Annotated in this window: 38 protein-coding genes; 23 read left to right on the top strand and 15 right to left on the bottom strand. The window is 49.0% G+C overall.

The window, feature by feature from the left end; translation table 11 throughout:
• Nucleotides 1–366 precede the first annotated feature (366 nt).
• The 8 genes from CIL02_RS09995 to CIL02_RS10030 form a co-directional block, all read right to left on the bottom strand.
• Nucleotides 367–1,557, bottom strand: coding sequence for a dicarboxylate/amino acid:cation symporter (locus CIL02_RS09995; RefSeq protein WP_094401358.1), 1,191 nt, complete (start codon nt 1,555–1,557; stop codon nt 367–369).
• A 26-nt stretch (nt 1,558–1,583) separates the two neighbouring features.
• Entirely contained in the window at nt 1,584–1,742 is a 159-nt protein-coding gene (locus tag CIL02_RS16365; RefSeq protein WP_170935068.1) for a hypothetical protein, read from the bottom strand.
• Between the two features lie 774 nt (nt 1,743–2,516).
• Entirely contained in the window at nt 2,517–4,010 is a 1,494-nt protein-coding gene (locus CIL02_RS10005) for a M56 family metallopeptidase (RefSeq protein WP_094401363.1), read from the bottom strand.
• 3 nt (nt 4,011–4,013) lie between these two features.
• Nucleotides 4,014–4,394 (bottom strand): BlaI/MecI/CopY family transcriptional regulator, encoded by a 381-nt coding sequence (locus CIL02_RS10010; protein WP_094401365.1) that lies wholly within the window; start codon nt 4,392–4,394, stop codon nt 4,014–4,016.
• A gap of 666 nt (nt 4,395–5,060) precedes the next feature.
• On the bottom strand, nt 5,061–6,314 hold the full coding sequence (locus CIL02_RS10015) for a glycosyl hydrolase 53 family protein (protein ID WP_094401367.1): 1,254 nt from the start codon (nt 6,312–6,314) through the stop codon (nt 5,061–5,063).
• Between the two features lie 94 nt (nt 6,315–6,408).
• On the bottom strand, nt 6,409–7,011 hold the full coding sequence (gene nadD, locus CIL02_RS10020) for a nicotinate (nicotinamide) nucleotide adenylyltransferase (RefSeq protein ID WP_094401369.1): 603 nt from the start codon (nt 7,009–7,011) through the stop codon (nt 6,409–6,411).
• Nucleotides 7,004–7,576 carry a guanylate kinase gene (gmk, locus tag CIL02_RS10025; RefSeq protein ID WP_094401371.1) on the bottom strand — a complete coding sequence of 191 codons (573 nt, stop codon included), beginning with the start codon at nt 7,574–7,576 and terminating at the stop codon, nt 7,004–7,006. The genes nadD and gmk overlap by 8 nt, the downstream gene beginning before the upstream one ends.
• Before the next feature lie 74 nt (nt 7,577–7,650).
• Nucleotides 7,651–8,526, bottom strand: a complete 876-nt coding sequence (locus CIL02_RS10030; RefSeq protein WP_094401373.1) for a YicC/YloC family endoribonuclease — start codon at nt 8,524–8,526, stop codon at nt 7,651–7,653.
• An 87-nt stretch (nt 8,527–8,613) separates the two neighbouring features.
• Between CIL02_RS10030 and tsaB the strand changes: the two genes are divergently transcribed.
• From tsaB to CIL02_RS10095, 13 genes are all read left to right on the top strand, one after another.
• A complete protein-coding gene (tsaB, locus tag CIL02_RS10035; RefSeq protein WP_094401375.1) occupies nt 8,614–9,306 on the top strand; it encodes a tRNA (adenosine(37)-N6)-threonylcarbamoyltransferase complex dimerization subunit type 1 TsaB in 693 nt (230 codons plus the stop codon).
• 21 nt (nt 9,307–9,327) lie between these two features.
• Entirely contained in the window at nt 9,328–9,927 is a 600-nt protein-coding gene (locus CIL02_RS10040; protein ID WP_094401377.1) for a DUF4290 domain-containing protein, read from the top strand.
• Between the two features lie 6 nt (nt 9,928–9,933).
• Entirely contained in the window at nt 9,934–11,247 is a 1,314-nt protein-coding gene (gene murA / locus CIL02_RS10045; RefSeq protein ID WP_094401379.1) for a UDP-N-acetylglucosamine 1-carboxyvinyltransferase, read from the top strand.
• Entirely contained in the window at nt 11,240–11,764 is a 525-nt protein-coding gene (gene rimM / locus CIL02_RS10050; protein ID WP_094401381.1) for a ribosome maturation factor RimM, read from the top strand. Before murA ends, rimM begins: the two co-directional genes overlap by 8 nt.
• A 118-nt stretch (nt 11,765–11,882) precedes the next feature.
• Entirely contained in the window at nt 11,883–13,037 is a 1,155-nt protein-coding gene (locus CIL02_RS10055) for a 1-deoxy-D-xylulose-5-phosphate reductoisomerase (RefSeq protein WP_094401383.1), read from the top strand.
• 63 nt (nt 13,038–13,100) lie between these two features.
• Nucleotides 13,101–14,477, top strand: a complete 1,377-nt coding sequence (rseP, locus tag CIL02_RS10060) for an RIP metalloprotease RseP (RefSeq protein ID WP_094401385.1) — start codon at nt 13,101–13,103, stop codon at nt 14,475–14,477.
• On the top strand, nt 14,459–15,430 hold the full coding sequence (locus CIL02_RS10065; protein ID WP_094401387.1) for a family 43 glycosylhydrolase: 972 nt from the start codon (nt 14,459–14,461) through the stop codon (nt 15,428–15,430). The genes rseP and CIL02_RS10065 overlap by 19 nt, the downstream gene beginning before the upstream one ends.
• A 236-nt stretch (nt 15,431–15,666) precedes the next feature.
• A complete protein-coding gene (gltB, locus tag CIL02_RS10070) occupies nt 15,667–20,163 on the top strand; it encodes a glutamate synthase large subunit (protein ID WP_094401389.1) in 4,497 nt (1,498 codons plus the stop codon).
• Between the two features lie 193 nt (nt 20,164–20,356).
• On the top strand, nt 20,357–21,700 hold the full coding sequence (locus tag CIL02_RS10075) for a glutamate synthase subunit beta (protein WP_094401391.1): 1,344 nt from the start codon (nt 20,357–20,359) through the stop codon (nt 21,698–21,700).
• A gap of 135 nt (nt 21,701–21,835) precedes the next feature.
• Complete coding sequence (locus CIL02_RS10080; protein WP_094401393.1) at nt 21,836–22,801, top strand: transporter; 966 nt, start codon at nt 21,836–21,838, stop codon at nt 22,799–22,801.
• An 80-nt stretch (nt 22,802–22,881) separates the two neighbouring features.
• A complete protein-coding gene (locus CIL02_RS10085; RefSeq protein ID WP_094401395.1) occupies nt 22,882–23,958 on the top strand; it encodes a glycoside hydrolase family 43 protein in 1,077 nt (358 codons plus the stop codon).
• A 63-nt stretch (nt 23,959–24,021) separates the two neighbouring features.
• Entirely contained in the window at nt 24,022–24,486 is a 465-nt protein-coding gene (locus CIL02_RS10090; RefSeq protein ID WP_094401397.1) for a MaoC family dehydratase, read from the top strand.
• A gap of 17 nt (nt 24,487–24,503) precedes the next feature.
• Nucleotides 24,504–25,496, top strand: a complete 993-nt coding sequence (locus CIL02_RS10095) for a metallophosphoesterase family protein (RefSeq protein WP_094401399.1) — start codon at nt 24,504–24,506, stop codon at nt 25,494–25,496.
• 10 nt (nt 25,497–25,506) lie between these two features.
• Here the strand turns inward: CIL02_RS10095 and CIL02_RS10100 are convergent, their stop codons facing one another.
• The gene (locus tag CIL02_RS10100; protein ID WP_094401401.1) at nt 25,507–26,187 is read right to left on the bottom strand and encodes a sigma-70 family RNA polymerase sigma factor; all 681 of its coding nucleotides are present in this window, start codon (nt 26,185–26,187) and stop codon (nt 25,507–25,509) included.
• A gap of 143 nt (nt 26,188–26,330) precedes the next feature.
• Here CIL02_RS10100 and CIL02_RS10105 point away from each other — a divergent pair, with 143 nt between their 5' ends.
• On the top strand, nt 26,331–26,570 hold the full coding sequence (locus tag CIL02_RS10105; protein ID WP_240513632.1) for a hypothetical protein: 240 nt from the start codon (nt 26,331–26,333) through the stop codon (nt 26,568–26,570).
• Between the two features lie 67 nt (nt 26,571–26,637).
• Nucleotides 26,638–27,780 (top strand): TlpA disulfide reductase family protein, encoded by a 1,143-nt coding sequence (locus CIL02_RS10110; protein WP_094401403.1) that lies wholly within the window; start codon nt 26,638–26,640, stop codon nt 27,778–27,780.
• Nucleotides 27,781–28,192: 412 nt separating this feature from the next.
• On the opposite strand, the gene aat is transcribed toward CIL02_RS10110, so the two are convergent.
• The 6 genes from aat to CIL02_RS10145 form a co-directional block, all read right to left on the bottom strand.
• Nucleotides 28,193–28,891, bottom strand: coding sequence for a leucyl/phenylalanyl-tRNA--protein transferase (aat, locus tag CIL02_RS10120; protein ID WP_094401408.1), 699 nt, complete (start codon nt 28,889–28,891; stop codon nt 28,193–28,195).
• Complete coding sequence (locus tag CIL02_RS10125) at nt 28,869–31,076, bottom strand: AAA family ATPase (RefSeq protein ID WP_094401411.1); 2,208 nt, start codon at nt 31,074–31,076, stop codon at nt 28,869–28,871. The genes aat and CIL02_RS10125 overlap by 23 nt, the downstream gene beginning before the upstream one ends.
• A gap of 4 nt (nt 31,077–31,080) precedes the next feature.
• Nucleotides 31,081–31,389: an ATP-dependent Clp protease adaptor ClpS gene (locus CIL02_RS10130; RefSeq protein ID WP_094401432.1), complete on the bottom strand. Its 309-nt coding sequence runs from the start codon at nt 31,387–31,389 to the stop codon at nt 31,081–31,083.
• Between the two features lie 533 nt (nt 31,390–31,922).
• Nucleotides 31,923–32,843 carry a phosphate acyltransferase gene (locus CIL02_RS10135; protein WP_240513634.1) on the bottom strand — a complete coding sequence of 307 codons (921 nt, stop codon included), beginning with the start codon at nt 32,841–32,843 and terminating at the stop codon, nt 31,923–31,925.
• Between the two features lie 201 nt (nt 32,844–33,044).
• Nucleotides 33,045–34,241, bottom strand: coding sequence for an L-serine ammonia-lyase, iron-sulfur-dependent, subunit alpha (locus CIL02_RS10140; protein ID WP_094401413.1), 1,197 nt, complete (start codon nt 34,239–34,241; stop codon nt 33,045–33,047).
• A 53-nt stretch (nt 34,242–34,294) separates the two neighbouring features.
• The gene (locus CIL02_RS10145; protein WP_240513636.1) at nt 34,295–35,110 is read right to left on the bottom strand and encodes an amidohydrolase; all 816 of its coding nucleotides are present in this window, start codon (nt 35,108–35,110) and stop codon (nt 34,295–34,297) included.
• Nucleotides 35,111–35,402: 292 nt separating this feature from the next.
• On the opposite strand from CIL02_RS10145, the gene CIL02_RS10150 reads away from it, so the two are divergent.
• The 8 genes from CIL02_RS10150 to CIL02_RS10185 all read left to right on the top strand — a co-directional run bounded on the left by CIL02_RS10150 (nt 35,403) and on the right by CIL02_RS10185 (nt 45,720).
• Nucleotides 35,403–38,699 (top strand): hypothetical protein, encoded by a 3,297-nt coding sequence (locus CIL02_RS10150; RefSeq protein WP_141210195.1) that lies wholly within the window; start codon nt 35,403–35,405, stop codon nt 38,697–38,699.
• A gap of 169 nt (nt 38,700–38,868) precedes the next feature.
• Complete coding sequence (locus CIL02_RS10155) at nt 38,869–39,405, top strand: hypothetical protein (protein ID WP_094401417.1); 537 nt, start codon at nt 38,869–38,871, stop codon at nt 39,403–39,405.
• Nucleotides 39,406–39,626: 221 nt separating this feature from the next.
• Nucleotides 39,627–40,244, top strand: coding sequence for a hypothetical protein (locus tag CIL02_RS10160; protein WP_141210196.1), 618 nt, complete (start codon nt 39,627–39,629; stop codon nt 40,242–40,244).
• Between the two features lie 149 nt (nt 40,245–40,393).
• Nucleotides 40,394–42,556, top strand: coding sequence for a hypothetical protein (locus CIL02_RS10165; RefSeq protein ID WP_141210197.1), 2,163 nt, complete (start codon nt 40,394–40,396; stop codon nt 42,554–42,556).
• Between the two features lie 69 nt (nt 42,557–42,625).
• Entirely contained in the window at nt 42,626–43,651 is a 1,026-nt protein-coding gene (locus CIL02_RS10170; protein WP_094401423.1) for a penicillin-binding transpeptidase domain-containing protein, read from the top strand.
• A 126-nt stretch (nt 43,652–43,777) separates the two neighbouring features.
• Entirely contained in the window at nt 43,778–44,407 is a 630-nt protein-coding gene (locus CIL02_RS10175; protein ID WP_094401425.1) for a hypothetical protein, read from the top strand.
• Nucleotides 44,408–44,422: 15 nt separating this feature from the next.
• The gene (locus CIL02_RS10180; protein WP_094401427.1) at nt 44,423–45,082 is read left to right on the top strand and encodes an MBL fold metallo-hydrolase; all 660 of its coding nucleotides are present in this window, start codon (nt 44,423–44,425) and stop codon (nt 45,080–45,082) included.
• Nucleotides 45,083–45,309: 227 nt separating this feature from the next.
• A complete protein-coding gene (locus tag CIL02_RS10185) occupies nt 45,310–45,720 on the top strand; it encodes a hypothetical protein (protein ID WP_094401428.1) in 411 nt (136 codons plus the stop codon).
• Nucleotides 45,721–46,611: the final 891 nt, after the last annotated feature.

Consider the following 46,611-nt stretch of genomic DNA (forward strand, 5'->3'; position numbering starts at 1 on the left):
CTAATCTCTAAAGAATAGAACGGTTCGTTTACCCAAGTACCTCATACTTCCCAATAAAATCGGAAAGACTCGGCACTCGCTTCTTGTACTACTTCTCTGTCTATGTAATCTTTTCAAAGAACTCTTTCTTTTGCGGAAGAGCGACCTAGTCAGCTCTACCATAAACTATTCTGGAACTGAACCTCAAAGGTATCGTTCTCGAAAGCGGATGCAAAAGTACTGCTTTTCCACGAAACAGCCAAACTTTTCCACGAACTTTTTTAAGAAAAACGCATATTTTCACACGCTCTTGACTTAAATCAACCGAAAAAACGGAAGGATGGGAGGCTATACATTATTATATATATACCGTCTGCAAAGGCATATTCATTTCAGGTCGTTGTCCGTCATTGCACAGACACACGAGTCAGACCATACGTTAACTGCGGTCTCCACCATGTCAATAATGGTATAGATAGGTAGGATGATGCCCAAAACAGCCACGGAGGCATCTATGCCCGACATTAGCGAGAGAGTCAGGAAATAGCATCCCATAGGTACTCCGGCATTGCCAATGGCCGACAGCACGCTTATGACCAGCCATGTCAGCATGGTGGTCCACGTCAGCTCTACACCCCCCTGCTGCATCACGAACAGCGATGTCACCAGGATAAAGGCAGCACATCCGTTCATGTTGATGGTAGTGCATATAGGCAGCACGAAACGTGCCACCTTCGGGTCAGCCTTCAGTCGCTCCTCGGCACACTGTATGGTAACGGGCAGCGTGGCGGCACTGCTCTTCGAGAACAATGCCATCAGCACGGCGGGCATCATCTTTGCCAGCGTACGGACAGGATTCAGTCCTCGCAGCAAGAGGAACAGCGGCAGCACCACCGAGAACTGCAACACGTTTCCAGCCAACACAACTGCGACATACCTGCCCAGTGAGTCGGCCACGACACCAGCCGTAAGCTGTGCCGACAATTGTGCGGCAAAGGCCACGATGCCCACAGGCAATGTCCAGATGAGTCCGCGGATGAGCATGAACAGCAGTTCCTGCAATCCCAACAACAGCCGCACCACTGCGGTCTTGTTGTCAGACTCAGGCATCCTTGACAGGCCAAAGCCCAAAGCAGCTGCCAGCAGCAACAGTGACAGCACATTACCATCGAGGAAAGGGCGCACGATATTGTTGGGTACCAGGCTGATGATGTGACTGCGATACGACAGCTGTGGCGCATCGGCCACAGCTTCTTGTCCCACATTGACAGCATCGGAGGGCAAGTTGCCTGGGGCTATCAGAACATACAGCAACAGTCCCACCGCGGCCGCCACAGTAGTCGTCAGCAGCGTGTAGGTAACGGTATGGCGGAAGATGCGGCCAGTCCCCTGCCCTTTTCCGAACGATGCCAGTGTAGTGGTGACAGCCAACACGATGGTAGGCACCGCCAACAGCTGAAACAGCCGTGTATAGACAACGGCAACATAATCCGTCAGCTGGTTCAGCCAGTCAGCCTGCAATAATCCAAGGATGGCGCCCACTATGAGGGCGCCAATCCAAATCAGCGTTTGTTTCATTCTGCCTATATAACGTCAAGGCCTGCTTACTTATTGTGTGTCTGCCGCCATGTGTGGATATAGTCCACTATTTTGCAGAGTTTCTCCTGGTCCACATCGTTAGGTACAGAGTTGTCGGCACCAAAGATGAAGTTCTGTGGGGCATCTTTCAGTATCTCGTCGGTAGGACCGAAGTCCAAGAACAAAGCTTTGCGTAGGCGGATGCAAAACTTTGCGTGAGAGTTGGGCTAAACTGGCACAAAAATGTCTGTCCTATTCTGGATAAGAGAAAAGGGAAAAAAGACTCACCCTACGGGGCACTTAGACCCAAGGAAATTTCTACTGAGCCCAGAAGAGCACAGCCCAGGGTAGAGCGTAGCGGCACCCTGGGAATAAGAGGATTATAATCAATGCGCCCTAAGGGCAAAAGCGTTATATGTCCTGCTGGTATCTATGCTTTTGCGCTTACAGCGCGACCATCACCTACATGAAACAACCCAGGGTGTCATTTCGCTACGCTACATTTGCCCTGGGCTATGTGCTTTTGCGCTTACAGCGCGAAAATTACCGACATGAGCTTCAGAATTAGGATATTCAATTTTTGCACATCAAATTGGACACCCTACTAAACTAATCACCAATCTTGCCCTGCAACTTACGTTGGAATTCGCTTCGGGATTCAGATATCGCAGTCTCAATGAACATCGTCGTTTTTACCTATGTGTCAGTGATTTGGAGATTATGCACATGCGTGTGCACAATTTGACTTGAAGTCATCTTCGTATCATTATGCGCGAAGCAACGCCAGAAGGAAGGCTAAGGTTGTACATCGTCTAACGAAAGGTTTATTTCTGTTTATCGCCTTGAAGAGGATGGTGGCCTTCTGAAAGAAGGTGCTGTCAGGCTCTTGAATGTCAAAGCATTCAAGAGCCTCTCTCCAAGTTAAGGGGTTATAGGTGTAAGCCATTAACCTCTGTATTTCAATTCAATCGGAAAGTCAGGGGAACACAGAACTTGACGCGTACTGGTGCTCCATTCTGTTTGCCTGGTTTCCATGACCTCATCAGGTTGACAACCCTCACAGCCTCATCCTCAAGAGCCTTAACAGACTGGGCATAGTCTTCCTCCGAAACAGTGCTGGCACCCGCATTTCCGTCATTAGTATCAGCAGCTTTTTCTTCAGTCTTGGGAGCCACAGGTTTGTCAATTTTGGACTTTGCTACATGCACGTCCGTTACATGACCATCCTTCTCAACAACAAACTGCACTATGACACGTCCACTGACACCATTGGATTGGGCAATTTTAGGATAACGTACATTTTGAGCTAAGAAAGTCATCAGCGCTGGCATTCCTCCCTCATACGAAGGCATCACTTCCACTACGTCAAACACCTTGTCAACGCCATCGGGAAGAGGAGCGGCAGTCTGATCTAGGGAGGCGGCATCAACGGCATCGGGCTTGGCAGGAAGAGATTCGGTGACAGCAGAAGCTGTTTTTTTAGAATTCTCTTGCTCAACTCGCAAAAGATCTGTAACTTTGCTGCTGGATTCTACTACGGCTGACCCATTGTCGGACATCAGCTCATTCTCACTGGTGGCAAAGGCACTGAGTGCTACTAATGCCACAGGGATGACATACAGCGACTTGCTGAGCATCCACGGATTAGATTTTTCTCGTAACATCATAGTTAAACGTTTTTTGATTAAACTGTGATTAAAGCTGTTGGCGAAAGCGTAGGAACTGGAGCCGACAGCTTTTCTTATTAATAATGTCTGATATTGCCGCATGGCCACCCCACTACGCAACACGCAGTCGTCGGCCTCGTATTCATGGACATCACGCAGGCTGAATGACATGTGCCAGGCAAGGGGATTAAACCACTGCACCACCTGTACAGCATTAAGTAGCACCACATCCCAGGAGTGGCGGTTTACCACATGCCCCATCTCATGGGTTATTATCTCACGTGAATTAGTCTGCCAGTCGTCCTCGTTTATTACAATGGCTCCAAACACGCTGAACGGAATGACATCGCCGGCATGGCAGTAGATTGTAGCCTGATCACGTTTATCCTTCCATATCACCCCACGGGTAACGGCATAGTATACACCAATGGCTCCGTAAACCTTTGACAACAACACTACCACGGCACCAACAAGATAACCCACTAACAGCCACAGCCCAAGCGACCATGTGGAATGTGTGGCTACCGCAACTGGTTCCACACCTCCAGCCTCTTCTACGGCAACAGGCATTCCTACCTCAACTACCGATGTGAGATTGTCTGCCAATGATAAGCATCCCCAAGAGAGGAGATGGATGTCGAACAACGGGAGGAAGGCAGACAACAACATTATGCCCAACAGTAGAAATCTGTTGAAGCGAAAGAAGGACTCCCTGCACAACAGCAACATGTATGGCACATAGAACAACGACAGGCACAAGGCCGATTTAAGAGCGTAGACAAGCATGGGCTATTCCTTTATCATTTCTATTAATTCCGTAATATCTTCGTCACTAAGCTTCTCCTCTTTAATGAAGAAACTCATCAGCGACTTGCCAGACCCACCAAAAAAGGTGTTCTTGATGTCTTGCATTACCTGACGGGTGTACACCGCACGCGACACCATAGGGTAGAAGCAGAATGCCTTGCTGCCATTCTGCTGAGTATGGCCTACAAATCCCTTGGCTGACAGTATTTTCAGGAATGTGGCAATGGTGGTATATGCGGGACGAGGCTCAGGGAAACAATCTACCACCTGATTGGTTGTCATGCTGCGGCCACTGCTCCACAGGATGTTCATCACCTCCATTTCGCCACGTGTCAGCGTGCGCTCAGTCTTCGTCTGTTTCATATCTACAGCAATTAAATTTGTTTGCCGCAAAGATAAACTAAACATTTAGATGAAGTTGCTCCCAAGTTACATAAAAGTAACGGGAAGTCCAAAATTTAACTTTTATTCTTAGTTATTGGGGGCGAAGGGCTAAGGACTAAGGACAATGGGGCTCAGTGGAAAAAACATGGGATGGGACTCCTAAATGAAGACAAATGATGTTGCGTAGGCGGATGCAAAGCTTTGCGTGGGCAAATGCAAAGCTTTGCGAGGACGGATGCAAAGCTTTGCGTGAGAGTTGGGCTAAACTGGCACAGAAATGTCTGTCCTATTCTGGATAAGAGAAAAAGGGAAAAGACTCACCCTACGGGGCACTTAGACCCAAGGAAATTTCTACTGAGCCTAGAAGAGCACAGCCCAGGGTAGAGCGTAGCGGCACCCTGGGTGTAAGTGGTTTCTAATCAATGCGCGCTGTAAGCGCAAAAGCGTATCTGCCCCCTGCTGGTATCTATGCTTTTGCGCTTACAGGGCGACCATCACCTGCATGAAACAACCCAGGGTGTCGCTACGCTCTACCCTGGGCTATGTGCTTTTGCGCTTACAGCGCGATAATTACCTCAAACCTTAGTCCTTCGTCCTTAGACCTTAGACCTTAGACCTTAGACCTTAGCCCTCAAAACTTCGCCCTTAGTCCTTCGCATAACGTAGTATTTTCTTTCCTTTATGTACATACACACCCTTTTGCGATGGGGCGGCTACTCTCTGTCCCGACAATGTATACCAGTTGGCATCCTCGTCTGCCGGCACTGTCACTCCGTGTACAGATGCCGGGTCGCTGACAAACTCTCTCATAACATCCATCGCTGCCGTAGCGCATCCCGTGCGGCTGTCAAATAGCGGAGCGTTGTACCATCCGCTCAGATTGGTATTCTTGGCATTGTACTCCATCCACCACCAGAACAGTCCCTTTACCGCCTGATGCTGGTTGAGCATGTCAATGAGCGCCTTCGTGAATGCTTTCTGGCCATCGTCGCTGTAGGGGTATAGCGAGGAGAAGTTGTATGTGCTGCCAGGCACCTCCCAGGCATATGGATATCCCGTCTCTACCAGCATTATATCCTTGTCCGCAAAATCATTCTCCATCCTCCTAAGCGCATTCTCAAGCACTGTCAGAGCTCCATGCCAGTAAGGATAGTAGCTCAGTCCAATGATGTCATAATCGACAGAGGCGTTCTTCATCTGAGCATAGAAATTGGCCAGTACGTCAGGCTGCTGCACGCGCTCGGTATGCAGAACTATCCTGGCCTCCGGGCATACCTCACGGCATGCCTTTACGGCATTGATGAGCAAGGTGGTGAAGCGGTTCCAGTTGGCAGAGTTCCCGATATAGCATTTCTTGAGCGAGGCTTCTGCCGTGCCATAGGCTCCCCACAGCATGCCATAGCTTATCTCGTTGCCTGGCTGGATGAAATCGGGAGTGGCACCCGCATTAACCATCTGCGTGAGTGCGTCCTTGGTATAGGAATAAATCTTCTGGTACAGCTCTGTGTCGCTCAACCCCACCCACTCGGCCGGTGTCCACTGCTTGGCAGGGTCTGCCCACGTGTCGGAATAATGGAAATCGAGCATCAGCTTGAATCCAGCATCCTTGATGCGCTTTCCCAACTGCTTCACATACTCTATGTCCTGGCAGGCGTTGGGGTCCTTGTCGCTGCCGCTATACTGACTGGGATTTACGAACAGCCTAAGACGCATGGCATTCATACCCTCTTCCTTGAAAAACTCAAGCGGCGAGGCGATGGCCGAGCCTGAGTGGTCAAAATATGCGGCCTTGGCTTCCTCGTACTCAGGAAGAAGCGATATGTCACCACCAACAAATTTCTGTGCACAAGCCGTAGCTGCCGAAAAAGCAAGAGCTAATAATAAAGTAGATAGTCTCATAAGCTATTATTGTTTTTTTGTTTCTGCAAATATACAAAAAACAATTGATAGGCACCAAACAAATGCCAGTTTTTTCACACACGACTTGCTTTATCTATGACTCTATGGCATCATCAGCCCCCACATGTCCATAGATGTGCATCACATCCTCCTCGATGGCAGCAGGTACGAGGCCTGTGATGCTTTCGCCACGTGCCACCTTCTGTCTTATCTCCGTGCTGCTGATTGGAAAGAGCGGAGTATTGACGAGGCACACTCCTTGGGGCAGCTTTGTCGCATCAACGGGGTATCCCTCTCTTGGGAAGATGATGACATTGTAGGCTGCAATGATATCACGCGAGCGGTACCATCGGTCGAAGTCGAGCCAGTTGTCTGCACCGATAATCAGGGTGAAGGAGACATCAGGATTGGTTTCGGAGAGATGGCGCAGAGTGTGCCACATGTATGAGGGGCGGGGCATGTGGAACTCGCAGTCGGAAACGCTTATCCCTGATACTCCCTCAAGCGCCTTACGGGCGAGCCTTAGGCGCACCTCGTCGTCAATGAGGCTGCCGTTGCCGGCCTTTAGGGGGTTCTGTGGCGAGACGACAAGCCACACACCATCGAGCCGTGCCGCACTCAGAATGTGCTGCGCCAGCGAGATATGCCCTGTATGTATAGGGTTGAAGGAGCCTCCGTATATACCAATCCTACGCATTGACGAACTTGCTGATGATGTCGAGGACCTCTCGCTTGGCCTGTTCGAGATTGTCGTTTACCACTATACGGTCGAACTGGTTGGCAAAGGACATCTCATACTCCGCCTTGGCAAGCCTCTGTTCGATAACTTCTGGAGCATCGGTGGCACGGGCATTAAGGCGACGGCGCAGCTCTTCTACTGATGGCGGCTGCACGAAGACACTCAGCGCACGGTCACCATAATGGCGCTTGATATTTATGGCACCCTTGACATCAACGTCGAAGACAACGTTCTGTCCTGCCTGGCTCTGACATTCCACCTGTGACTTTAGTGTTCCATAGAAACGGTCGTGATAAACCTCCTCATATTCCAGGAATTCGCCTGCCGCAATCTTACTGCGGAACTCGTCGGGAGTAAGGAAGAAATACTCCACTCCGTTGCGCTCCGTTCCTCTTGGGCTTCTGGATGTGCAGCTGATGGAAAAAGCGAGCTTCAGCTCCGGATGCTCGTTCATCAGGTAGTTGACAAGTGTGCTCTTGCCGCTTCCGCTTGGTGCGGAGAAAATTATCAGTTTTCCGTTCATACTTAAAAGTAAGTTTCAGGTTATAAGGTAATTACCTCCCCTCCCTCTTGGGGAGGGGCCGGGGGTGAGGCTTCCTACAATGCGTTGAGTACTTGCTCCTTGATTTGCTCCAGCTCGTCCTTCATCTTTACAACGATGTTCTGCATCTCGGCCATATTGCTCTTAGAGCCCGTCGTGTTAATCTCACGTCCCATTTCCTGAGCTATAAAGCCAAGTTTCTTTCCTATGGGACCATCCTCAAGCATGGTGGTGCGGAAATAGTCGAGATGGTTGGCAAGGCGCTGTTTCTCCTCGCTGATATCGAGTTTCTCTATGTAGTATATCAGTTCCTGCTCAAGCCTGTTCTTGTCGTATTCGACATTAGGTATCTGGCAGAGAGCGTCTGTTATGCGTGCCCTGATTTTCTCAACCCTTGTCTTCTCGAACAGTCCAATCTCATTGAGCAGCGACTCGATATTGTCTACTTTCTCCCCGAACTTCTTCTGCAAAGCTGCGCCCTCCTGCCTGCGGTAGGCTATTATGTCCTTGAGGGCACTGTCTATGGCCCGGCTTGCCGCCTCCCACTCCTCGGGTTCCAACACCTCGGTCTCTGTGCGCTGCAAGACATCGGGCATACGCATGAGAGTAACGAACCAGTCCTGCGGGTAGGGTATTCCGGCATTGTCGGCAATGGCCTTGATCTGCTTGTAATAATTCTCAACAAGCTGGGCATTAATTGGAGTAGCGTCAGACGCATTGTCCTTTTCTACCCAGATGGCGATGTCTATCTTGCCTCTATCCAAAGCCTTTGTGACACTTTGTCTGATTTCAAGTTCCTTCTCACGGTAGATTGGAGCTATACGTGTAGAAATGTCAACGGCCTTGCTATTGAGTGACTTTATCTCAACATTAATTTTCTTGTCCCTGTAGGTTACGACAGCTTTGCCGTAGCCCGTCATTGATTGTATCATGTGTGCAAATGCGTTAAATTTCTGCAAAAGTAATAATTTTGCGCGAAAAAAGAGTAATTTTGCAGATTATTAAGATAATAATTTGTTATGCCTTGCATTTTAAACATAGAAACAAGTACCGATATATGCTCCGTGGCACTGAGTGTTGACGGCGAATGCGTGTTCAATCGCGAAGACCGCACTGGGCACAACCATTCTGTGAGCCTCGGAGTGTTCGTTGATGAGACCCTGACGTATGCCGATGCCCGTGACATGCACATCGACGCAGTAGCCGTGAGTTGCGGCCCAGGCTCATATACAGGTCTCCGGATAGGCGTGTCCATGGCCAAGGGCATCTGCTATGCACGCGATGCCAAACTGGTGGCTGTGCCTACGCTGGAACTGCTGTGTGTGCCCGTGCTGCTCGGAGAGAGAGCTGCCGAGGAGAATGCCTTGTTGTGTCCTATGATAGACGCACGCCGCATGGAGGTGTACGCACAACTTTTCGACCGTGTCCTCAAGGAGCAGAGACACATACAGGCAGACATCGTTGATGCTGACACCTACAGGGAATTTCTCGACAGGGGACCTGTATACTTCTTTGGCAATGGTGCCGCAAAATGTATGGAGACCATCAACCATCCGTCGGCACACCTGATAAAGGACATTGAGCCTTTGGCCAGAAACATGTTCCCTTTGGCAGAGAAGCGTATGGCGCAGGGACGCTTTGAGGATGTGGCGTATTTCGTCCCATTCTATCTTAAGGATTTCGTAGCCAAACCATCGAAACCACAAATTTGACAACAAGAAACAAAAGATACAATGAACATCAAAGGATTAGACTACAACACCACACGCCAGAAGCTCGTATTGCCAGAATATGGCAGGGAGATACAGCTCATGGTTGACCATGCCGTGGAACTGCCTGACCGGGAAATGAGGCAACGCTGTGCCGAGACCATCATCAACACCATGGCCCGCATGTTTCCACAGGGTAAGGACTCCATAGACTTCAAGCAAAAGCTGTGGGACCATCTCGCCATCATGAGCGGGTTCAGACTCGATATCGACTACCCCTACGATGTCAGTCAGGCACACAAGATGTCGGACAAGCCAACTCGGCTGCCCTACCCCATGACGGACATACGCGTGCGTCACTACGGCAAGCTGGTAATGGATGCCTGCGAGAAACTGCGCGACATGGAGCCTGGCGACGAGCGCGACGAGCTGGTGAGGCTAACGGCGAACCAGATGAAGCGTGACCTCGTGCAGTGGAGCCACGGCTCGTGCGACAACGAGAAGGTTGCCGCCGACCTTGAGCACTTTACCAACGGCAAGATAAGGCTCGACCTGTCGACATTCGTATTCTCGAAGGTTGTAGCAGACGACATCAAGACCACGACAAAGAAAAAAAGAAGATAACGGCCTATGGAAGCATTCGTTATTGAGGGCGGCCACCGCCTGTCGGGAGAAATAGAACCCCAGGGCGCAAAGAACGAGGCACTGGAAGTGATATGCGCGACGCTGCTCACCACAGACCCGGTGAGGATAAGCAATATCCCAGACATCCTGGACGTGAACAATCTCATCAGCCTGCTTGCGGAGATTGGCGTGAAGATTACACGCCACTCGCGCAATGACTACACCTTCCAGGCCGACGAGCTGAACCTTGACTATCTGGACAGTCATGAGTTTGTGCGCAAGTGCGCAGCGCTGCGTGGAAGCGTACTTATGATTGGCCCGCTGCTCGGACGCTTCAACAAGGCAACCGTGGCCAAGCCCGGCGGCGACAAGATCGGACGTCGCAGGCTCGACACACACTTCCTGGGCTTCAAGTATCTCGGAGCGACATTCTGCCATGATGAGGAACGGGATGTATATCAGATAAAGTCTGACAGCGGGCTCCAGGGATGCTACATGCTGCTTGACGAGGCTTCGGTGACTGGAACGGCCAACATCATCATGGCTGCCGTTACGGCCAAGGGCACGACAACCATTTACAATGCTGCCTGCGAGCCATACATACAGCAGCTGTGCCACATGCTCAATCACATGGGAGCAAACATTAGTGGCATAGCTTCAAACCTCATAACCATTGTGGGCGTAGAAAGCCTGCACGGCGCCACCCACCGCATCCTGCCCGACATGATAGAGGTAGGTTCGTTCATTGGCATGGCGGCAATGGTTGGTGACGGCATCCGCATTAAAAACGTCTCTGTAAAGAACCTGGGCATCATACCCGAGGCATTCAGACGGTTAGGCGTGAGGGTGGATGTTGAGGGTGACGACCTGGTAATACCCAGGCAGGAACACTATGTGGTAGACTCTTTCATTGACGGAACTATTATGACCCTCTCTGATGCCCCATGGCCTGGACTGACCCCCGACCTGCTGTCGGTACTCCTCGTCGTAGCCACCCAGGCCAAAGGCTCCGTACTGTTCCATCAGAAAATGTTCGAGAGCCGCCTGTTCTTTGTCGATAAGCTCATTGACATGAGGGCACAGATAATACTCTGCGACCCGCACCGGGCGGTAGTAGTTGGACACGACCACGCCCTTCAGCTAAGGGCAGGACGCATGACGAGTCCTGACATCCGTGCCGGTATAGCACTGCTCATAGCCGCCCTCAGCGCAAACGGCACAAGCAAGATTGCCAACATCGCGCAGATTGACCGTGGATATGAGGACATAGAAAAGAGGTTGAACAAGCTCGGAGCGAAAATAAGAAGAGTGGATGATTAGACGTGAGGATGTTTACAAGATTGGCACTATAGGCAAAGCCCATGGTGTGAGGGGAGAGGTGACGGTGTACGTTGACGACGACATTTTCGACCGCACGGACTCGGAGTACCTGTTGCTTGACATCGATGGAATACTGGTGCCATTCTTCATGGAGGAATACCGCTTCAAGAGCGATACGACAGTATTGGTGAAGTTCTGCAACATAGACTCTCAGGAGAAGGCTCGCGAGCTTACTGGCTGCGGAGTTTATTTCCCCCGAAGCGAGACAGCAGGCACCGATGACGGCATGTTGTCGTGGGCGGAGGTGGTAGGCTACATTGTCAAGGACACTACCACAGGAACTACGGTGGGGGCTATCTGCTCTGTAGACACGTCTACGGAGAACGTACTCTTCGAGGTAACTGACGACGGCGGCGGCATCTGCCTCATCCCGGCAAATCCGGAACTGATTGCTGATATAGACACGGATAGCAGAACCATTGCTATGTCCCTTCCGGAGGGATTGCTGTCTATTTGACCCGCTATGTTTAAGGTCTTGACACTCTTTACATGAAGACAAGTTGTCTGCTTTTCGCTGATGCGCAGGATTACGAGCTTGCGATAGTAGAGTAACAAAACAAAAAAACAACCAAACGATGAAAAAACAAATATGCATACTTGGCTCAACCGGGAGCATAGGCACTCAGGCTCTCGACGTTATAGAGCAGCATGCCGACCTCTACGAGGTGTACTGCCTTACGGCCAACAACCGCATTGAGGAGTTGGCACGCCAGGCTCACCGATTCAAGCCTGCCGCCATAGTTGTCGCCAACGAGGCACGCTACGGTGAGCTGTGCGAGCTGATGGCCGACATGCCCGACGTGAAGGTATATGCCGGAGCCCGCGCCCTGTGCGACATTGTCGAGGCAGGTCCCATCGACATGGTGCTCACAGCCATGGTTGGGTTCTCGGGACTGGAGCCAACCATACACGCCATCAAGGCAAGAAAGAAGATATGCCTCGCCAACAAAGAGACTCTCGTGGTAGCCGGAGAGCTAATCTGCCGGCTGGCCATGGAGAACCATGTGCCCATATTGCCTGTTGACTCTGAGCACAGCGCCATATTCCAAAGCCTTGCCGGCGAGGGCGACAACGAGATTGAGAAAATACTGCTCACCTGCTCGGGAGGCCCATTCCGCACACTCCCTGCCGACAAGCTGGCCAACGTAAAGGCCGCCGATGCACTGCGCCACCCCACATGGAATATGGGCGCGAAGATAACCATCGACTCGGCAACCCTTATGAACAAGGGCTTTGAGGTTATGGAGGCAAAATGGCTCTTCGGTGTGCCAGCCGAAAAGATACAGGTGCTCATCCACCCGCAGTCGGTGGTGCATAGCGCCGTGCAGTTTGCCGACGGCAGCGTGAAGGCACAGCTCGGAGTTCCTGACATGAGACTTCCGATACAGTATGCATTCTCCTATCCCGACCGCATACACCTCAACGGCGACAGGCTGAACCTCTTCGGACATCCGCTGGAGTTCTTCGAGCCAGACGTGGAGAAGTTCCGTTGCCTTGCTCTGGCCTACGAGGCTATCAGCATGGGCGGAAACATGCCATGCATATTAAATGCAGCCAACGAGATAGTGAACGAGGCTTTCCGCCGCGACCAGATACCGTACACGGCCATTGCCGACATCATTGAGCAGACCATGAGGACGGTACCCATGGACAAGTCGGCCGACCTTGACACCTACCTGCGTACTGATGCCGAGGCAAGGGCGGTGGCTGAAGAACTGGCAAGCCGGTAGCAGCCAACATTCCCCGAATACGGAGATTGTTAGAAACATAAATACATATTATATATACAACTGATGGAAATAATTCTAATCAAATTGCTGCAGTTCATGCTGGCAATTTCCTTACTGGTGCTCCTTCACGAAGGAGGACATTTCTTTTTCTCCAAGCTCTTCGGCGTAAGAGTGGAGAAATTCTATCTCTTTTTCGACCCCTGGTTCCACCTGTTCGAGTTCAAGCCACGCAACAGTGAGACTACCTACGGTGTGGGATGGCTGCCGCTCGGAGGCTACTGCAAGATTTCGGGTATGATAGACGAGAGCATGGACCGCGAGCAGATGAGGCAACCCATGCAGGAATGGGAGTTCCGCTCGAAGCCTGCCTGGCAACGCCTGCTTATAATGATTGGCGGTGTGCTGGTAAACTTCGTTCTGGCATTGTTCATCTACTCAATGATAATGTTTGCCTGGGGTGAGAACTACATTGCTATGAAGGATATGACCAAAGGCATGCAGTTCAATGCTGCCGCCAAGGCCATAGGCTTCCATGACCACGACATATTGCTCGGCACCGAGAATGGCGACTTCCGCGAGTTTAGCGTTGACGTCTTCCGTGACCTCTCCCAAGCACGTGAGGTGCGCGTACTGCGCGACGGCAAGCAGATGACGCTGAATCTTAGCGGCGACCTGAACCTCCTGGACATGCTCCAGTCACGCCCGTCGTTCGCCCGTCCCTGGGCAGACTGCATCGTTGACAGCGTTGCCGAAGGCACACCTGCAGCCTCAATGGGACTTGCCAAAGGTGATGCCATCGTGGCTGTCGACGGGAAATCCATTGCCACCTTTGGCGACTTTGCCGACTGCCTAAGCATGAAGGCCGAGGACCTTGCCGACGGCATGACACACGCAGACAGCATGCAGGTGCTTGCCACAAAGATTGTTGTACGAAAGGCATCAACAGGCGCACTCGACACGGCAAGTGTCACTTTGTCGTCTGACGTTAAGCTTGGCTTCGTTGTCGCCAACGCCTTCAGCGATTACAAGGAAACACAGGTAAGATATGGTTTCTTCGAGAGCTTCCCTGCTGGTATCGTATATGGCTGGAACGTCCTGCGCGGATATGTCAGCGACATGCAGTATGTGTTTACTGCCGACGGCGCAAAGTCGCTTGGCGGCTTCGGCTCCATAGGCAATCTCTTCCCTGCCACTTGGGACTGGTACCTGTTCTGGAAGATGACAGCCTTCCTGAGTATCATCCTGGCATTCATGAACATTCTTCCTATTCCTGCCCTCGACGGCGGACACGTGCTCTTCCTGCTCTACGAGATGGTGACACGCCGCAAACCGTCAGAGAACTTCATGGTGTGGGCAGAGTATATTGGCATCGGCATTCTGCTGCTGCTTATGATAGTTGCTAACCTTAATGACGTACTGCGATGGCTCGGTTATATGTAACAATTCTCGTTTCCGTCCTCATGGCGACAACCAACTGTCTGGCTGACGGCTGGACAACAATCCGCAATGGTAGTGTGTGGCTCGACACCAACGGTGACACCGTACAGGCTCATGCGCCCGGCTTCCTTCACTACGGCGGCAGGTGGTATATGATTGGCGAGGACCGCTCTGACAGCTGGCACCCTGATGTCAACATGTATTCTTCTGATGACCTTGTCCACTGGCGTTTCGAAACCAAGATTATCCGCAATGGCGTAACGGTGCCTGAATTGGGTACCCGACGCTTCATTGAGCGTGCCAAACTGATGCACAACCCGCGCACAGGAAAGTTCGTGGTATGGTGCCACTGGGAAGGCCCACGCTATGCAGCGTCCGAGGCAGCCTGCTTCTCGGCAGACTCCATCTGCGGCCCATACAGGTTGGAATGGAGCGGCAGACCTCTGGGAGTGAAGTCACGCGACTGCAATGTCTTTGTCGACAACGACGGCGAGGCATACTTCGTCTCCACCACTGAGGAGAACACCAACATCGGCCTGTTCAGACTTGCCGACGATTATCTCAGTGCCGAAAGCCACGTATGCCTGATGCCCGGGCTGCGACGCGAGGCTCCCGTAATAGTACGGCACGACAATCTTTACTATATGCTCAGCTCTGCCTGTACGGGATGGGCACCCAACCAATGTATGCTGTCAGTATCCAAGCGGCTCGACAGAGGATGGAGCCAACTGGAGAAGATCGGCGACGACAAGGCCTTCCGCACTCAGGCCGCGGCCGTGATAGAAATCAAGGGAACTAAGAAGACGACCTATTTATATATAGGTGACCGTTGGATGGACCCCGACCTGCCATCGAGCAAGATTATCATCTTCCCTATCGAGTTCAAGGACGGCAAGTGCATATTCGAGTACAGAGACGAGTTCCGCATAAACTTTGCCACAGGAGAGGTGGAATAGGCCTCCAACTCTCATATCTTTACAAAGTTTCAGATATTAAGCAAACCGCAAGCAAACGCTTACGGTTTGCTTTGTTTTTACATAACACAATACCATATTGTCAGAATCACGTCTACACAAACAAAATTAGTGATTAATAATCCCTATGTTATCGTATCAGAATGAAAGTATATTTGTACTTTTGCAAACAATTTGATAGGAACATATAGGATTTATTAATTAAAACGCAACACGAAATGGCAAATGGATTGTATAATGCCTCTTACGAGCACGACGCTTGCGGTGTAGGCATGGTGGTTAACATCCACGGTAACAAGAGCCATGAGCTTGTAGACAATGCTTTGAAAGTTCTCGAGAACATGCGCCACCGAGGTGCAGAGGGAGCAGACAACAAGACTGGCGACGGTGCAGGTATCATGCTGCAGATTCCACACGAGTTTATATTGCTTCAGGGTATTCCCGTCCCCGAAAAGGGTAAGTACGGCACAGGACTGGTATTCCTGCCCAAGGACGAATCGCTGCAAGGACAGATACTGTCAATCATGATTGAGGAAATAGAGCGCGAGGGGCTTTCGCTTATGCATCTGCGCACCGTTCCGACCAATCCCGACTGCCTTGGCGAGTCGGCCCTCTCTACCGAGCCGGCCATCAGGCAGGTGTTCATCACGGGAGTGACAGACGACAAGGTAGGTGTATTCGAACGCACATTATATATAATAAGGAAGAAGATAGAGAAACGGGTGGCCGAGCTTGCAGCCCGTCACCCCGAGCAGCCATCGATAAACGACTTCTATATCTGCTCGCTGTCAAGCCGCAGCATCGTCTACAAGGGAATGCTCTCGAGCCTTCAGCTGCGCCTCTACTTCCCCGACCTCACCAACAGCTATTTCACCAGTGGCCTGGCTCTCGTCCACAGCCGCTTCAGCACAAACACCTTCCCTACATGGAGCCTCGCACAGCCGTTCAGACTGCTTTGCCACAACGGAGAGATCAACACTATCCGCGGCAACCGCGGCTGGATGCAAGCCAGAGAGTCGGTACTGTCGAGCGACACTCTTGGCGACATACGCGACATCTCGCCGATAGTACAGCCTGGCATGAGCGACTCCGCATCGCTGGACAACGTCTTCGAGTTCTTCGTCATGAGCGGCCTCTCGCTACCCCATGCCATGGCAGTAATGGTTCCGGAGAGTTTCAACGACAAGAACCCCATCTCGGAAGACCTCAAGGCATTCTACGAGTACCACTCCATCCTGATGGAGCCATGGGACGGCCCGGCAGCACTACTCTTCTCTGATGGCCGCTTCGCTGGAGGCATGCTCGACCGTAACGGCCTGCGCCCGGCACGCTATACCATAACCAAGAACGACATGATGGTGGTGGCATCGGAGGTGGGAGTCATGGACTTCGACCCACAGGACATAGCCGAGAAGGGAAGGCTGCAACCAGGAAAAATCCTGCTCATCGATACCCAGGAGGGCAAGATATACTATGACGGCGAGATAAAGGAACAGCTGGCCACACAGCACCCTTACCGCCAGTGGCTCAACACCAACCGCATACAGCTTGAGAAAATACACTCCGGACGCAAGGTAAGCAACTCCGTTGACAACCTTCTACAAAAGGAGATGGAGTTCGGCTTCGGCGAGGAGGATGTCGACGGAACTATTGTCCCCATGTCTGTCAACGGACAGGAGCCAACGGCATCAATGGGCAACGACACACCTCTTGCCGTACTCTCTGACAAGCCACAGATATTCTTCAATTACTTCCGTCAGCAATTCGCACAGGTCACCAACCCTGCCATCGACTCCATACGCGAGAACCTCGTAATGAGTCTCACAGAGTATATTGGCCGCGTGGGCACAGGCATCCTTAATCCTGACGAGACCAACTGCAAGATGGTGCGCCTGCCCCACCCCATCCTTACCAACACACAGCTCGACATCCTGTGCAACATACGCTACAAGGGCTTCAACACCATCAAGCTGCCTATGCTCTTCCTGCGCGACAAGGGCGAGGAGGGACTGCGCGAGGCATTGGACAACCTCTGCCACAAGGCTGCGCAAAGCGTTGATGACGGCTACAACTACATCATCCTTTCCGACCGCGATGTCGACAGCCACCACGTGGCCATACCATCGCTGCTTGCCGTAAGCGCCGTACACCACTACCTCATCAGCATCGGCAAGAGAGTGCAGACGGCACTGATAGTAGAGAGTGGAGAGATACGTGAGGTGATGCATGCGGCATTGCTGCTCGGCTACGGAGCATCTGCACTATGCCCGTACCTTACATACGCCATTCTCGACGATCTCGTGAAACGCGGCAAGATACAGGAGAACTATGCCACGGCAGAGGCCAACTACATAAATGCGGTAAAGAAAGGACTGTTCAAGATTATGGCCAAGATGGGTATCTCGACGATACGCTCTTACCGCGGTGCAAAGATTTTCGAGAGCATCGGACTCTCCGAAAGCCTCTTGCGCAACTATTTCGGTACGGAGGTGTCGACCGTGGGTGGCATCGGACTGGAGACCATCGCCAAGGATGCCATAGCATTCCACGACAAGGCCTTCTCGCAACAGCGGCAGCCCGACTTCCTGCCCAACCACGGACAGTTCCACTACCGCAAGGACGGCATACGGCACGCATGGAACCCAGAGACCATCGCAACGCTGCAGCTTGCAACACGCACGGGCAACTACAACACATACAAGAAGTTTGCCGCCCTTGTCGACGACAAGGAGGAGCCTATATTCCTTCGCGACTTCCTTGACTTCCGCCGCAACCCCATCGACATCGACAAGGTGGAGCCTGTCGAGAACATAGTACGCCATTTCGTCACCGGCGCCATGTCGTTCGGAGCATTGTCAAAGGAAGCCCACGAAGCCATGGCACTGGCCATGAACAAGCTCGGAGCACGAAGCAACACAGGAGAGGGTGGCGAGGACAGCGAGCGCTTCCATTCTGAGGTCGACGGCATCTCACTGTCAAGCAAGACCAAGCAGGTGGCCAGCGGACGCTTCGGTGTCACTACGGAATATCTCGTCAACGCCGAGGAGATACAGATAAAGGTGGCACAGGGTGCCAAGCCGGGAGAGGGCGGACAGCTGCCTGGTTTCAAGGTCAACGACATCATTGCCAAGACCCGACACTCCATACCTGGCATCAGCCTCATATCACCACCACCCCACCACGACATCTACTCCATCGAGGATCTCGCACAGCTCATCTTCGACCTTAAGAACGTCAACCCCAAGGCCGCCATCAGCGTAAAGCTTGTTGCCGAGAGCGGTGTGGGCACCATCGCCGCAGGAGTAGCCAAGGCTAAAGCCGACCTGATAGTTATCTCTGGTTCTGAGGGCGGAACGGGCGCAAGCCCTGCATCGAGCATGCGCTTTGCAGGAATATCCCCAGAGATAGGTATTGCCGAGACCCAGCAGACTCTCGTCAAGAACGGTCTGCGAGGCCAGGTGAGACTGCAGGTTGACGGCCAGCTGAAGAGCGGTCGCGACATAGTCCTCATGGCACTGCTTGGTGCTGAGGAGTTCAGCTTCGGTACTGCCGCACTGATAGTCCTGGGCTGCGTGATGATGCGCAAGTGCAGCCTCAACACCTGTCCTATGGGCGTGGCCACACAAGACCCGAAACTGAGGGCACACTTCATCGGGCACTACGAGTATCTGGTAAACTATTTCACTTTCCTCGCTCAGGAGGTCAGGGAGTATCTTGCCCAGATGGGATACACACGCCTTGAGGACATCATCGGCCATACAGAGCTTATTCAGACACGCGAGAGCGAGATCAGGAAAAACCCGAAATACGCTACCCTCGACTTCCGCCGCATGCTTCACAAGGAGGGCGAGCAGGGACTGCACCACGACAAGGAGCAGCACCACGACCTTGAGGATGTTCTCGACCAGCAGATGATAAAGGCAGCACGCACGGTAATCGACAACGGAGGCGACATCGACCTCGACTACAGCATACGCAACACCGACCGTGCCGTGGGAACGATGCTCAGCGGATATATAGAGCAGAAGCAGGCAAAGAACGTCTCCGTGAGCGTCAAGTTCAAAGGCTCTGCCGGACAGAGCTTCGGAGCATTCCTCGTCAAGGGTGTCGACTTCAAGCTTGAGGGTGAGGCCAATGACTACTTTGCAAAAGGACTGTCGGGCGGAAGGGTATCAATACTGCCACCCATACGCAGCAACTTCGCCGCCGAGGACAACATCATAGCCGGCAATACAGGACTTTACGGAGCTACATCCGGTGAGCTGTATATCAACGGAAAGGTAGGAGAGAGATTTGGCGTGCGCAACTCTGGAGCCATAGCCGTCATCGAGGGAGCCGGCGACCACTGCTGCGAGTATATGACTGGAGGCCGAGTGGTAGTTCTCGGTGAGACAGGACGCAACTTCGCAGCCGGTATGTCTGGCGGTGTGGCTTACGTCTGGGACAAGAACCACAACTTCGACTACTTCTGCAACATGGACATGGTGGAAATCAACCTCGTCGAGGAGAGCAGCTACAGGAAAGAGCTGCACGAGCTAATCAGGCAACACTACCTGTACACAGGCTCCAAGCTCGCACGCACTATGCTCGACGACTGGAACCGCTATGTTGAGGACTTCATCCAAGTGGTACCGATAGAGTACAAGCGCGTACTGCAGGAAGAGCAGGTTAAGAAGCTCCAGCAGAAAATCGCTGATATGCAAAGAGACTATTAGAATAAAGAAGCCTCACCCCCGGCCCCTCTCCAAGAGAGAGGGGAGACAATTACCTTTTAAAGGATGGAGAGAGGTGGTAAGATAGAAGATTATAAACAATTAACATAGCCAAACACTCACCGTAAATCATATCATCTCCCTCTCTTTTGGATAAGAGGGGAGACGGGGATGAGGCTTATATACAATTTGAACAATGGGAAATCCGAAAGCTTTTCTGACCACACCCCGCAAGGAAGCGGGCTACAGGCCAATACACGATAGAATCCACGACTTTGGAGAAGTGGAGCAGACGCTGAACAGCAACGACCGCCGTCTGCAGGCATCACGCTGCATGGACTGCGGAGTACCTTTCTGCCACTGGGCATGCCCACTGGGCAACAAACCGCCAGAGTGGAACGACGCACTGTACAAAGGCGACTGGAAACTCGCATACAAGCTGCTCAACTCCACCAACCCCTTCCCGGAGTTCACGGGACGCATATGTCCTGCACTCTGCGAGAAAGCGTGCATACTGAACCTTACCGAGCACGAGCCTACGACAAACCGTGAGGACGAGGCGGCCATCACCGAGCACGCTTTCGAGGAAGACTATGTTGACGTCGTAACACCTGTGCGCAACGGCAAGCGCGTGGCTGTCATCGGTGCTGGCCCCGCAGGACTGGCTGCAGCAAACGAGCTCAACCACCTTGGCTATCTCGTAACAGTATACGATGCCCGTGAGAATGCCGGTGGACTCCTCCGTTACGGCATACCGAACTTCAAGCTCAACAAGAGCATCATCGACAGGAGGCTTGCATTGCTTGAGAAGGAAGGAATAGTATTCAAGTACAACCAGCCTATTGACCTCAAAGCCCTGCCCGAGGGCTACGATGCCTACATCGTTGCAACGGGAACACCCGAGGCACGCGACCTTACTGTTCCGGGACGCGAGTTGCGTGGTATCTATCTCGCCCTCGACATGCTGGCACAGCAGAACAGGGTGCTGGCAGGAATGGAGTTCAAGAAAGACGAGCTCGTAAACGCCAAAGGCAAGGACGTGCTCGTGATAGGAGGTGGCGACACGGGCAGCGACTGCATAGGCACAGCACACCGCCAGGGATGCAAGAGCGTAACTCAGATTGAGATTATGCCCAAACCCGTAGAGGGACCTGTAGACCCGCAGAACCCTTGGCCAAACTGGCCACGCACACTCAAGACGACATCAAGCCACGAGGAGGGATGCACACGCCGGTGGAACATCAACACACTGGAATTTATCGGCAAGGACGGCAAGCTCACTGGAGTAAAGGTGCAGGAGATTGACTGGAAGCCCAATCCGGAGGGCGGACGGCCACTGATGGTCGAGAAGGGCAAACCTGAGATTATCAAGGCCGACATGGTGCTTCTCGCAATGGGATTTCTCAAGCCCTCACATCCCCAGTATGCCAGCAACGTATTCGTAGCCGGAGATGCCGCATCGGGTGCAAGCCTCGTAGTAAGAGCCATGGCAAGCGGGATAAAAACAGCTGCCAACGTAGATAAATTCTTATCAAAGTAGTTTTTCCTATCAAATTATTGGCAGACGGCGGACTCGGAGGAGTCCGCCTTTTCCTTATCGGCACTTTGCCGTGCGGAAATTATTCTCGCCTAAAGTTTGATGGTTTGCAAAATAATGTGTATTTTTGTAGTCGATATGGATATAGTAAGATTTGTCAAGAACTGGACGCTCCCCGTCTCAATGACTGCCGGTACTGTAATCTATCTGGTCTTTGCCAAGGTACCGTTCCTTACCGGAGCCGCCAGGGTGATGTCTCCTGTTTGCGACAAGATGCTGCCAGCATTCATGTTCATGATACTCTTCGTGACATTCTGCAAGGTTGATTTCAGAAGGCTTCGCCTCACGGGATGGCACCTGTGGATAGGACTGTTCCAGATTATCCTTGTCGGCACGCTGGTGGGCATAGCGCTCGGATTTCATCTGTCTGGCCATGCCCTCACCATGATGGAGGCACTGCTCACCTGCGTGGTAGCTCCCGTTGCCGCCGCTGCGGCCGTCGTGACATCCAAGCTGGGTGGCGACCTTGAGAAGATGACCACCTTCACGTTCGTGTCGAACCTGATTACGGCTATTCTCATCCCCATCTGCTTCCCGCTCATCGACCCCTCGGCCGACGTGTCGTTCATAGACTCTTTCGCCAAGATTTTCTATGAGGTATGCGTGGTGCTGGTAGTGCCAATGGCCATGGCATACGTGGTAAAGCACATGCTCCCACGCCTCCATCGCCGCATAGTATCTGTCAAGGACCTTTCATACTACCTGTGGGGATGCTCGTTGATGATGGTCACCGGAACAACGGTAAAGAACATCTGCCACTCAGGCTCCCCGATGGCATTCATAGCCGCAATAGCCCTGATGGGACTGCTGGTGTGCATAGCGCAATTCTCCATAGGACGGTTCATTGGCCACTACTTCAATGCCACCGTTGACGCCGGACAGGCTTTGGGACAGAAGAACACGGCATTCGCCATCTGGATTGCATACACTTACCTGAACCCCCTGTCGAGCGTAGGGCCTGGCTGCTACATCCTATGGCAGAACATCATCAACTCAGTAGAGATTTGGATGTACCGCCGCAAGGGTATGGAGAGGGCCGCATGAGGACAGCCCGGCAAAGCCCGCGAAGACAACAGGACCAAACAGAAACAACCATAAACCATTAACAAAAACAAAAATCAACTATGAACATCAAGAACATCTTGAAGACAAGAAAGGCTCTGCTCGTTGCAGTGGGACTGGCCACGGCAAGTTTTGCGCAGGCACAGAACATCGTGAAGGGTGACTACGGCTATTTGTACTGCCACATGAGCGACAAGGGCGAGTGGACGGCATATGCCGTGAGCCGCGACGGGTACAACTATCAGGACATCATCGACGGAGAGCCCATCTTCGACCAGAAGGCTCTTGCACGAATCGAGGGCGGAACGCGCGACGCCTTCATAACAAGGGCCTGGAACGGAAAAGGATATGTGATGGTCACTACCGACATGTGCGTGGCCAAGTCACACAAATGGGACAACTACGGCATTGACCTCCTGAAAAGTGATGACCTCATCCACTGGACAAGCATCACCTTCGACTACCGCAAGGGACAGCAGATATTCAGCGACCCCACGGCACCATCGCCATACAAGAACTGGGCTACCATCAACCGAGTATGGGCACCACAGATATTCTGGGACCCCAACTACGTATGGGCAAACGGCGACAAGGGAGGATACCTCATTTACTACTCCATGCTCAACCGCCCCGAGGAGGCCTACGACCGCATGTACTACAGCTATGCCAACAAGGATTTCACTGAGCTGACCACTCCACAGCTGCTCTTCGACTGGGGCTACGCAACCATTGACGCCGACATCAACCTGCTCGACGACGGCCTCTACCACATGCTTATCAAGAAGGAAGGCGGCAAGCCCGGCATCTATACGGCAACAAGCAAGTATCTCACCCACGGATGGGGAGAGCCTGTAGAAGACGACTACGTGAGCTTCGAGGGACGCAAGAGCTGCGAGGGCTCAAGCGCATTCCAGCTTATCGGCGACAAGACATGGCGCGTGGCGTACATACAGTACAGCGACAACCCCAAGCACTACCGCATCTGCAAGGCCGACGAGAACCTCAGAAACTTCCACGACCCCGTGGACATCAAGGGAGTAACCGGACCACAGCACGGCTCTTTCATGAGGATAACAAAGAAGGAGTACAAAAAACTCCTGAAGTTCGACGCGGAATGGAAGAAGAAGAACGGGAAATAATTGGAAGAGTCGACGGGATGTTGGCTTGCCAACTCGTTAACTACATAAATAAATAACAACACAATGGGAAAACTTATAGTAAACTCCTACGAGGAGTTCGCCGCACACCTTGGCGAGGAACTTGGAGCCAGCGAATGGCTACAGATAGACCAGGAGCGCATCAACCTCTTTGCTGACGCCACTCTCGACCACCAGTGGATACACGTCGACGTGGAAAAGGCCAAGGCTGAGAGTCCATACCACTCAACCATCGCACACGGCTACCTGACACTGTCGGTGCTGCCCTATCTGTGGGACCAGATTATCCAGGTGAACAACATCAAGATGCTCGTAAACTACGGCATCGAGCACATGCGCTTCGGCAAGCCTGTCATCACTGGAAGCAGAGTGAGGCTTGTCACCAAGCTACACCAGATAGCCAACCTCAGGGGAACATGCAAGACCGAGATAGAATTCCGCATCGAGATTGAGGGCGAGCGTAAGCCGGCTCTTGAGGGCATAGCGGTGTTCCTATACTATTTCGAGTAACCAACCATTAGCACATTATGCTGAAGAAATTCATTATGGGCTTGGCCATGCTTACGGGCATTGGCCAAGCCTTTGCACAAACGCCGCTGAAGTTCCGGAACGGATATTTCAAGATTGTGCAGCTCACCGATCTCCACTACAAGCTGGGAGCGAAAGCCTCGCAGCAGGCTCTCGACTGCATCAGGGAGATGGTGACAGAGGAGAAACCCGACCTGGTGATGGTAACGGGCGACATTATCTATTCCATGCCCGCCGACAGCACACTCTCCGTTGTCCTCGGCACTCTCAGTTCGCTCGGCGTGCCCTTTGCCATAACCTTCGGCAATCACGACTACGACTTCAAGGCTCCTTCGGCAGCTCTCTACGCACAGATGCAGAAGTCGCCCCATTGCGTGATGCCCGTGCTGCAGGGCAAAAGCCTCGACTACTCACTGCCCATAATGTCATCCAACGGCAAGAGGACGGCAGCCGTGCTCTACTGCATAGACACGCACAACAGGTCGTCACTTGCCGGAGTCGACGGCTATCAGTGGATAACACACAACCAGATAACATGGTACAGGCAGCGCAGCTCGGTATACAAGCAGCAAAACGCAGGCAAGGCGTTGCCCGCACTCGCCTTCATGCACATCCCGCTTCCTGAATACAACTACGCCACCGACAACACACAATGCCCGATGTATGGCTCCCGTCTGGAGAAAGCATACTCGCCATCGCTCAACAGCGGCATGTTCACGGCCATGAAGGAGCAAGGAGACGTAATGGGAGTATTCTGCGGTCACGACCACGACAACGACTATTCCGTGGCCTACTATGGCATACTGCTTGCCCACGGCCGCTTCTCGGGAGGCAACACAGAGTACAACCACCTGAGAAGTGGAGCCAGAGTGATAGTTCTGAAAGAAGGTAAAAGGGAATTTGACACATGGATAAGGGAACGGAGTGGAAACATTCTCTACCACACCTCCTTTCCCAAGAGCTATGTCAAGGACGACTGGCGGAAGCGGTAGTAGCCTCCGCCTATTTCCTTATCCGCCTCAAGGCTCTGTCGCGTATCTGCCTTACTCTCTCACGCTTCAGCCCCATCATCTGCGCAGCCTCCGCCATGTTATACCTGTCGCCGTCTATTCCGAACAGCAGCCTAATCACCTTCTGCTCTCTTTCCGGCAGCTCGTGGAGCTTCTCCACTATCATGGCCTGTGCATCGTCATTGCCGTCATCCGCACCAGGAACTGGCGAGTCGGGGTCGGCAACAACCGTCAGCAAGGTGACATTCTCGCGGCCTCCTAATGGTGCGTCGACCGACAAAGCTCTTGCGCGCTTGCGCTCCAGCGGCGTATCGTTGTCCTGGGGCACCTTGTAAAGTCCCGACTGCGACACGATAGCAGCCTCCATGGCCTTGCGGATAAAAGGTGAGGCATACGACACAAAGCGGCTGCCATGTCCAGGCTCATATTTGCGGGCAGCCTTCAGCAGTGCCATGTTGCCCTCGCTGACAAGGTCGGAAATGTCTACGCCCTTGCCACGAAAACTGTTGGCCATGGCAACGACAAACTTCAGGTTGGCTCTTGACAGACGGTCAAGGGCACGGGCATCGCCATCGGCAATCCTGCGCGCCAACGACTCCTCCTCCTCAACGCTTAGCGCAGAAGCATGTCCAATCTCATCAATATATTTCTCAAATGCGTTCTTTCTTTCCATATCGGTAGCTGATGTTGGGTTGTGCAAAAATAATAATAATAAACTTAAGTGCCAAACGTTTTTCCCCGTTTTTTTTGCTTGTTTACGGGATAATTCTTATATTTGCAGCCATAAAAACATTAAACATTAAACTTTAAGCAATTATGGATTTATCACTTGAGTTCTTGCAGAATGCACAGGTTGTAATAACGTTCGTCGCATTCGTCGCCCTGACCGTAGCTATATGGTTAGTAGCAGAGTGCAAATATCTCTTCATCAAATTTGAGCACTCTCCTGAGGAGGAAGAGGGCTGGAAAGAAATGGATGAGCACTATCCCGGCAAGGAGCTGAGCATCCGCGACATCCTCAAGAACAGCACATTCCGGGGGTTCAGCGCAGTATAATGCCATCGCTGTCATACCCGACAGCCTGTATTCCCGCATCCTTTTCGAACAAAAACAATCAACGCTCATGAACAAGACTATTTTTGGCCTTGCCCTATTGGCTTATGCCGGCACGGCACAAGCACAGGGCGAAGGCACACTCCGCATAAAAGGACAACTCACGGGCTTTACCGACACTGTCCTCGTGTTGCGCCCGGCCACCAGAAGCCTCAATGCCGACACCACGATGGTGACGGATAATGGCACGTTCGACATCACCATCAAGCTCGACAAGCCACAGAGCCTCTACCTTGCCACTCCCGGCACCATTCGCAGGGAGCAGAACGCAGCATTTGGAGTGCAGGTCATTGGCGTACCGGGCGAGAGCGTAGAGCTCAGCGGTGACCCGCGCACACGCTACGACATCAATGGCTCCACATTCTACAAGCAGTACCATGAGGCTGACATAGCCATGGAGACAGCACAGAAGCCCATCAACGACATCTACAAGGAATACCGCACACGCCTACAGGCTGGAGAAAGCCAGGAGGCTGTGTCCAAGGACCTGAACGCCAAGATGGAACAGGCACAGAAGGACTACAAGGATGCCATACTCGACTTCATCAGGCAGCATCCCGACTACGAGGCCTCGGCCGCTATCATTCAGCAGCTTGAGGAACTCGGCCTCATGGAACAGGCAGCAGGACTGCTCTCCGAGAGTGTGCGCGAGGGCAGGATGAAGGACTTCTACGGCAAGGCCATTGCCGCGGCAAGACAAGCCAAGGAGGCCGAGGAACGTGCCGAGAAGCTGCAGGCTACAGGAGTAGAGGCTCCCGACTTCACGCTCAACGACATAAACGGCAAACCGCTGTCACTGTCCAGCCTGCGTGGCAAGCACGTGGTGCTCGACTTCTGGGGCTCATGGTGCGGATGGTGCATAAAGGGCATGCCACAGATGAAGGAGTACTACGCCAAGTATAAGGACAAACTCGAGATATTGGGCATCGACTGCAACGACACCGAAGAGAAATGGAAGGCTGCCGTGGCAAAGCATGAGCTGCCCTGGCTGCATGTCTACAATCCACGTGGCTCACAGGATGACGTATGCTCGAAATATGGCATCCGCGGCTTCCCGACAAAGATACTCGTTGGTCCGGACGGCAAGATTGTCAAGACCGTCGTAGGCGAGGACCCGGAGTTCTATACCCTACTCGACTCGCTGTTCAAATAAGCACACGCTGTATAAAGCAGAAACATGGAGGAGTTCCCGCACATAGGAGCTCCTCCATGTTTTTCACCATAAGGAGCGAACGATTACAACGGTTCTGCAGAAATTTCTTGGGGGATACAGTGACCCGTATGGTGAGTCTTTCCTCCCTTTTCTCTTATCCAGAATAGGACGAACGATTTCTGTACCAGCTTAGCCCATCTCAGACGCAAAGCTTTGCATCCGTCAACGCAAAGCTTTGCATCCGTCAACGCAAAGCTTTGCATCAGCCCACGCAAAGCTTTGCATCAGCTTCCACAAACGTTTGCTTAGGAAAGGGCTTCATTTAGGAATCCCTTCCCATGTTTTCCTTCTGAGGCAAGATTACAACTACAAGGAATGACGAAGATATTTTTATTCCCACAGATTTCACAGATTACCCAAGCTCCACGTCCTTCTCGCCATTCAATATTCCCATATACTTGTCATAAGATATATGCTTGCCACCCATAGACTTCAGATGAGGGGTCTCAAACTGACAGTCGATAAAGAGTCCTCCCATACCATCAAGAGTCTTGGCCAAGTATATCAAGGCCAACTTGGAAGCATTTGGGACTAACGAGAACATGCTTTCGCCAAAGAAAGCATTTCGGACAGCAACCCCATACAAGCCTCCAACAAGTTTTGCAGATCTTTTTCCCGATGACATATCCTGCGGCTCCCACACCTCAACACTGGCCGCATAGCCAAGACGATGCAATTCCGTATATGCTTTTATCATGTCAGAACCAAGCCATGCGCCATATTCCTGATTGCGGTCGTCCACTGAGGAGCAGCCACGGATTACTCCCTCGAAACACTGATTGAAAGTTACGATGTACTTGTTCTGACGCATTAGCTGCCTCATCGAATGGCTGATGTGTATCTCTTTGGGGAAAATGACATATCTGTCTAAAGGGCAATACCAGTGGGGTTCTTTCCAATGGCGAAAAGAAAACCATGGAAAGAAGCCGTTACTGTATGCCAACAGCAGACGGTTGACGGACAAATCGCCACCTACGGCAACTAGTCCGTCTTCCTCTCCCAGATGTGGGTCGGGAAACCACAATTCGTCATCCAACTGATAAACCGCCATCTTTCATGCCAATTGTTATGTTGCCACCTTGCTTCAGACTGCCGAACAGTATCTCGCGCATAAGTAAGGGCTTAAGTTTTTGAGATATAACACGGTCCATCTCCCTTGCTCCGTATTCTGTAGTAAATCCTTCTTTCAAAATATATTCGAAAGCTTCCGGGCTAAGCTCCATGGTCACATGCCTTGTCTGTAGTTTGGACTCCAGTTCTCTCAATTTCTTTTGGAGTATCAGAGTTGCCATCTGCTTATCCATATCGCGGAAGACCACGGCACCAGACAACCGGTTAAGAAACTCTGGCTTGAAAGTCTTCCTCACCTGTTTCATCATGGCATCGCCGCGGCTGACATTACCATTGAAGCCGACAGAAGCCTGTGACGCAAACTGCGCTCCTGCATTGGATGTCATAATCAGCACTACATTCCTGAAATCAGCATGCCGTCCCTTGTTGTCCGTCAGTCGGGCATAGTCCATCACCTGAAGCAGGATGTTGTAGATATCCTCGTGCGCTTTCTCAATCTCGTCAAGCAGCAACACGCAATTGGGATTTTTCCTTATGGCATCAGTCAGCAAACCGCCGTCTTCATAGCCTACGTATCCTGCCGGCGAGCCAATAAGTTTTGCAACAGCATGCTTCTCTGTATATTCACTCATGTCGAAACGTATCAGGGCGATAGCCAGTTCTTTCGACAATACCCGTGCAACCTCTGTCTTGCCTACTCCCGTGGGGCCGACAAACAACAATGATGCCAATGGCTTGTTGTCATCCATAAGTCCGGCTCTCGACATCTGAACAGACTCAACCACCTGCCGGATAGCCTCGTCCTGTCCGTAAATCTGAGAAAGCATCCTGGCAGCAAGACTCTCTAATTGCCGATAATCCTCATCCTCCGCTTCAGACAGGGCATCCACCTTGCAGGTCTTGGACAGTACTTCAGCAATCTCTCTCTTCCCTACAATCCTGACATTGTCATCCATCTCCATGGCGGCACCGGCCTCGTCAATGAGGTCTATAGCCTTGTCGGGCAGGAAACGGTCATTGACATGCTTGGCACTCGCCTCAACGGCGAAAGTAATGGCCTCGTCGGTATACTTCACCCCATGAAACTCCTCATAACGGGGTTTCAACTGCCTGATGATAGTTTTCGCCTCCTCGACAGTCGGCTCGAGAATGTCTATTTGCTGGAACCGCCTTATGAGTCCTTTGGAACGTGAGAAATAGCGGTTGTATTCCTCGTAGGTCGTCGAGCCGATGAACCGGATTGTTCCTGATTCAAGATAAGGCTTGAGCATGTTTGAGGCATCCATTGCCCCCTCCCCTGTTGCGCCTGCGCCAACAAGTGTGTGGATTTCGTCAATATAGACGATGTTGTTCCCGCTTTCTTCCTGAATACCATCCATTATTTGCTTTATTCGGTTCTCAAGGTCACCACGATATTGTGAGCCAGCCAGCAGAGTACCCATGTCCAGCTGGTAAATCCTGCTTCCTCTCAGCCTCTTGGGGACCTTGTCTTCCTCTATAAGTCTTGTCAGCCCCCATACGAGCGCAGTCTTTCCTACGCCAGGCTCACCGACATGCAGCGGATTGTTCTTATCACGACGACATAGCACCTGCATAGTACGTTTTAGCTCACGTTCTCTTCCTACAAGAGGATTGTACCTCGTGTAATGCTCGTTCATACATGTGACCAGCCTCCTCCATGCGGCTTTTCCCTCATTCCCCTCAGCATCATCATGAAGCTTGTCTTCGAAGTCACAGCAGTTTATCAGCTGACTCATAAAGTTTGTCTCCTTACCATACAGACAATCCTTCAGGAGATATGCCGCCCATGAATCCTCGAGTTTCAGGATTCCCCTAACCAAGTGAGGAGTATCTATATATTCCGAACTGCTTAGGGCCACATCCTGCACTGCGCTTTCTATCACCATCCCCATCTGGGCAGACACCTCCGGCCCGTATTCAATGCCCTCCGGAACTGGGTCTACTTGTCTCAGGAACTCCTCAACACGCTCAGCCAGTGTCTGTGGACTATAAAATATATTCAATGCGGCATAGAAGTTATCATCCTCTATCAATACCGAAAGCAAGTGCTCAGGCATGACAAACTCATGTCTATAGCTTTTACAGCATTCCAGCGCATTGTTCAGAACACGTGACGCTCTTTCTGTTTGCCTTATTTCTGCCATACTGTTAATTGTCTTCAGGTTCAACGGTGAGCCGCAACGGGAAACCGTTCTCGCGGGCCATATTTGTAGCCTTCTGTGCCTTGGAAACAGCTATGTCATAGGTATATATTCCCACCACGGCCTTGCCTGAATGATGTACCTGCAACATCAATGCCTGTGCATTTTCATCACTTAAGTAAAAGACCTCCCTCAACACCTTCACAACGAAATCCATTGTCGTAAAGTCATCATTGTGTATCAACACCTTGTAGCGACGCGGTTCCCTCATATCGGTTTTCTGTCGCTCTCTTATTTGAGATTGTTCTTGTGGCATATTTACATATATAATTGTGTTACTCTGTTTCTTACCGCAAAAATACAAAATTATCCGATGATGTAGCGAAACCATCATTTATTTTTAGCTTTATTCATGGTTTCTTAATCAAAACTTCCTGTTTTTCCTGCATTAACGATAATATATTATCGCTATTTTGAGTTGTAGCGGACAATAATAATTCTGGATAAGAGAATAGGGAGGAAAGACCCTCCATACGGGTTACTTTAGCCACAGGAGTTTTCTACTGCCCCCCAAATCTTCCCATATGTTTATCGGGTGAATCTCCTGATGAGGGACGTACACATAAAAGGATGGTTGTCTCACGACAACCATCCTCCGTTTAAACCTTAATAATCTAATACCATGAAAAACACGATGCAAAGTTATATATTAAGTTTGGCAAAGCCAAGCTTTTCTATAAGAAAAAACTTTTTGTAACATTTCTTAACCACACCATTCAGCTATTAGATTTACTCAACTTTCGGAAGTTATTTTATACCCTTATACAGTGGGTGACATCTGGCCACACACTATTCCTCCCCATAACAACACCATGCTGCCAGGGCAAGGCTAAAGAACTTGCTCATGGCATCGTCACCTCTCGACGGCAATACCACGGGCACCTTGGTACCTGCAAGCACGCCAGCGGTGTCTGCCTGCGAGAACAGCGTAATGGTCTTATAGAAACAGTTGCCGGCCTCTATGTCGGGCATCACCAGTGCGTCGGCATCACCATTGATGGGTGACTTTATGTTCTTTATCCTCATGGCGTCTGCTGAGCATGCGCTCTTCACGTCCATTGGCCCGTCGACCACGCAGTCGCCAAAAGCACCTTCTTTGGCCATTCTGATTACCTCCACATAATCCTCCGTAAGCGGGAATATCTTTCCGTTCACTTTCTCGGTGCAATGGACGAGTGCTACTTTCGGTCTGCTGATGCCCGTCTGCCTGCATATCCTCACGATGGTCCGCACCTGCTCCACCCTCTGTTCCCTGTTGGGATAGGGTATGACAGCAGAGTCGGTGAAGAACAGCATCTTGTGGTATGACGGCATCCTGGCCAGGGCCACATGAGTCATAACGGCTCCCTTGCACAGCAGTCCATGCTCCTTGTTGAGCACGGCGCGTAGCAAGTTGTCGGTATTGATGAGTCCCTTCATCAGGATGTCGACAGTCCCCTCTCGTGCCATGCGCACGGCAGTGCAGGCAGCCTCATCCCTCGACTCTGCCCTAACCACGGAAATATGACTGCGGTATCTGTCAAACCTTTTGTCAGCAAGCACTATCTCCGTACCACCAATAAACACGACGTTGACAAACTTACGCTGCAAAGCCCATTCGACAGCCATTCTTGACGACTCGTCCTCAGCGCATACCAGTCCTATGCGCCATCGCCTGTTGCGGCACTCCAGCCTCGCAAGCATGTCCTTAAAGTCTTTCAGTCCTTCCATATGAGTTATTGTTGTCTGATGTCTAAAGGGCTAAGGTCGAAGAGGTTTGAGGGGTTTGAAGGGTTCGAGGGGTTCGAGGGGCTTGAGGGGTTCGAGAGTACTTTGTCCTTAGACCTTCTGCCCTTAGTCCTTATCCTTAGACCTTAGTCCTTTGACCTTTGACCTTAGTCCTTAGTCCTTTGACCTTAGCCCTTCGACCTCCTAAATCCTTGCCAGGCCTCCCCCACTCGTCTCCTTATACAGCGACGGCAAGTCGTGCCCCGTCTGCTTCATCACCCTCACTACCCTGTCGAACGACACCTGATGCTGTCCGTCAGAGAACGTGGCATAAAGCTCTGCGTCAAGGGAGCGGGCGGCGGCGAAGGCGTTTCTCTCGATACAAGGTATCTGCACCAGTCCGCATACGGGGTCGCAGGTCATGCCAAGATGGTGCTCTAATCCCATCTCGGCAGCATACTCTATCTGCAACGGTCCACCGCCGAAGAGCTGGCATGCAGCGGCAGAAGCCATGGCGCAGGCCACTCCGACCTCTCCCTGGCATCCCACCTCGGCTCCGCTTATCGACGCATTGTGTTTCACTACGTTGCCGAACAATCCCGCTGTGGCAAGAGCATGACAGATGCGCTTGTCGCTAAAGTCGTGGCCATGCGACAGATGGTACAGCACACTTGGCACGACACCGCACGAGCCGCAGGTGGGAGCAGTGACGATGGTTCCGCCAGCAGCATTCTCCTCGCTTACGGCCAAGGCATAGGAGAACACCAGACCACGGCTCTGCAGCGAGGTTCTGAAACTCTTGGTCTTTATATAATAGTTCGCAGCCTTGCGGGGCAGATGCAGCGGGCCGGGCAGCACGCCCTCATGCTCAAGGCCATTCTCCACAGACTGCTGCATGGCCTCCCATACCGTCTGAAGGAAGTCCCATATCTCCGGTCCCTCACATTCCTCAACATACTCCCAATAGCCCCGTCCGTTGTCAAGACACCACTGCATAATCTCCTTCAACGTGTTCATGCCGTACACCTCTGGGGTAGCCAGCTCGCTGTCCTCTTTTCCTTCGGACAAGGCACCGCCTCCAATACTGAACACCGTCCACTCGTCTGTCATGGTTCCATCATTGCCAAAGGCTCGGAACATCATTCCATTGGGATGGTATTCCAACGTGGTTTCCGGCTTCCACACTATCGTAGTGGGAGCCAAAGGAGCCAGCACCTCCTCAATGGCCTTGTCGGTAAGGTGCCCCTTGCCTGTTGCGGCAAGGCTTCCATAAAGGGTTACTTCAAAGCTGGCCGCGCCACTATTGCGTCCGGCAAATATCGTTGCCGCTTTGTGCGGTCCCATCGTATGGCTGCTCGATGGGCCCTTGCCAATCCTGTATAGTTCTCTTAGCGATTTCATCCAATAATTTGTTTTAATTTTGTTGACGAGCTGACAAGTTGATAGTTAACTTGTCAACTCGTTAACATACCATCCCTATCCCTCAAGACAGGGAATTTTTCCCTAAACGTCCTCATGCCACTGATGTTCAGTCCGTAGGTCACGGCCTCCTGGCACTCGTCCTTACATTCGGCGACACACCTTCCCCACGGGTCAGCCACCATTGAGCCTCCACTGTAATGTCCCGTAGGGTCGTCGCCGACCCTGTTGACACCAACAGTAAAGCACTGGTTCTCTATAGCCCTTGCAGCAAGCAATGTGCGCCACACTTGTATGCGTCCCTGTGGCCAGCTGGCCACGCAAATCATCACGTCATAGTCCTCACGGTTGCGGCACCATGTGGGGAAGCGCAGGTCATAACATATCACGGGCATCCATCTCACTCCCCTCCACTCCACAACCAGCCTATGTTGTCCGGCGACAAAGTGTCTGTTCTCGCCTCCGTAGCCGAAAAGGTGGTGCTTGTCATAATAGCTCACACCGTCGGGGGTAACAAAATACAACCTGTTGCGGAAGCCCTCATCAGTCCTCACAACTATGCTTCCGGCCACTGCGCAGTCACGGTATTGTGCCATCCGTGCCATCCATCTGACAGTCTCGCTGTCGTCAGCCTTCTCGGCAACGCCATTAGGCTCAGCGACAAATCCTGTTGTAAACATCTCTGGAAGCACTATTACATCGCTGGCTGGCAGGGCGGCGACAAGGCTTTCTATCCTATTCCTGTTCTCTGCCACCATACGCCAGGCAATGTCATATTGCACCATTGTCACCTTTGTTTTCCGCATCCCATCCATATACTCCACTTTTCTCCTTCCGTGTCCGTCTGTCATCACAAAGGTCCGGTCATGTGCCAATGGCAACAGTCGGACACCATAGTAATCCGATTGCAAACTTACATAAAATAATTGAATTTTTGCCTCTGTAACCAAGGGAAAATCTATTTTTCCATCGCAAACCACATGTTTTACTCCACATACATTTGAGGGAACAATCATTTTTGTGAGAAAAACAAACACCAATTCATTAATTTTTTGTATTTTTGTGGCATATAAACCCAAAACGAACAACAACTTGCAATTTCATACCATGATTCCCATTTCAACTATTCCACCAACAACCATTATGAGATATACATTCTTGATGCTTCTTGGCCTTTTCCTTATCGGCTGTTCCGAAGAAAAACGTTCTATGTCTTTGAATGAATCTGAGGTTTTCTTTGAGGAGACGTTGGCCTCCATATCCAAGGACCATTTAAAAGACAACATCTTTTATATCGGCACGGAGGACGGCATTGTATACATTTACAACTCAGAGAATCAGCACCTTGAAAAAATCACAACTGCCTTTGACCGTATTTATAAGGTTGTTAGAGATTCAGCAGGTAATTATTGGATAGGGACCAGAAACATGGGACTTTTCTGTTGCGACCTAAAAGGCGACTCCCTATGCGTAAAGAAAAGACATGGTCGTTTTTATATTCCGCTGAAATCCAAAAAGACCCAATATTCTGCATATGACATTTCTGTCCATAACTCAATAGTATATGTAGCGACCAGCCATGGACTGTACTATGTACCTAAAGAAACTGATGTTAATGACAGTACTCTCACGATATTATTCCCCAGCAGATATAAAGATGCCCCCGAGAATATTAGCCCCGTTGGCACAAGAAGTATCCAGCCATATAAAAACCAATACTTGTTTTGCGCCAGTGACTCAGGATTGCTGCGTGTCAATCTTGCGAGCAACAACGTAGAAAAGCTGTTTTTACAAAAAACTCACAACGTTGCCATTCATGATGATTCCATCTATTCTTTAGTTGGAGACTCCTTATTAGTTACAGACATCGATGGAAAGCCAAAAGAGTCTTATGCTCTTAAACTCCCAGCCCAAATTTACTATTATGACAAGACGGAAGGCACAAACTATTTCATAAGCAACCATTACATACAGCTCGTAAAAGATAAGGATTTAAAGAATCCTGATAAGTTTATGGTTGTTCCTTCACAGAAATCCATACGGACAAAATGTAGAAACATAATAGAAAATGACCTATCGAACAGGCGGTCTCTACTTGTGACTCTTCATTCTGTTTCGCGAGTTGGCCATCATCAGGATGTGTTTAATTCCGACGGCAATGTGAGATTAGCATGTACCGACGATGACAACATCTATTACCTTATTGGCACGAAGGTTTATCGCCAAAAGAAAGGTGAAACTGAAGCAACTCAATTTAAGGATATTCCTAAAGGAGTAAAGGATATCAGTTTTATGGAGGTCCTTAATGACACTCTTTATTATGTTGACGCCAACCATGAAATATATAAAGCCAAGCTTTATTCCAACTATTTCTTGAATTCAATTCTCTCGTGGGACCATATTATCAGGCAAAACCCCAAATCAAAATTTGAGGTAACAGCAATTGGGAAAGACGCAGAAAATGTATATGTTGGCGTTCGAGATGGTTTCAGAAATATCAACAACATCAACAAAAATATCCCGCTTGCAGACCCAACGACCAAAGAACCGATTAAGGATCCTTTTATTACTAAATTTGCATCAAATGGAGACCAGCTGCTGTTTTGCACCCTGAATGACGGTGTGTTCTTTGGAAAAAACAATTCCTTCACAAGGACACTTAAAGGTTCCGCCCCGTATACATTCATACGTGACATGGGGATTGATTCATTGCAAAACGTTAAGCACATCCTTACCAATCGTGGATATTTTATCATTAACAACGACTCGTCTTTCACAAAGGAAGCGGAGCTATCCGGATATAATCGCTTATTAGTGCTGGACTCAACTCATGTCTATGGCATTCCAAGTTTCGGAATAACGAACCTATGCGATAGCCTGAAAAGATATTTTATTGACATTCAGTTTAACCCCATGGCATGCCTTGTGTTTGACAACAAGGTTATTGCTGGATCAAGTAATGGAGTCTATGTTTTCTCTACCGACCTGTCTAAAGAAAACAGCATTGAAACCGCGGGAACTTATTATAGGGTTAAGTTCAATGACCAAGATTACTTTTCCAGAACAAACATATTGATTTTTACAATTATAATTGTATCAATAATAATCGGCCTGTGGTGGCACGACCGATATAAGATGAGCCGCCATGCTGTTCGGACGTTCAAGGACGGACTGGTCCTACGCCTTAACGAGTTGAATTCCGTGCGCGAGCATCTTGACACAGGAACCACCACGGAGCTTGACGGATTGATTTCGGAGGTAGAGAGCGTTGATATCTCTGGAAAGAAAATAGCATTGGCCCAATTGCGTAATATCAGTCTTAGAATAATGAAACTAACGGGCAAGGTTCCATCCATGCTAATACAAATTCTCCAAGAACAAATTAGGGAGATAAAGAAAAGTGGTCTGGATAATGCCGCAAACCAGATAGACAAAACAAATAAAGCCATAAAGAACCATACTTTGTCGTCTTTAAGCAATCAGATTAAGGAAAACTCCCAATGGCTGTCAGGAGCAACATCAACGCTGAGCATTCTGTCTTCTTATAAGTCATTGTTTTCCAAACTGCCATTGATTCCCGAGGTGACAGATGAAATCTCCAAAATCCTGCATTCAGCAGCCTCACCAGACAAGAAAATAGCTAATATTGAGAAACTGTCGAGAAAGATAAATGACAAATCTTCAAAAGACAATATAAAGGAATATATAGATAAAAAGATAAAGGAATGTGGTACTGCTCAAAGTGATTTCTTTGAGAAATCAATGTTTCACACAACACTCGGACTCATAAAAGATAATTATCTGGATATTAAAAACAGAATAGATGCTGCTGATGACATGACAGAACTCATGAAACTCATCTTTATTATAGACAGGCAACTATCAATATTCCTTGTTTTGTGGGAAATCCGTAATCTTTTACCAAAATACGACGAAGCCAACACTACATATGAGAAGAAAATAAAAGAAATAGAAAATCGGGAAAAGGAAGGTGAGTATGCCAAAAAAGGCGAAGCTTTTAGAAAAAAAGATGAAGATGAGGGAAAGAAACTGTTAGGGGCTCTAAAAGAAATATCATCCAACATCATAAAGAACATTGATGAATTGTATAAGATATTTGCCAGCGGTTCAGAAATGACTTTTCTTAAGAAATTAGGAATAAGCATTAAAGAAAGCAACGGAGGTCAGTTTATGCAAGCAAACCTTCTCGCATTACTGATGACGGGAACAAATATTCCAGTAAGTCGCTTCCGCAACTTGTTTGAAGTAAACGAGCAAAGCTTGAGACGTGTCAAGCGCGATTTGGTAACTCTGTTAGAGTCAGAAAAGAAAACCAGTATAGTTATAGAATATGCACAGAACAACGAAACCAGTATTGCAGGTCTTATTCTGGAACTAAAAGACATGGTAAGTGATGACAGAAGACAGCTAAATGAATAGATCAAACGATACATTTTATATGGCAAAAGGAAAATGCAACGTTGCATTTTCCTTTTTTTTTAACATTATTTCAAAAAACGGGATAACGTAATTGTATATGATATAATTTTGCAGTCGTAAACCAGGAATTACTGGTAAAATCATGTTAAACCAATAAAACATATTGATTATGAAAACTTATTTTTTCTTGAAGTCTGGTTTTATATCAGCAGTGATGTTTATAGTCTTTAGTCTTGTTGCCGCACATGCTGACGCACAGGGTAGAATACTCACAGCAGGCGTAAAGATTGCTGAGAATACAGCAAAGAATGCAGCAAAGTATACTATTGTTAGAGGAACCATACAAGGTATCCTGAACATTCCTCAGGTATGTCAAGGTGAAAGCATAAAACCTGTTGGGGCAATTCGTCCACAAAATATTGACAAGGTTAAAGCCCTGTCTGCGCCGAGTCTTCGTTCGCTTTTAAAACTGACTTTGTCGGCCAATGATGTCGCCCAACGTACAGACAAGATGAAAAAGCGTTTCCTCTCTTATGCCACAACAGAAAGCCAGTCCATAGATGACCCTGCCCCATTGTCATTTCCCATGACGGAAGGGCAGAGGAATGATACCCTCCACCAATATCTTGACAGCGCGACAGTAAAGACATGCCGTGCTATCCCGTTTGTGCAGGTGACACCAAGCGAGCAAACTCTCCATAAATAGGACATTGCATACAGCAGGCATTCCTGGCATGATTCCTGGCGGTCCATGCCTTTATTCCGGACAACAGAACGGGCATAGCCTCTACGAATGGTGTTGTGTTGAGGAGATGCACAGACGGTGAGCGTCGTGGAAAACATCATTGGCGCAATAACAAAAATGCAATGACGACAGATTCCGCAAATATTATCATTACAATAACAAATCTTAAAAGAAAAGGAACAATGAAAAAGACTAATTTATTTATTGCCAGTAGAATAGTAATATTATCGTTACTTCTAATGTGCTCTGCACAAGGAAAATCACAAAGATTTGACGGGTGGGCTCATTTCGGAAGCACAATAAGTCAGAAACTTAAGCAGGACGGAATGTCAGTGAAAAGCAGTTTCTGTCCTGAAGTGGAGTTAGGATTCAGAGGCTCTGGCGATGACGGGATTGCAGGCTTCGGACTTTCTGCGAATTTCCGTTGGATAAACACAGAAAAAATTGAGTGGTTCAATGATAGCAAGTTTATCTGGGACATATATATGGGTCCGTCTTTCTTTATTCCCTTTGACGGTTTTGACAGTACAACAGGATTAATGATCAATCCATTTATTGGCTACTCAACATCTGCAGCATGGTTTGACCCTGATATCAAGAGCGGCTCTTTCTCGATAAAGATATCTGCTGATTTGGTGTTATATGGCTTCTCTATTGGCGTTTTTTACCGTCCCATGAAACAGAGAATTGAAGGGAAAAGCGTATCGTCAAAAGGTGGGGAATACATGCGTTTTGGCGAGTTTGAGCACGCGCCGTCTTTCGGTTTGAGGATAGGATATGTCTTCGGCGATACCGACTAAGACCTTTTACATTCCTGAAAGGAAAGGGGGCAATGGTAACGTTACCTGCAATTAACTATATATAAACATGATTTATAAAGCAACTTGTATAAACGTAATAATATAACGATATGAACAAAGAGTATATCCGGAAGATGTTTGCAGAGACATTGACAGAGGAGGAAAAGCGGTTGATGACTATAGCCTCTGTTATATGCATGGAAGGATTGGAGATTGCTGCTCTGTGTAATCTCCATAAGCCAGACGACCCTCATGTATTATGCGACATGATATCTTCTCTTGACAGAAGGAATTGGCTATTTCTCGATCACAACAGGATATATTGTGACACGGGGGTATCTTGCGCAATATTGGACAAGCGCACATTAAGAGTGAACTACCTGATGTGCCTGTTATCAAATCTTGATGGCTATTTATCAATAGAGCCCTTAGACGATTATGCTTCCAGACAGCAGTATTTTGTTGCAGCCAGACTGCTGTTGGGATATATCATGGAGAAATGGGATAATGTTATTGGAAAGGATGACCCGTTCGTCAAGCTTTTCATGAAGAGTGTTCTGCATTTTGCCTCAAATGTCGAGCTGTCTTTCCCCAATAACAAGAGACGTCCCGTAACTCGTTTGGAAGAACGTATAGACTACAAGCTGTTGTCATTCTGCATGAGAATTACGGGTGACATAAGTTTCTATAGACCATTAGGAACATTGTATGCCAATATTTTCAGATACGATGAAGCCATTGCCTTCTTTAATGCGGCAGAACTGTCATCGACGAATGATAACGAGTTACTTATATCCCGCTCAAAAATGAATAACGACTTAGGTCTCACAGCTATGGCTTTCCATTATGCTTACAACGCATATTTAAACAACATGCAAGAAAACTCCACTGACAAAAACATTCGTATCTGTTTGTACTTGTCACTTCTCTGCGGTTTTTGTGGTATAAGGGGGAGTTGCATCCGATGGTTTCGGGAGGGCAAAAGACTTATTAAGAAGAGAGACATACCAGAGATTCATCCTTTACGGATAATGTTTTTCGAGATTGAGTCATTGTTAGCCATAGACAATCCGTCTACCGCCAATGAGTATCTCGAAAAAGCGGAGTTAATGTGCTTAAAATTATATTCCAATTATTCTCCGGAATTAAGCACGATATCCATAATCCGTTATCTCATATATGCGCATGCCGGCCTATCCAGAAAGAGTATTGAAGCATATCGTGACTATGTCAATTACAACCACTTCAATTATGGCTACTCCGCTGCTGACATATCAGCATTGTACTCTGCTATTATTGAGTCGAGCCATGAAAGAGGGTGCTTTTGCACAGCGGACATTTATGAAGCTCTAATGCAACCGCTTCATACGAATGATGCCACATTTGCTCCAGGTGTTCGCTTTTACAAGGCTATCAGTGAGACATCAACATGCCTGACACGTAGAGATTATGACAAATGCGCAACTCATCTTGAAAAAGCTCGTCAAATCTTCATTGGCGAAATAAGCCCTGACAAGGCATTGGTTGATGCCCTAAGTCCCGTCTTTGAGGGGGGCACGGTTCCCGATTGTGTTATTGGCAAAGAGTATGCAAGAAGCATCTCGTTGCTTGGTTTTGAAATTGATTTGGGAAGAGGGAAATATCATGATGCCAGAAAACATATTCTTAACGAGATCAACAACACGACCAATTTAAAAGACCGCCTGTTGCTGTCTGTCAATCTGGCCCGGATTACAATACTAAAAGGAAACATAGAAAAAGGCATAAAGCAATGGAAAGAACTTATAAACAGAGCTGATGCTTCTTGCAGGTTTGAGGTGTCAATGGCAATTACCGAATGGGCTATAGCGTATGAGCTATATTATTATGCCGTCGATTTCTTCGAAGAAGCAATGCAAGCTGAGTATATGCTATATGCAACGACAAAAGACATCGCCGTTGCGTTACGCAACTATGCAGATGTGCTGGAGACATGTGGCATGCAAGACAAATCGGATGAGCTCTGGCAGCAGGCCGTTAGGCTCATGAAAGCTGCAAACGACCTTGACGGTCTGGCTTTGGTATATTCGTATTGGGGGGCAACGAAACAAGACCACCAGGCCGAGATACTAATTGCAAAGGCCATTAAGTACTGGAAACAGGAACCTGGCGTTTTCGACGAGACACTTTCATATATGTATTGGCTTTATTCGTTAAATCTTGGCATGCAAGGGAAGACAGAAGAGGCAAAAGCTGCTGCATCAAAGGCCGTCAGTCTTTATCCATCTACATTTCCTGAAAATTGGGCTGAAGCTATAGAACCATATATGTAGAGATGCCAGAATGTATAACTATAAGGTGTTATCACAACAAAAACAATAACAGTTAGAAAAAAGAATGATATGAGAAACTTTATTACACTACTTATTGTGCTCGTGGCTATGAATATCCATGCACAACCCCTTCAAGACACAACGTTGCAGAACGTGTCAAAGAATATAATTATGGAAGTTGTCAAACCAATAGAGACTGACGTTTCGTTTGCGTCTGTAGTCGTGATGGAAACCGAGAGTGGGATTGTAAGGTCAAATATCAATCTCACCCGCACAAGCCAGGGATGGGAACAAGATGATGACTACAAGCATTATGTGGCAGCAGGGAATTCAAGAGCAGTCCTATTTCTCGCACTTCTTGAGTGTGGAGCTTCCTCTGGTGAGAGTTACCATACTTCAGGAGTATTTACTGACAAGCAGGCCGGTTGCACCATAAAAGACTACAACAGACCGATTGACGGCTGGGGAGATATCAGGTTAGACAGGGCCATGAATTGCTCTGACATAGTCATTCTAAAAGCATGCGAGGCACATTTTGCAAGATCTATGGGGACTCTGGCATATTATCTCGGCAAAACAGGAATTGACCTGGGAGACAAAGATGATGAAAGGACATACGAGGAGTTCTGCAACGATTATGAGAATACTCCATGGGACCCCATAGGGATTTTAGGTTATCGGGACAGAATCACCCCATTGCAAATGACCATATGGATGCAGGGGATAGCCAACGATGGCAGAATGATGATGCCACGGTTTTACGAGTCAGATTCTACCAAAGCAATATATGAGCAAATGGCTCTAAGGCGCAATATTGACTCATTAAAAAACGCGATGAGGGCAGAAGTTGAGTGTGGGACACTAAGGAATGTAGCTTCAGAATATGTCTCAGTGTCTGGCATAACAAATGTTTCGCAAGCAAACAATATTGGTTACCGCTGCACCATGTTTTGTGGTTTCATTCCCGGGTATACAATTAGCGTGAACATTGTAATGAAAGGAAGCCAAACCCTGAGTGCCCACGTTTCCATTGCCAGAGGCATCATTGACTGGATAGCGCAGCACAGGCTGAATTTAAGAGACGATAAAAAATAACTTGATATGAATTATCATCACTAAGTTAAGGTGGGAATTAATAGCCCCCCTTAAGAGAATAAAGGCCTGAAACAAGACAATCTTCTTATCTTCGAAATTTAATAACCATAAATAAAGCTTTCCTGTATGAAGATAATAGTTTTTATCATAAAGATATCAGTAGCCGCTCTAATAATTGGCTACAGTCTTTACTGTGAGCATTATTACACCGTGTTAATTATGCCTGCCTTCTGGCTCTTGGCTCTATTTTTCTATATGCTTCCAGATAGCATAACAGACGACAAAGACGGATGGATAATATACTTTATCGGTATCGGATATATCGCATTTATCACAACTGCGATAAAACTTGATACTGGCTTGCGCGCAATTAACGATGGCCATCAAATAAGGTTGGTAACAGCCTTCCACCCTTTTGGCAAATGCTTAGAGAATGGCTATAGGGTAGACACGTTAAGGCATATACCACGCTGCTACGAAAAAGATGTGGAATACTCCGTAAAACATGAAGAGATGTATATGCTTATGGGAGAGAAATACAACACCCTATTTAGCAAGACAGAAATAATAGCGCGGGGTACAGATTTCGTGTTTCGTGATGAAGAGTATGGACATGGCAAACTACATGTATGCTCATTTACTGACACGCTTGGTGTTAAACACAATATTGACATGTATGGCAATGACATACATGAACGAGGCTATTCACCTAAGGTGATTGAATATAGATATGATGATTATATCGAAAACGTATAGAAACTTATTGGTAAAATGATCAACGTAAAGAGATTTTGCTTTAATGCAGCACGGGCAAACTGCTATGTGGTTAGTGACGAGACCAATGAATGTGTAATCATTGATCCTTGTGCAGAAAAGGCTTATGAGAGAAAGATGTTACAGCAATACTTACATGATGAGCAATTGAAACCTGTAAGGTGCTTGCTGACACATGGGCATTATGACCATCTGTTGTCATGTGACCAAATTCATGATGAGTTTGGACTGTTACCCGAAGTTCATCACGCCGAGGAGACATTGATGGAGAGAGTCGAGATGAGAATTGAGGAAATCTATGGTGCAGGAGGCTTTCGGTACAACATTGTAAAACCCAAACACTATCTAAAGGATTTTGAGATAATATCCTTCGGCAGCCATAATCTGGTTACATTACATACCCCAGGACATTCTCCAGGCTGTGTTGTATATTATTGCGAGAAAGAATGCTTGGCATTTACCGGTGACACATTGTTTCGCTTGGGTATAGGCAGAAGCGACTTGCCTTTTGGGTCTTATGACGAGCTGACAAAAAGCTTGAAGTTCCTAACACATCTTTTGCCAGACAATTGTGTTATTTATCCAGGCCATGACAAGAAATCAACTATTGGACACGAAAAGAAATCCAACGTTTTCGTTAAGCCAGATGAGCAATGATGAGCTTGATCAATCATTGCCATGGCGAGAAAACGAAGGATGAAATCCAACGTTTTCGTTAAGCCAGATGAGCAATGATGAGCTTGCTCAATCATTGCCATGGCGAGAAAACGAAGGATGAAATCCAACATATTACACTTTTTGCATGTTGCTGTGGCTTTTTTAAGGCAAAACTGCTTGGTTATTATAAATAAAAGGTTTATATTTGTAACAAAATTTAAAAGATTATGTACGACAGGGAATATACCTCCGAAAGGATTTCGGAGTTGAGAGAGAACGAGATATTTGTCTTTGGCAGCAATCTGGCAGGCGCACATGGAGGCGGTGCGGCATGGTTAGCTTACAGGCGGTTTGGTGCTGTGTGGGGCGAGGGTGTTGGCCTTCATGGCCGGACATACGCAATTCCAACCATGCAGGGCGGTGTTGACACCGTCAAGCCGTACGTGGATGACTTTATCCTCTTTTCCAAAGAGCATAAGGAGCTCACGTTCCTCGTCACCCGAATAGGATGTGGCATAGCTGGATTTCGTAATGAGGAGATTGCGCCCTTGTTTAAGGATGCCATCTGTGTGGAGAACATCATCCTGCCAAAAGAGTTTGTGGAAAACATATTATCTGATGGCGATATTCGGAGATAGGAATCCGTTGCCACCTATCTCAGAAGACCGGGTAGTTACGTTCAAATAGATTGTGTTTCAGAAGTGGTGTTACGCCCCAGACCAACGGTCGCTGGCCGAAAAACTCTTATGCCCTTACATTTTATGGTTAGAAAAACGCCGTTTTCTGTCTTGAAAACTGCTGTTTTTCGCTCGTAAAACGCCGTTTTATGATGGGAAAACCGCCGTTTTATGATTGGGAAAACGGCGTTTTATTACCTTAATTTAAGAGTTTCGCAAGTGGATGTTGCTGGTGCTCAAGGTTGCGAGGCACGCCCTGAACCACAATCTATTTGAACTAACGGAAGTTGGATTACCTTGATAAAAAAAAGTTGCAAAACATCTGTTACTGTCACCGTCTATTGACAACACGCTGGCTATCAGCAATTTACTTTTTCGTGATGGTGACAGACGATTTGGAAACAGGGCTGAGACCGCACAAAAACAGCGCTTTTTGATATCGATGTCGGGTAAGCGTTTTTTGATGTCGATGTCGGTGACAGCAAAAATCGTCTGTCACCCATCTGTCACCATGATAACGCATTGATAATAAACAATTTAAATATCAATGGTGACAGATGACAGTAAATTGTAAAATTGTTACGCGCGCGAAGAAGAACGTATATGAATAAAATGATCAGCTATGAAGATAATCAATCGAGTAGGAGGTAAACGCTAATTGTAGGCGTTTATCTCCTACTTTCACGTTTACCGACCTCTCACACCTTATGAGAACATTCGCATAAGGTGTGTTATGCGAACTTCCATTTTATGCGAACTTCTTGTTGAATATATCTGTTAAAGGCAGACATCTGCAATGAGAAGTTCGCATAAAAAATATGATTGTCAGAAAACAAAAAGTTCATCAATATC

Origin of the sequence: Prevotella sp. P3-122, from assembly GCF_002251365.1 — a bacterium.
Classification (GTDB): Bacteria; Bacteroidota; Bacteroidia; order Bacteroidales; family Bacteroidaceae; genus Prevotella.

Coding starts and splice junctions, on each gene's coding strand:
- murA (WP_094401379.1), top strand. CDS start 9,934: ATGGAAGCATTCGTTATTGAGGGCGGCCACCGCCTGTCGGGAGAAATA.
- CIL02_RS10085 (WP_094401395.1), top strand. CDS start 22,882: ATGAACATCAAGAACATCTTGAAGACAAGAAAGGCTCTGCTCGTTGCA.
- tsaB (WP_094401375.1), top strand. CDS start 8,614: ATGCCTTGCATTTTAAACATAGAAACAAGTACCGATATATGCTCCGTG.
- CIL02_RS10105 (WP_240513632.1), top strand. CDS start 26,331: ATGGATTTATCACTTGAGTTCTTGCAGAATGCACAGGTTGTAATAACG.
- CIL02_RS10130 (WP_094401432.1), bottom strand. CDS start 31,389: ATGCCACAAGAACAATCTCAAATAAGAGAGCGACAGAAAACCGATATG.
- CIL02_RS10075 (WP_094401391.1), top strand. CDS start 20,357: ATGGGAAATCCGAAAGCTTTTCTGACCACACCCCGCAAGGAAGCGGGC.
- CIL02_RS09995 (WP_094401358.1), bottom strand. CDS start 1,557: ATGAAACAAACGCTGATTTGGATTGGCGCCCTCATAGTGGGCGCCATC.
- gmk (WP_094401371.1), bottom strand. CDS start 7,576: ATGAACGGAAAACTGATAATTTTCTCCGCACCAAGCGGAAGCGGCAAG.
- gltB (WP_094401389.1), top strand. CDS start 15,667: ATGGCAAATGGATTGTATAATGCCTCTTACGAGCACGACGCTTGCGGT.
- aat (WP_094401408.1), bottom strand. CDS start 28,891: ATGGCGGTTTATCAGTTGGATGACGAATTGTGGTTTCCCGACCCACAT.
- CIL02_RS10170 (WP_094401423.1), top strand. CDS start 42,626: ATGAGAAACTTTATTACACTACTTATTGTGCTCGTGGCTATGAATATC.
- rimM (WP_094401381.1), top strand. CDS start 11,240: ATGATTAGACGTGAGGATGTTTACAAGATTGGCACTATAGGCAAAGCC.
- CIL02_RS10180 (WP_094401427.1), top strand. CDS start 44,423: ATGATCAACGTAAAGAGATTTTGCTTTAATGCAGCACGGGCAAACTGC.
- CIL02_RS10015 (WP_094401367.1), bottom strand. CDS start 6,314: ATGAGACTATCTACTTTATTATTAGCTCTTGCTTTTTCGGCAGCTACG.
- CIL02_RS10185 (WP_094401428.1), top strand. CDS start 45,310: ATGTACGACAGGGAATATACCTCCGAAAGGATTTCGGAGTTGAGAGAG.
- CIL02_RS10005 (WP_094401363.1), bottom strand. CDS start 4,010: ATGCTTGTCTACGCTCTTAAATCGGCCTTGTGCCTGTCGTTGTTCTAT.
- CIL02_RS10175 (WP_094401425.1), top strand. CDS start 43,778: ATGAAGATAATAGTTTTTATCATAAAGATATCAGTAGCCGCTCTAATA.
- CIL02_RS10040 (WP_094401377.1), top strand. CDS start 9,328: ATGAACATCAAAGGATTAGACTACAACACCACACGCCAGAAGCTCGTA.
- CIL02_RS10150 (WP_141210195.1), top strand. CDS start 35,403: ATGAGATATACATTCTTGATGCTTCTTGGCCTTTTCCTTATCGGCTGT.
- rseP (WP_094401385.1), top strand. CDS start 13,101: ATGGAAATAATTCTAATCAAATTGCTGCAGTTCATGCTGGCAATTTCC.
- CIL02_RS10010 (WP_094401365.1), bottom strand. CDS start 4,394: ATGAAACAGACGAAGACTGAGCGCACGCTGACACGTGGCGAAATGGAG.
- CIL02_RS10110 (WP_094401403.1), top strand. CDS start 26,638: ATGAACAAGACTATTTTTGGCCTTGCCCTATTGGCTTATGCCGGCACG.
- CIL02_RS10055 (WP_094401383.1), top strand. CDS start 11,883: ATGAAAAAACAAATATGCATACTTGGCTCAACCGGGAGCATAGGCACT.
- CIL02_RS10140 (WP_094401413.1), bottom strand. CDS start 34,241: ATGAAATCGCTAAGAGAACTATACAGGATTGGCAAGGGCCCATCGAGC.
- CIL02_RS10160 (WP_141210196.1), top strand. CDS start 39,627: ATGAAAAAGACTAATTTATTTATTGCCAGTAGAATAGTAATATTATCG.
- CIL02_RS10100 (WP_094401401.1), bottom strand. CDS start 26,187: ATGGAAAGAAAGAACGCATTTGAGAAATATATTGATGAGATTGGACAT.
- CIL02_RS10095 (WP_094401399.1), top strand. CDS start 24,504: ATGCTGAAGAAATTCATTATGGGCTTGGCCATGCTTACGGGCATTGGC.
- CIL02_RS10030 (WP_094401373.1), bottom strand. CDS start 8,526: ATGATACAATCAATGACGGGCTACGGCAAAGCTGTCGTAACCTACAGG.
- CIL02_RS10155 (WP_094401417.1), top strand. CDS start 38,869: ATGAAAACTTATTTTTTCTTGAAGTCTGGTTTTATATCAGCAGTGATG.
- CIL02_RS10145 (WP_240513636.1), bottom strand. CDS start 35,110: ATGACAGACGGACACGGAAGGAGAAAAGTGGAGTATATGGATGGGATG.
- CIL02_RS10125 (WP_094401411.1), bottom strand. CDS start 31,076: ATGGCAGAAATAAGGCAAACAGAAAGAGCGTCACGTGTTCTGAACAAT.
- CIL02_RS10080 (WP_094401393.1), top strand. CDS start 21,836: ATGGATATAGTAAGATTTGTCAAGAACTGGACGCTCCCCGTCTCAATG.
- nadD (WP_094401369.1), bottom strand. CDS start 7,011: ATGCGTAGGATTGGTATATACGGAGGCTCCTTCAACCCTATACATACA.
- CIL02_RS10090 (WP_094401397.1), top strand. CDS start 24,022: ATGGGAAAACTTATAGTAAACTCCTACGAGGAGTTCGCCGCACACCTT.
- CIL02_RS10135 (WP_240513634.1), bottom strand. CDS start 32,843: ATGGAAGGACTGAAAGACTTTAAGGACATGCTTGCGAGGCTGGAGTGC.
- CIL02_RS10065 (WP_094401387.1), top strand. CDS start 14,459: ATGGCTCGGTTATATGTAACAATTCTCGTTTCCGTCCTCATGGCGACA.